General features: G+C 36.3%; 47 protein-coding genes, 2 tRNA genes, 3 rRNA genes and 1 riboswitch (2 of these 53 only partly in view). Of the genes, 25 read left to right on the forward strand and 27 right to left on the reverse strand.

Features of this window, described 5'->3' with window-relative positions:
* Nucleotides 1-197 carry the end of an MBL fold metallo-hydrolase gene (locus tag BXY64_RS15165; protein WP_120240832.1) on the forward strand. It extends 580 nt beyond the left edge of the window, so only the last 197 of its 777 coding nucleotides appear in the window; its start codon lies off the left edge, out of view; its stop codon occupies nucleotides 195-197.
* On the opposite strand, the gene BXY64_RS15170 is transcribed toward BXY64_RS15165, so the two are convergent.
* The 5 genes from BXY64_RS15170 to era form a co-directional block, all read right to left on the reverse strand.
* Nucleotides 198-791 carry a response regulator transcription factor gene (locus BXY64_RS15170; protein WP_120240833.1) on the reverse strand — a complete coding sequence of 198 codons (594 nt, stop codon included), beginning with the start codon at nucleotides 789-791 and terminating at the stop codon, nucleotides 198-200.
* Nucleotides 792-800: 9 nt separating this feature from the next.
* Complete coding sequence (locus BXY64_RS15175; RefSeq protein WP_120240834.1) at nucleotides 801-1,529, reverse strand: hemerythrin domain-containing protein; 729 nt, start codon at nucleotides 1,527-1,529, stop codon at nucleotides 801-803.
* 229 nt (nucleotides 1,530-1,758) lie between these two features.
* Complete coding sequence (locus tag BXY64_RS15180) at nucleotides 1,759-3,018, reverse strand: tetratricopeptide repeat protein (RefSeq protein WP_120240835.1); 1,260 nt, start codon at nucleotides 3,016-3,018, stop codon at nucleotides 1,759-1,761.
* Nucleotides 3,019-3,148: 130 nt separating this feature from the next.
* Nucleotides 3,149-4,456, reverse strand: coding sequence for a ribosome biogenesis GTPase Der (gene der / locus BXY64_RS15185; RefSeq protein ID WP_120240836.1), 1,308 nt, complete (start codon nucleotides 4,454-4,456; stop codon nucleotides 3,149-3,151).
* Nucleotides 4,457-4,533: 77 nt separating this feature from the next.
* Complete coding sequence (era, locus tag BXY64_RS15190; RefSeq protein ID WP_120240837.1) at nucleotides 4,534-5,415, reverse strand: GTPase Era; 882 nt, start codon at nucleotides 5,413-5,415, stop codon at nucleotides 4,534-4,536.
* A 231-nt stretch (nucleotides 5,416-5,646) separates the two neighbouring features.
* A riboswitch (FMN riboswitch) is annotated at nucleotides 5,647-5,765 on the forward strand.
* 115 nt (nucleotides 5,766-5,880) lie between these two features.
* Here era and ribD point away from each other — a divergent pair.
* From ribD to ribH, 4 genes are read left to right on the forward strand one after another with little or no spacing between them, the layout of a single operon-like run.
* The gene (ribD, locus tag BXY64_RS15195; RefSeq protein ID WP_120240838.1) at nucleotides 5,881-6,975 is read left to right on the forward strand and encodes a bifunctional diaminohydroxyphosphoribosylaminopyrimidine deaminase/5-amino-6-(5-phosphoribosylamino)uracil reductase RibD; all 1,095 of its coding nucleotides are present in this window, start codon (nucleotides 5,881-5,883) and stop codon (nucleotides 6,973-6,975) included.
* Between the two features lie 40 nt (nucleotides 6,976-7,015).
* Entirely contained in the window at nucleotides 7,016-7,672 is a 657-nt protein-coding gene (locus BXY64_RS15200) for a riboflavin synthase (RefSeq protein ID WP_120240839.1), read from the forward strand.
* 24 nt (nucleotides 7,673-7,696) lie between these two features.
* Entirely contained in the window at nucleotides 7,697-8,944 is a 1,248-nt protein-coding gene (locus BXY64_RS15205; RefSeq protein WP_120240840.1) for a bifunctional 3,4-dihydroxy-2-butanone-4-phosphate synthase/GTP cyclohydrolase II, read from the forward strand.
* Between the two features lie 26 nt (nucleotides 8,945-8,970).
* Complete coding sequence (gene ribH, locus BXY64_RS15210; protein WP_120240841.1) at nucleotides 8,971-9,432, forward strand: 6,7-dimethyl-8-ribityllumazine synthase; 462 nt, start codon at nucleotides 8,971-8,973, stop codon at nucleotides 9,430-9,432.
* Between the two features lie 134 nt (nucleotides 9,433-9,566).
* On the opposite strand, the gene BXY64_RS15215 is transcribed toward ribH, so the two are convergent.
* Both BXY64_RS15215 and BXY64_RS15220 read right to left on the reverse strand, forming a co-directional pair.
* The gene (locus BXY64_RS15215) at nucleotides 9,567-10,148 is read right to left on the reverse strand and encodes a thioredoxin family protein (RefSeq protein ID WP_120240842.1); all 582 of its coding nucleotides are present in this window, start codon (nucleotides 10,146-10,148) and stop codon (nucleotides 9,567-9,569) included.
* Between the two features lie 315 nt (nucleotides 10,149-10,463).
* Nucleotides 10,464-11,648, reverse strand: coding sequence for an exo-beta-N-acetylmuramidase NamZ family protein (locus BXY64_RS15220; protein WP_170150678.1), 1,185 nt, complete (start codon nucleotides 11,646-11,648; stop codon nucleotides 10,464-10,466).
* A gap of 185 nt (nucleotides 11,649-11,833) precedes the next feature.
* Here BXY64_RS15220 and BXY64_RS15225 point away from each other — a divergent pair, with 185 nt between their 5' ends.
* The gene (locus tag BXY64_RS15225) at nucleotides 11,834-13,075 is read left to right on the forward strand and encodes an ABC transporter permease (RefSeq protein ID WP_120240843.1); all 1,242 of its coding nucleotides are present in this window, start codon (nucleotides 11,834-11,836) and stop codon (nucleotides 13,073-13,075) included.
* 1 nt (nucleotide 13,076) lies between these two features.
* Here the strand turns inward: BXY64_RS15225 and BXY64_RS15230 are convergent, their stop codons facing one another.
* On the reverse strand, nucleotides 13,077-16,535 hold the full coding sequence (locus tag BXY64_RS15230) for a PEP/pyruvate-binding domain-containing protein (RefSeq protein WP_245996679.1): 3,459 nt from the start codon (nucleotides 16,533-16,535) through the stop codon (nucleotides 13,077-13,079).
* Nucleotides 16,536-16,754: 219 nt separating this feature from the next.
* Between BXY64_RS15230 and gdhA the strand changes: the two genes are divergently transcribed.
* The 7 genes from gdhA (at nucleotide 16,755) to BXY64_RS15270 (ending at nucleotide 25,223) form a co-directional block, all read left to right on the forward strand.
* Complete coding sequence (gene gdhA / locus BXY64_RS15235) at nucleotides 16,755-18,110, forward strand: NADP-specific glutamate dehydrogenase (protein WP_211334510.1); 1,356 nt, start codon at nucleotides 16,755-16,757, stop codon at nucleotides 18,108-18,110.
* Nucleotides 18,111-18,792: 682 nt separating this feature from the next.
* Complete coding sequence (locus BXY64_RS15245) at nucleotides 18,793-19,683, forward strand: CPBP family intramembrane glutamic endopeptidase (RefSeq protein WP_120240845.1); 891 nt, start codon at nucleotides 18,793-18,795, stop codon at nucleotides 19,681-19,683.
* 4 nt (nucleotides 19,684-19,687) lie between these two features.
* Nucleotides 19,688-20,488 (forward strand): class D beta-lactamase, encoded by an 801-nt coding sequence (blaOXA, locus tag BXY64_RS15250; RefSeq protein ID WP_120240846.1) that lies wholly within the window; start codon nucleotides 19,688-19,690, stop codon nucleotides 20,486-20,488.
* Nucleotides 20,489-20,515: 27 nt separating this feature from the next.
* Nucleotides 20,516-21,001: a DUF2059 domain-containing protein gene (locus tag BXY64_RS15255; protein ID WP_120240847.1), complete on the forward strand. Its 486-nt coding sequence runs from the start codon at nucleotides 20,516-20,518 to the stop codon at nucleotides 20,999-21,001.
* A gap of 91 nt (nucleotides 21,002-21,092) precedes the next feature.
* Nucleotides 21,093-23,066: a Glu-tRNA(Gln) amidotransferase subunit GatE gene (gatE, locus tag BXY64_RS15260; RefSeq protein WP_120240848.1), complete on the forward strand. Its 1,974-nt coding sequence runs from the start codon at nucleotides 21,093-21,095 to the stop codon at nucleotides 23,064-23,066.
* Entirely contained in the window at nucleotides 23,066-24,448 is a 1,383-nt protein-coding gene (gene gatD / locus BXY64_RS15265) for a Glu-tRNA(Gln) amidotransferase subunit GatD (protein ID WP_120240849.1), read from the forward strand. The genes gatE and gatD overlap by 1 nt, the downstream gene beginning before the upstream one ends.
* Before the next feature lie 115 nt (nucleotides 24,449-24,563).
* Complete coding sequence (locus BXY64_RS15270; protein ID WP_120240850.1) at nucleotides 24,564-25,223, forward strand: NUDIX hydrolase; 660 nt, start codon at nucleotides 24,564-24,566, stop codon at nucleotides 25,221-25,223.
* Here the strand turns inward: BXY64_RS15270 and BXY64_RS15275 are convergent.
* From BXY64_RS15275 to sufB, 16 genes are all read right to left on the reverse strand, one after another.
* Nucleotides 25,200-26,531 (reverse strand): MltF family protein, encoded by a 1,332-nt coding sequence (locus tag BXY64_RS15275; protein WP_170150679.1) that lies wholly within the window; start codon nucleotides 26,529-26,531, stop codon nucleotides 25,200-25,202. The genes BXY64_RS15270 and BXY64_RS15275 overlap by 24 nt on opposite strands.
* A gap of 187 nt (nucleotides 26,532-26,718) precedes the next feature.
* The gene (locus BXY64_RS15280) at nucleotides 26,719-28,692 is read right to left on the reverse strand and encodes a putative porin (RefSeq protein WP_120240852.1); all 1,974 of its coding nucleotides are present in this window, start codon (nucleotides 28,690-28,692) and stop codon (nucleotides 26,719-26,721) included.
* 208 nt (nucleotides 28,693-28,900) lie between these two features.
* A 5S ribosomal RNA gene (rrf, locus tag BXY64_RS15285) occupies nucleotides 28,901-29,011 on the reverse strand.
* A gap of 94 nt (nucleotides 29,012-29,105) precedes the next feature.
* Nucleotides 29,106-31,976, reverse strand: a 23S ribosomal RNA gene (locus tag BXY64_RS15290).
* Between the two features lie 120 nt (nucleotides 31,977-32,096).
* Nucleotides 32,097-32,170: transfer RNA gene (locus BXY64_RS15295), tRNA-Ala, on the reverse strand.
* A 13-nt stretch (nucleotides 32,171-32,183) separates the two neighbouring features.
* Nucleotides 32,184-32,257 (reverse strand) — tRNA-Ile (locus tag BXY64_RS15300).
* A gap of 147 nt (nucleotides 32,258-32,404) precedes the next feature.
* Nucleotides 32,405-33,928: ribosomal RNA gene (locus BXY64_RS15305) — 16S ribosomal RNA — on the reverse strand.
* The 16S, 23S and 5S rRNA genes sit together here with 2 tRNA genes alongside, the layout of an rRNA operon.
* A 735-nt stretch (nucleotides 33,929-34,663) precedes the next feature.
* Nucleotides 34,664-35,653, reverse strand: coding sequence for a GSCFA domain-containing protein (locus BXY64_RS15310; protein ID WP_120240853.1), 990 nt, complete (start codon nucleotides 35,651-35,653; stop codon nucleotides 34,664-34,666).
* Between the two features lie 7 nt (nucleotides 35,654-35,660).
* A complete protein-coding gene (locus BXY64_RS15315; RefSeq protein ID WP_120240854.1) occupies nucleotides 35,661-36,497 on the reverse strand; it encodes an alpha/beta hydrolase in 837 nt (278 codons plus the stop codon).
* Between the two features lie 362 nt (nucleotides 36,498-36,859).
* A complete protein-coding gene (queG, locus tag BXY64_RS15320; protein ID WP_120240855.1) occupies nucleotides 36,860-37,795 on the reverse strand; it encodes a tRNA epoxyqueuosine(34) reductase QueG in 936 nt (311 codons plus the stop codon).
* A 105-nt stretch (nucleotides 37,796-37,900) separates the two neighbouring features.
* On the reverse strand, nucleotides 37,901-38,212 hold the full coding sequence (locus BXY64_RS15325) for a metal-sulfur cluster assembly factor (RefSeq protein ID WP_120240856.1): 312 nt from the start codon (nucleotides 38,210-38,212) through the stop codon (nucleotides 37,901-37,903).
* 8 nt (nucleotides 38,213-38,220) lie between these two features.
* Nucleotides 38,221-38,640, reverse strand: coding sequence for a SufE family protein (locus tag BXY64_RS15330; RefSeq protein WP_120240857.1), 420 nt, complete (start codon nucleotides 38,638-38,640; stop codon nucleotides 38,221-38,223).
* 59 nt (nucleotides 38,641-38,699) lie between these two features.
* Entirely contained in the window at nucleotides 38,700-39,923 is a 1,224-nt protein-coding gene (locus tag BXY64_RS15335) for a cysteine desulfurase (RefSeq protein ID WP_211334511.1), read from the reverse strand.
* A 61-nt stretch (nucleotides 39,924-39,984) separates the two neighbouring features.
* Nucleotides 39,985-41,346: a Fe-S cluster assembly protein SufD gene (sufD, locus tag BXY64_RS15340; protein WP_120240858.1), complete on the reverse strand. Its 1,362-nt coding sequence runs from the start codon at nucleotides 41,344-41,346 to the stop codon at nucleotides 39,985-39,987.
* Nucleotides 41,347-41,420: 74 nt separating this feature from the next.
* Complete coding sequence (gene sufC / locus BXY64_RS15345) at nucleotides 41,421-42,173, reverse strand: Fe-S cluster assembly ATPase SufC (RefSeq protein WP_120240859.1); 753 nt, start codon at nucleotides 42,171-42,173, stop codon at nucleotides 41,421-41,423.
* A 111-nt stretch (nucleotides 42,174-42,284) separates the two neighbouring features.
* Entirely contained in the window at nucleotides 42,285-43,736 is a 1,452-nt protein-coding gene (sufB, locus tag BXY64_RS15350; protein ID WP_120240860.1) for a Fe-S cluster assembly protein SufB, read from the reverse strand.
* A 709-nt stretch (nucleotides 43,737-44,445) separates the two neighbouring features.
* Here sufB and BXY64_RS15355 point away from each other — a divergent pair.
* The 12 genes from BXY64_RS15355 to BXY64_RS15410 all read left to right on the forward strand — a co-directional run bounded on the left by BXY64_RS15355 (nucleotide 44,446) and on the right by BXY64_RS15410 (nucleotide 54,580).
* Nucleotides 44,446-44,649, forward strand: a complete 204-nt coding sequence (locus BXY64_RS15355; RefSeq protein ID WP_170150680.1) for an HTH domain-containing protein — start codon at nucleotides 44,446-44,448, stop codon at nucleotides 44,647-44,649.
* Nucleotides 44,650-44,796: 147 nt separating this feature from the next.
* On the forward strand, nucleotides 44,797-45,276 hold the full coding sequence (locus BXY64_RS15360) for a hypothetical protein (RefSeq protein ID WP_120240862.1): 480 nt from the start codon (nucleotides 44,797-44,799) through the stop codon (nucleotides 45,274-45,276).
* A gap of 59 nt (nucleotides 45,277-45,335) precedes the next feature.
* Nucleotides 45,336-46,388, forward strand: a complete 1,053-nt coding sequence (locus tag BXY64_RS15365; RefSeq protein ID WP_120240863.1) for a carboxypeptidase-like regulatory domain-containing protein — start codon at nucleotides 45,336-45,338, stop codon at nucleotides 46,386-46,388.
* 39 nt (nucleotides 46,389-46,427) lie between these two features.
* A complete protein-coding gene (locus BXY64_RS15370) occupies nucleotides 46,428-46,637 on the forward strand; it encodes an HTH domain-containing protein (RefSeq protein ID WP_120240864.1) in 210 nt (69 codons plus the stop codon).
* 116 nt (nucleotides 46,638-46,753) lie between these two features.
* Nucleotides 46,754-47,251: a hypothetical protein gene (locus BXY64_RS15375; protein ID WP_120240865.1), complete on the forward strand. Its 498-nt coding sequence runs from the start codon at nucleotides 46,754-46,756 to the stop codon at nucleotides 47,249-47,251.
* A 510-nt stretch (nucleotides 47,252-47,761) separates the two neighbouring features.
* Nucleotides 47,762-49,153, forward strand: a complete 1,392-nt coding sequence (locus BXY64_RS15380) for a carboxypeptidase-like regulatory domain-containing protein (protein WP_120240866.1) — start codon at nucleotides 47,762-47,764, stop codon at nucleotides 49,151-49,153.
* A gap of 10 nt (nucleotides 49,154-49,163) precedes the next feature.
* Entirely contained in the window at nucleotides 49,164-50,597 is a 1,434-nt protein-coding gene (locus tag BXY64_RS15385) for a carboxypeptidase-like regulatory domain-containing protein (RefSeq protein ID WP_120240867.1), read from the forward strand.
* Between the two features lie 4 nt (nucleotides 50,598-50,601).
* Nucleotides 50,602-51,381 (forward strand): hypothetical protein, encoded by a 780-nt coding sequence (locus BXY64_RS15390; RefSeq protein ID WP_120240868.1) that lies wholly within the window; start codon nucleotides 50,602-50,604, stop codon nucleotides 51,379-51,381.
* A gap of 12 nt (nucleotides 51,382-51,393) precedes the next feature.
* Nucleotides 51,394-51,933: a TlpA family protein disulfide reductase gene (locus BXY64_RS15395; RefSeq protein WP_120240869.1), complete on the forward strand. Its 540-nt coding sequence runs from the start codon at nucleotides 51,394-51,396 to the stop codon at nucleotides 51,931-51,933.
* Between the two features lie 91 nt (nucleotides 51,934-52,024).
* A complete protein-coding gene (locus BXY64_RS15400; protein ID WP_120240870.1) occupies nucleotides 52,025-52,399 on the forward strand; it encodes a hypothetical protein in 375 nt (124 codons plus the stop codon).
* A 203-nt stretch (nucleotides 52,400-52,602) separates the two neighbouring features.
* Nucleotides 52,603-53,652, forward strand: coding sequence for a thiamine-phosphate kinase (thiL, locus tag BXY64_RS15405; protein ID WP_120240871.1), 1,050 nt, complete (start codon nucleotides 52,603-52,605; stop codon nucleotides 53,650-53,652).
* Between the two features lie 190 nt (nucleotides 53,653-53,842).
* Nucleotides 53,843-54,580: a PKD domain-containing protein gene (locus tag BXY64_RS15410; RefSeq protein WP_120240872.1), complete on the forward strand. Its 738-nt coding sequence runs from the start codon at nucleotides 53,843-53,845 to the stop codon at nucleotides 54,578-54,580.
* 144 nt (nucleotides 54,581-54,724) lie between these two features.
* Here the strand turns inward: BXY64_RS15410 and lpxA are convergent, their stop codons facing one another.
* From lpxA to lpxD, 3 genes are all read right to left on the reverse strand, one after another.
* The gene (gene lpxA / locus BXY64_RS15415; protein ID WP_120240873.1) at nucleotides 54,725-55,507 is read right to left on the reverse strand and encodes an acyl-ACP--UDP-N-acetylglucosamine O-acyltransferase; all 783 of its coding nucleotides are present in this window, start codon (nucleotides 55,505-55,507) and stop codon (nucleotides 54,725-54,727) included.
* 67 nt (nucleotides 55,508-55,574) lie between these two features.
* Complete coding sequence (locus BXY64_RS15420; protein ID WP_120240874.1) at nucleotides 55,575-56,966, reverse strand: bifunctional UDP-3-O-[3-hydroxymyristoyl] N-acetylglucosamine deacetylase/3-hydroxyacyl-ACP dehydratase; 1,392 nt, start codon at nucleotides 56,964-56,966, stop codon at nucleotides 55,575-55,577.
* A gap of 40 nt (nucleotides 56,967-57,006) precedes the next feature.
* Nucleotides 57,007-57,671, reverse strand: the 3' portion of a protein-coding gene (lpxD, locus tag BXY64_RS15425) for a UDP-3-O-(3-hydroxymyristoyl)glucosamine N-acyltransferase (protein WP_120240875.1). The gene runs 376 nt beyond the window's last position; 665 of the gene's 1,041 nt are visible here — the last part of the coding sequence; its start codon lies off the right edge, out of view — the gene reads right to left on this strand; its stop codon occupies nucleotides 57,007-57,009.

The raw sequence follows: 57,671 nt of genomic DNA on the forward strand, positions 1-57,671 counted from the left end.
ATACTGTTTATGCAGTAATTGGCGGTTTTCATTTGAAGGAAATAGACGAACTTACCATTAAAACAATTGAATATCTAAAAGCTGAAAACATTAAAATTCTTGGGCCAACTCATTGCACAAGTTTCAAAGTTCGCGATGAATTTGCAAAAAGCTTCAACTTGTTGGAATTGGCAGCGGGTGCAGTTATAGAGCTATAATTACTTTACCTCATCCATGTTAATCAAATTGTTCAGAATTGCATATACCGTTAAGCCAGAAACAGATTTGATTCCAAGTTTTTGCGTTATGTTTTTACGATGGGTAACTACGGTATGTATGCTAATAAACAACTGATCTGCAATCTCTTTATTGGTTAATCCCAAGGCAATGTGCTTCAATATATTTTGTTCTCTCGAACTTAAAGTTTCATTCGACTTATTAATTCGTTTTTTTTCTGTCTTCTGATTCACTATCTCCTCAATAATTTCGAGAATTTTAGATTGATTATCCTTATAATGAATAAAAGCATCAGCATTATATGTGTCTTCAATTGACTTGTCTTCCGATATCAATACCAAACTCATTTTGTTGGCAGCAACAAAAGGCTTTTTCAAATCTTCATAATCGGAATCAAACATATTCGGATTGGCAATTAAAATATCAGGCTTTAATCGATTCACAATATCGCATAGCTCCGCTTTATTCGAAACAGACTGAAGAATTTCAACATTCCCAAGCTTTTGAATTACTGAGCTAAGTCCTTTTCGAATCAAACAAGTGCTTTCTGCAATTAGTATAGAAATTCTAGGCATAAACGAACATTAAAACAGGTTCTTAATTGATTTTTCCATTAAAATGATTTTCGGAATTAAAACCTTATCCTCAATTCTGGAATGATAATTCAAATCTTCCTCTAGCCTAAATAAGTCTTGAATAATACTATGATATAGGTTGGTATTGGCAGGCGGAGCAACATATTTAATCATGATGGTTCGCAAATCCATAAGTTTTTCCTCAACATCATCGTGCTCTTCCTCATATTCCTCAATCGAAAATGACTCAAAAACCTTTTTATTCTTATCAGTAAATTGTTCTGATTTTATTATCTCATCTACGGCCAATACATATGGGAACACAACATCTTCCTCACGCATAATGTGTTCTGTAAGCTCCGATTTGTATCCTTCGAAAAAATTTCTAATCAGGGCAATATACTTTTTGTCCTCATTACCTTCCAATTCCAGGCTTTTAATTTTTTGCTCAATATCGGTTACTGTATTATTCAAATAACTGGCATGAGTCATTTTAAGATAAGCTATAATTTCACGTACCGGAATACTTTGTAGTTCTTCTTTGGGAAAATAATCCTGATCATGATAAGCATTTACCAGCTGAAGAAAAAAATTCAAATCAACTTCATTCTCTTCACAAACCTGATCAACTGTTTTATCTCCAAATCCCAATTCAATTCCAAAACGATGAATAACAGGTATAAGCATGTAATTCATTTGAATCACATCTGCCATTTTCATACTTTTCTTTATATGCATACTCGTATTTTAATTCAATCTAAATTAGTAATTTTTTGGAGATCTAATAAGACATGAAAGAAAAAAGCAATCGAAAACCGAAACCAAATGAGTAAAAACACTAAAAAGAAATATTATGGCAAAAGATTTCTCGAATTCATCTGGCCTCAGTTCCGGGAGCTCGTTTTTAAGTCATTACAAACTTAGTTTGCTTAACTTGCGTTCGCAATACCAACAATTAGGTATTCTTTTACTTTTCGAAATGTATTTTCTCCTTAATGTGCAGGATTCTTGATTTTGCATACTCGTAACGCTCACCTCCAATATCATCTGTTTCTCTAATGTATTGCGAATAATATTTCAGTGCTTTCTTTTTATTATCGCCAAATTCCTCGTAAGTAGTAGCAATTTCGTATAACACTTCTGGATTGGAATTATCCAGTTCAAAGTGTTTTTTATATTCAATTACTGCTTTTTGAAATTCACGAGTCGCATTATATGCTTTTGCCAAATACAAATGTATTGATGATTTAATTGCAGGTGTAATATAAACCAAAGAGTTATTCAAATACTCTATCCCTTTTTTGTTATCATTTAAACGAGAGTGACAGACACCAAGATAAAAATTAAGCATTGGATCTTTTTCAAAAGTTTCACCACAAGCTAAAAATGATTTAATAGCATTTTCATATTGCCTGGTTTGCATATAACAAACTCCCAACTGTTTGTATCCACTAAGGTTTAGTTTTTTTCTCGTCTCAAGATCTTTGTAAATGTTTAAAGCATTCTCGTACCATTCCAAACCAACCAAACACTGGGCTTTCTTTTTCTGTATCAGATGATTGTTAGGATAAGTTTCAAGCCCTTTATTACAAAAATCCAAAGCTTGTTCGTAGCCTTGCATTTCATAAAATTTCTGAATCACATGAAGAATAACCGATAAGTCTTTTGGATTAAGTTCATATGCCTTTAAATATGATGCCAATGCACCAATAAAATTCTGCATTTTTCCTTTCAAGTTGGCAGCTTGTTTGTGCAAATATGGGTTTAAAGAATCACGCACAATTAATTTCTCATAAATATCTAATCCCTTACGGTAATTGCTAAGGTTAGCATATGTTTTTGCCAACAATAAACTACCTTGATAATGCATTGAATCAACGGCTTGAAGTTTTAATAGTTGTTTTTGAGATTCAGGATAATTTCCCGATGAATAAAGGCAATTGCTGTAATTAAATATTGTGGCTGTTGAATTGGGATGTAACCTGTGTGCTTTCTGATAATTCTCGATTGCGGGAACATACTGATTTAGGCTTTGATATGCTTTCCCCAAACGAAAATACAGCTTACTATTTGTACTATCCTTTGCAATCATTTGCTTAAGAATTGGAATAGCACTTTCATATTCTCCATTAAAAAGCAATTGGTCTACCTTATTGGTACGTTGCGAGAATGCATTGGGGATAAAGAAAATACTTGTAAGTATTAGGGTAAAAATAAATTGTTTCATTGGGTTGTAATTTTATAATTATCATATAAATATAACTAAATCATTAGTTTAAAAAAATAATTATAAAATTTAGATCAAAAAAAACCGATTCAGAAATTCTGAATCGGTTGATATGATTGCTTTGTAGCAATTATTTTTTTCTCATAAAAATCTGAATCGGAACCCCTGTAAATGTCCAGTTTTTACGAATCTGGTTTTCAAGGTACCTTTTGTAAGGATCTTTAATGTACTGTGGCAAGTTACAATAGAATGCAAAAGTTGGAGCCAAAGTAGGCAATTGAGTTACATACTTAATCTTAATGAATTTACCCTTTACCGAAGGTGGAGTAAACGCAGCAATGGCATCCTGCATTACCTTATTTAATTCGGAAGTTTGAATCTTACGTACTCTATTTTCATATACTTCCAATGCAGATTCCAACACATTTAATAATCGTTGCTTGGAAAGTGCAGATGTAAAGATAATTGGCACATCATTAAAAGGAGCAATTTTATTTCTGATTTCTTGCTCGAACTCTTTCATGGTGTTGGTTTCTTTCTCAATCAAATCCCACTTATTCACCATGATCACAACACCCTTTCTGTTTTTGATAATCAAATCAAAAATACTCAGATCCTGAGCTTCTACACCACGTGTTGCATCAAGAATCAGAACACAAACATCTGCAGTTTCAATAGTTCTAATCGAACGCATTACCGAATAGAATTCCAAGTCCTCATTCACCTTTGGTTTTTTACGAACTCCGGCAGTATCTACCATCATAAAGTCGTGCCCAAATTTTTGGAATCTTGTATGAATTGAATCTCTGGTTGTACCAGCAACATCGGTAACAATATTTCTTTCGATACCAATTAAAGCATTTACTGTTGATGATTTTCCTACATTAGGACGACCAACAAATGCAAGTCTTGGTAATTCGTTGTCTTCTTCTTCTGGCTTTTCTTCAAAATCACCCACAACAGCATCAAGCAAATCTCCGGTTCCCGAACCATTCACCGATGAAATTGGATAAACAACATCGCCAATTCCCACTGAGTAAAACTCATTTGCCGCAAAAATTAAATCGCTGTTATCTGCCTTATTGGCTACCAGATAAACCTTTTTTGTAGTTCTGCGAAGAATTCGCGCAACAGCCTCATCCAAGTCTGTCAATCCGTGCTGAACATCCAACACAAATAAAATGGCATCGGCCTCATCAATAGCCAGCATTACCTGCTTGCGGATTTCTTCATCAAAAACATCTTCCGAGTTAAATGAATATCCACCTGTATCAATTACCGAAAACTCTTTTCCATTCCAATCCGCTTTTCCGTAATTACGATCGCGGGTTACTCCGGCAGTTTCATTTACAATCGCTTTTCGGCTTCCTATTAATCGATTAAAAAGTGTAGATTTTCCAACATTTGGACGACCTACTATTGCAACTATATTACTCATTGTTAATTATGAATTATAAGTTAAGAATAATGAATTTTACAAGATGCATAAATCATCATTCATAATTTATCATTAATTTATTGGTTGTACCCGAATCCTTTTAATTTATTCTCTTTATTTCTCCAGTCTTTGGCAACTTTAACGTAAATCTTTAAAAATACTTTCTTACCAAAGAATGCTTCCATGTCTTTTCTGGCTTCGGTTCCAACTTTTTTAAGTGCTTTACCTTGATGACCGATGATGATCCCTTTTTGTGACATTCTTTCAACATTAATCACCGCCATAATGTTGATAATCTTAGGCTCATCTTTAAACTCTTCTACTTCAACTTCCACAGCATAAGGAATTTCCTTATCGTAGTTCATTAATACTTTTTCTCTGATGATTTCATTCACAAAGAAACGGGCTGGCAAATCAGTCATTTCATCCTTAGCAAAGTAAGGAGGTCCTTCAGGCAATAGCTCTAAAATTCTATCAAATAAATTAGAGACATTAAAATTCTCTTTTGCCGACATAGGGAAAATTTCTGCTTTTGGCAGCTTTTCTTTCCACATGTCCATCATCTCAACAAGTTTATCCTGAGTTGTCAAGTCAATTTTATTCAAAATCAGGATTACCGGAGTGTCAGTGTTCTGAACCTTTTTTAAAAAATCTTCATTCTTGTCAATGGTTTCAACCACATCGGTAACATATAAAATAATGTCAGCATCAACCAATGCAGATGTTGAAAACTTCATCATCGATTCCTGAAGTTTGTAATTCGGTTTCAATACTCCCGGAGTATCAGAATATACAATTTGAAAATCTTCACCATTTACAATTCCCTTAATTCTGTGGCGGGTAGTTTGCGATTTCGATGTGATAATCGAAATGCGTTCACCAACCAAATTGTTCATTAAGGTTGATTTTCCAACGTTCGGATTTCCAATGATATTTACAAAACCTGACTTATGAGGCATACTTACTCCAATTTAGTGATTTAAAAATTTTTGCAAATATAGAACAATTAATGCCATTTACGAAAATGTCTAACAATCATTAAGCTTGATACTTGTATTTTTTTTAGATTAAAAATCTATAATGAACTGTTAATATTGTTTAAAGCATATCAGCTTCATTTGTTTTTAAAACTTAAAGATCTATATTTGTAGCAGAAACAGTGCTTAAAAACTCTGTTTCAACATATTTTATTGTTTCTTCAGGGCAGGGTGAAATTCCCGACCGGCGGTGATAGTCCGCGAATCTGTAAAAGGATTGAACTGGTGAGATTCCAGTACCGACAGTACAGTCTGGATGGGAGAAGAAAAAACAATTGATCGATTTGATTAATTCATGTCATTGGAAAAATTGATTCCAGTTGGCAGACCGTATAATAAATGCCCTGAATAGTAATTTACTGTTCAGGGCTTTTTGTTTTTAAATATATGAGCAAGAAATACGAATACATGCACAAAGCTTACGAGCTTGCTAAGAAAGGAGTTGGAAAAGTAAGTCCAAATCCTCTGGTTGGTGCTGTAATTGTAAAAGAAGATAAAATAATTGGGGAAGGCTATCATGAATTTTATGGTGGTCCTCATGCCGAGGTAAATGCTTTCCGTTCGGCCAAAGAATCGGTTGAAGGAGCTACGATGTATGTAACGCTAGAACCTTGTTCTCATTACGGAAAAACGCCTCCTTGTGCCGAAGCCATTGTGAAAAATAAAATTGGAAAAGTAATTATCGGCATGCTTGATCCCAACCCTTTGGTTGCTGGTCGTGGTGTAAAAATTTTAGAAGAAAATGGCATTAAAGTTGATTTCGGCTATTTGTGCGAGGAGTTGACCGAAATGAATAAAACCTTTCTAAAATTTATACAGTCGAAAACTCCATACGTGGTAATGAAAACTGCCATGACACTGGATGGGAAAATTGCCAGTAAAACAGGTGATTCGCGTTGGGTTTCGAACAAAAAATCGAGAGCTAAGGTTCATGAATTAAGAAACGAATTGGCAGGAATCATGGTTGGTGTTGATACCGTAATTGCTGATGACCCCATGCTTACCACCAGACTAGAGAATGGGAATGGTCAAAATCCGGTTCGAATTGTTGTAGATAGCAAAGCAAGAATTCCCTTGGATTCTAAGATTTTAAATACTCCGGAACAAGCAAAAACAATTTTGGCAGTTACAGAAGAAGCTGATCTCAATAAAATCAAGCAAATTGAAGCTAAAGGAAATCAAGTTCTAAAAGTGGTTGCTTTAAATGATAGAATCGATTTAAATAGTTTGATGCTAAAGCTCGGAGAACAAAACATTGATGGAGTATTATTGGAAGGTGGAGCTACCTTGAACTTTTCGGCATTACAATCAGGTGTTGTTGATGAAGTAATTTCCTTTGTCGCACCTAAAATAATTGGGGGTAATGCTAAAAGTCCGGTAGGAGGAGAAGGCATTGAATTGATGAAGGATGCCATAGAATTAGAAGATATTAAGTTACAACAATTGGGAAATGACCTAATGTTGTCAGGAAAAATAAAGTAGAGACGTTGCATGAAACGACTGTACAACCCAAAATAGAAAAATGTTTACAGGACTAATAGAAGAAATAGGACAAATTAAAGCCATCGAGCGAGGAGCAAAATCTATTCGTTTGAGCATTTCTGCCAATAAAATTATGGATGATGTAAAATTGGGCGATAGCATCGCAACCAATGGAATTTGTCTAACGGTAATAAGTTTCGACTCTGCCGGTTTTACAGCTGATGTTATGCCGGAAACCATGAACAGAACCAGTTTTGGTACACTTGGTACAGGTAGCAAGGTGAACTTGGAAAGAGCTGTTCGTGTTGGCGATCGATTGGGTGGACACATGGTAAGTGGTCATGTGGATGGCTTAGGAGAAATTGTAGGGCAAGAAAAAGATGACAATGCCATTTGGGTGAGTATTGCTGCACCAAAAAACATCCTGAAATATGTAATTGAAAAAGGCTCAATTGCTATTGATGGTATTAGCTTGACAGTAGCCTATGTGGATGAGAAGATATTTAAAGTATCAATCATTCCTTTAACTCAATACGATACAACTTTAACATCTAAAAAAGCTGGTGAGAAAGTCAATTTGGAATGCGACATGACAGCTAAATATATAGAGAAATTCATGTTCCACAGAGAGGAAGAAGAAAAATCGGAGAAATCGGATATTTCAATGGATTTTTTAAAAGAAAACGGATTTGCATAAACAAGACAACAAACAAGATAAGTAATGGAATTTCATACTATTGAAGAGGCGATTGAAGACATCAGACAAGGTAAGATGATTGTAGTGGTGGATGATGAAGATCGCGAGAATGAAGGTGATTTATTAATGGCTGCCGAAATGGTAACCCCTGAGGCAATTAATTTTATGGCTCGTCAGGCCGGAGGATTAATTTGTATGCCAATAGTAAAAGAGCGTTTGGACGAATTGGATATCGATATGATGGTGTACAACAATACCGATGCCAAGCAAACTGCTTTTACTGTTAGTATAGATGCAGCTGATTGTACAACCGGAATTTCTGCTCATGAACGTGCTCATACCATTAAAAGAGTATTGGAAAATGATGCTAAACCAGAAGACTTTACTCGTCCGGGACACATTTTCCCATTGGTAGCTCGTAAAAATGGTGTATTGGTTCGTGCTGGTCATACCGAAGCAGCTGTAGATTTGGCTCGTATGGCAGGTTTGTATCCTGCAGGTGTGATTTGTGAAATCATGAACGAAGATGGTACAATGGCTCGTGTTCCTCAATTGAAGGAATATATCGAAAAGCACGACCTGAAAATGATCACCATTGCTGATTTAATAGAATATCGTCGCCAGACAGAAACCATGATTGAAAAGGTGACCGAAACTGCTATGCCAACACAGCATGGAGAATTCAGAGCTCATGGTTATGTGAATAAAATTACCGGCGAACATCATGTTGCCTTGGTAAAAGGGAATGTTGATACCGATGAGCCTATTCTTACACGTGTTCATTCTGAATGTTTAACTGGAGATGCTTTTGGTTCGCTTCGTTGCGATTGTGGAGAGCAATTACAGGAAGCACTAAAAAGAATTGAAAAAGCTGGCCGTGGTGTATTGTTGTACATGCGTCAAGAAGGTCGTGGAATTGGTTTGATCAACAAGCTTCGTGCCTACCAATTACAAGATATGGGAATGGATACTGTTGAAGCAAACCTTGCTCTTGGCTTTAAAGCTGACTTGCGTGATTATGGTATTGGAGCTGCAATTCTTGCCGATTTGGGAGTTAAGAATTTAAAACTAATGACCAACAATCCACTAAAAGTAGCAGGCTTAAAAGGTTACGGCATCAAGATTGTTGATCGTGAAGAAATTGAAATGACACATCATGAAAAAAATGAATTTTACATGATGACCAAAATGAAAAAAATGGGTCACATGTTACATCAGGATGTGAAGTGGAATCTTCAAAACGATGATAAGAAAGTAAAAGGAATTGAATAAAAAATAATCGAAAAATAGATAATAAAATGAATACAATTGAAGGTAAATTAGTTGCTGAAGGTCTTAAGTTTGGTATCGTAACAGGTCGTTTTAACGAGTTTATTGGAAGCAAATTGTTAGGTGGTGCATTGGATGCAATCAAGCGTCATGGTGCATCAGAAGATGATGTTGATGTTGCTTGGGTTCCAGGTGCATTCGAAATTCCATTGATTGCAAAGCGCATGGTAAAAAGTGGAAAGTATGATGCTGTAATCTGTTTAGGTGCAGTAATTAAAGGTTCTACGCCTCACTTCGACTATGTTTCAAACGAAGTAACTAAAGGTGTAGCACATGTATCATTAGATTCAGAAGTTCCTGTAATTTTCGGTGTTTTAACTGTTGATACAATTGAACAAGCTATTGAACGTGCGGGTACAAAAGCAGGTAACAAAGGTTACGAAGCTGCAGTTTCTGGTATTGAAATGGCTAACTTATTAAAGCAATTGTAATATACCATTTATACTAAAAGATTATATCTTGGTATAATTCTACATTACAGATAAAAAATACTTCATACCAAAAAGTATAAAAGCAAAGAGGCTATCTTTAAAAGATAGCCTCTTTTGTATAAAGTGTATTTTCTTCACACCAAATCACATGCATCTGCAGGCATCCAGTGTTTATCTTTCCCATCCCATTTTACATTGCAACCAATTGGATTGGTCACTGGAGTTGAAATTGTCTTTCCATCCAAATACTCAATAATTGCTCTTTCCAAATCACGTACAGTAACTTTCGAAGTATCCTTCGGATTATCAACAGCTCTTCCCGTATAGATCAACTCCCTCTTCTCATTAAACAAATAAAAGTGTGGTGTCCTTAAAGCACCATAACTAACGGCTATCTCTTGAGTTTCATCATGCAAATAAACCCAAGGAAAATCATTCTCTTCCATTCGGGTAACCATGTGGTCATAGTCATCTTCTTCGTATGTATTGGGAGAATTGGAATTAATTCCAACAAATTCAACTCCATGCGGTATATACTTGTCTGCAATGGCTCTGGTATCCTCATCCGATCCAACAACATAAGGGCAATGATTACAAGTAAAGAAAACCACCAGCAATTTCGATGACTTAAAATCGTTTAACTTATATCGAATACCATCAGTTGCAATCAAATTAAATGCGGGAGCTTTATCTCCAATTTGTAAGGTAAATGCCATTTCTTTCTAGTTTAAAGTTGTTACTCCTTTAAATTTACCGATTATTTTGATAAGTTCTAAATTATCAAGACTGATTTTTAGCATTAACCTTCCATTAATTTAACATTATCTCCTCCCAATTTCTCCTTTAATATTAACACTCATTTAGTAGTAGTTTTAGATACATAAGAGCTGCATTTTTTATACTTGCTATAATAATCATACTATCTCAAGCCTCATAAATTTTAAATAAAAAATCCCTGGAAACAGGTCGTCGGGTTTGTCAATTAAGTCGATACTACTTTCCTTTCGTCACCGGCGATTCTGTTTCTGATTTTACTCCCAATCAGGATAAATCAGATACTTTTTACGGATATTTTTATAAGCTTTCAGATCTTCTTGCCAGCTTTCTCTAATGTCTTCCTCACTCATTCCCTTTTCTATTTGCAGTTTCAACTGATTGGTTCCCGCCAAGTTTCTAAAGAAAGTATTAAAGAATTTTTTATTAGCCTGAAGTTGTTGGTAAGCCTTGATTAGAAAAGACAAATCAAGCGCTTTTCTGTTTCTAAAATCTACCAAATTGTACCTACTCAGATCATATCCATAACATACTTTGCCTTTAAATTTGGGATATTTACTTGCCCCAGGAATACTTCGAGGCGTATAAGAATAACCGTCATTTTTCATATTCGGATGTCCAAAACATTGGAATGGATAATCAGTTCCTCGTCCTGCACTTACCGTGGTACCTTCGAAAAAACACAAAGATGGATACAAGGCAACCGAAAGGGCATTGGGCAAATTGGGCGATGGTTTAACTGGTAAATCGTAAATTTGATTTCGATTCCAATTTCTACAATGGATCACTGTAAGATCACACTTTACACTTCCCTTTAACCAAGCTTCACCATTAATCATTTTTGCATACTCTCCAATAGTTAATCCATAAACAACAGGTACCGGATGCATCCCAACGAATGAAGCGTATTTTTTTTCTAAAAGTGGTCCATCCACGTAATGAGCATTAGGGTTTGGTCGATCTAAAACGATAAGTGGTATATTTTGCTCGGCACATATTTCCATCACATAATGCAATGTTGAAATGTAGGTGTAAAACCGAACCCCCACATCCTGAATATCAAACACCATTACATCAATGCCTTGTACTTCTTCTTTGCTTGGTTTAAAATGTTTGCCATACAGAGAAACTATGGAAATGCCAGTTTTTACATCTTTGCTGTTTTTAATTTTCTCTCCAGCATCGGCAACACCTCGAAATCCATGTTCAGGACTAAATATTCTTTGAATTTTAATGTTTTTTGCAAACAGAAAATCAACTAAATGCTGATTCCCAACCAAAGAGGATTGATTGCCCACAAACCCAACCGATTTGCCTTGAAGCAATGGCAGATAATCCTGAGTATTCTCAGCACCCGGTAATATTTTTAATTCATTCTGTTGTGCACAGGATGTACTCACAATAAACAAGCACATCAAAATTGTATATAAATAAACTCTCATGATATGATTCTTTTCAATTTTAAACAAGATGTAACGATTATGAATTTCGATATTTTCAATTCGAGTTGTAAAATATAAAATTCACCAAACACCCAAAAACATTCGAAATCAATTGCAAATAAAAATAAATTTTAATCATATGAAATTACTACTTTTGTGTTAATCTTAACAAAAAGAATATCAATTTGAATCTGGAATTATTTATAGCTAAAAAAATTACTACGGGTGAAAAAGGCGAAAAGAAAATGTCGCGCCCGATTATTAAAATTGCCAAACTTAGCATTGCGCTTGGCATTAGTGTTATGATTTTAGCTGTAGCCATTGTAACTGGCTTTAAATCTGAAATTACCAACAAAGTAACTGGTTTTGGTTCACACATTCAGATTACCAACTACGATAATAATTCTTCTTTTGAAACCCAACCAATTGATAAAAGCATTATCGATACGAATCTGATAAAGCAGATTCATGGGATTCGACACATACAAGCTTTTGCAACAAAACCAGGTATTCTAAAAACAAAATCAGAGATTCAAGGTATTGTATTAAATGGCATTGGAAAAGATTACGACTGGAGCTTTTTCAGTAAAAACTTGGTTGAAGGTGAAATATTCAAACTAGAAGAAAAGAGCAGTAATCAAATTCTAATCTCAGAAAAATTATCGAAGCTACTGCAAGTTAAAATTGGCGATAAAATATCAGTTTACTTTATCCAACAACCTCCTCGCGAAAGACGCTTTGTTATTTCAGGTATCTACAATACCGGAATGGAAGAGTTCGACAAACTGTTCTTGGTTTGCGATATGCGTCATATCCAAAAACTAAACGACTGGGAAGAAAATCAAGTTAGTGGATATGAAATTTTCATCGATGATTTTGATGAAATATCAGAGCTTACTTACCTGGTAAAACAAAGTACCGCAAGTTCTTTCACAAAAGAGGGAGGCAGTGTAAAAGTTCGAAATATTCTTAGAAAATATCCTCAAATTTTCAGTTGGCTCGATATGCTGGATCTTAATGTTTGGATTATCCTATCACTAATGATTCTGGTAGCAGGTATCAATATGGTTTCTGGATTACTGATCATCATTCTGGAAAAAACCAATATGATTGGGATTTTAAAAGCACTGGGAACAAAAAATTGGTCAATACGAAAAGTATTCCTTTACCAATCAAGCATGATAATTGGCAAAGGAATGTTATGGGGTAATGTTATTGGTATAGGCTTGTGTCTTTTGCAATATTATTTTGAGATCATCCCGTTAGATCCTACCAACTATTACGTTGATACCGTACCGGTTAATCTAAAACTTAGTCATTTACTTTTATTAAATGTTGGAAGTTTAATTGCTACAGTTGCCATGTTGCTAATTCCATCCTATTTAATTACAAAAATTAGTCCGGCTAAAGCCATTAAATTCGATTAAACTATTTCTGCCAACTGGCAACTGCCAATCTCTTTTTACCATCCATTTTAATACTTAATGGCTTGGCAAAACGTACATGCTTAACCGCACCATATTCAGCTATCAAATCCTGTTTTCCGAGCAGTTCATAATCCACAAATGAAGTTTCGGAATGATGATGAACAGAACAATAGCCAATATTCATTGATGTTACATTGTGAAAAAAGTGCGAGCCTGATGAAGCCTCCAATGGGTAATCTGCAAAGCTGGTTTCTACAATCAGTTTTGCATTTGATATATCGTTCCATTTCACAGGAATTCCAATCCATTTGTCTCTTGTTCCCCATCTTCCCGGACCAACCAGCACATAGTTCTTATTTTGCAATCGCATTTTCTCATTCACCGAAGAAATAATTGATGCAATTTCAGGAGTCATTTCCTTTTTAAATAATTCAGGAGCCACATAAATTACATCGCATACCGTATCAATCAGACCATTTCCCATACTCATTTCAGAAAGTAACATCAATCTGTTTCGATCAACCTCTTCCAAATCAACATTATAATCATCAACATTTCCGATTAAAGGTTTTATTTGAAGTAAATAAAAAGATGCCTTTCCCTTTTTATCTTTGGTCAAATCAACCGCAAATTCAATTTCTATTGGCGATCCCATTGCCTCTTTCACAATATCCAAAACCAATTCTATTGTCTTTGCCAATGGAATGTAGTCGTACTTCAGAATATTGGCAAAATTTACAATTCGCGGTCCATAAGCATCTAGTCCTGGACTAATGGTATCATTAACCGAATTGTAAACCGATGCACAATGGGTAAGATTACCGTGTTCTTCCGCATCATCAATTTCCAGTCGAATTAAACCTGCTGTTTCTCCCTCCAATAAATCCACATCTTTCTTCTTCAGGTCAACTGCATAAAATTCAACCTGCGAATTTTTGAACTGATCTTTAGGCGAATTGTTTTCGATAGTTGGAAAAACTGGAGAAAACCTGCAGGCCTTTTCTCCATCCACTACATATTTTCCCAAACCTACAGCAATTACAGCATAGCCTTCTTCAGGCTTCATGTGTCCGTAAGGATAATAATTGTAGGATTGGGCTACGCCTGAAATATGTGGATAGAAAGTATCTTCATAACGATTGCCAACTACTTCCTGAATAACAACAGCCATCTTCTCCTCTTCAAGTTTGTAATTTAAAGCCTGAACATTAGCACGTGATTCCTCAGAAAAAATAGAAGCATAAACCAGTTTTATGGCATCAGTAACTTGTTTTACCCTTTCATTCAAATCAGGATGATTGTTAGGAACCAAATAGGTTTGAAAAACTCCTGCCACAGGCTGCAATAAAGAATCTTCAAACAATCCAGAAGAACGAATGGCCAATGGTTGATCAAAATTCATCAACATGATCCTGATTTTTTGCACCAGTCTTAATGTAAGATCCGAAGCCAAGAACAAACGCTGCACTTCCTTGTAATCGGGCAAATCTTTGGTTCTATCCAATAAATTATTTCTATCGATAAACGATTCATATTCGTCAACACCAATAACTGCAGTCATTGGAGCTTTAATATTGATATCTTTAATGTATCGGCTCAAGTCAAGATTAAACAACATTGAATTGATAAAAGCCAAACCTCTTCCCTTTCCTCCCAAAGAACCTGTTGAAAGGGTCACGATATTATTGGCATTAAGCACTTGATCGGAATTGAACTCAACCACTTTACCTTTGTTCTTCTCATTCCTATAATTCTGAATCACATTAATCAGGTAGTCGCGCACATCTTCGGCCGATTTAAAATCACCTATATTGTAGGGAGCAATCATTTTTGCAACACGTATCTCACCTCGCGCCATCAACCAAAGTGAGAAATGATTTTTATTGGCATGATAAACCAAAGACTCTGCAGGAATATGATACAAGTACTCTTCAAATTCCCTTAAAGATTTTGCCGTAGCAATTTCATTACCATCAGCGTCTTTGTATACAAAATCGCCAAAACCCAGAAACTGTCGGATAAACAAGCGAATATCATGACGCAATGTTTCTGAATTTTTGTTGATAAAACTACACTTTAAATTAAATGCATGAGCTGCATTGGTAACATCCGAAGATTGTAGGATTACAGGTAAATTTGGATATTCATCCTTAATTTCTTTCACCAATTGTATTCCGGCATCTTCTTCGAATACTCCTTCTTTTGGAAATTTCACATCCGAAATTAAGCACAATAGAAAATCTTTAAACTTGTAATAAATATTCATGGCCTCTTCGTAATTCGAAGCCAGCAAGATTTTCGGACGAGCTCTCAAGCGAAGAATCTTGTATTGAGCATCGGTACTTACATCATCAATAATTCTTTGGGTTTGCGCCAATACACTCTGATATAGCATTGGCATATAACGTGAATAGTATTTGGCAGAATCTTCCACCAGAAGTATTACTCGAGAAAGCCCTATTTTCGTATCATTATCAACATTTACCTTGTCTTCCAGCGATTTGATCATTGCAAAAAACACTTGCGATTCTCCGTTCCAAACAAAAATTTTATCCACCGTTTTTAGCTCGGTTCGCTGTTCTTCAAAAAGAGCAATATCCGCATCGTTGTTCAGCAGGAGGAAAATTGAGATGTATGGAAATTCACTTTTAATCTTTTCACTGTATTCTATTGGAGTTTTTTTATCGACACCAACCATCAGAATGATCATATCAAAGTGCTTGCTGTGCAACTGCTCCATGGTTTCCTCCAAGGTAGAAACTCCTGTTACACGAGGCATTGAAGTCAAATTCAACTGCTGATACTCACCTGAAATCTGCTCTGCAAAACGCCCTTCTCTCTCAATACAATAGGCATCGTACAAATTTGCAACCAGCAAAATCTCCTTCACCTTAAATGGCATTAAATCGTGATAAATATCCCGATCAGCATTATTCTTGTTTAGAAAATTTTGAAGCAGTTTTCTATTGGTAACAGGTACGTAAGGTCCAATAATTTCCTTTTTTGCTTCGCTCTTATATTTTGCTTGTGTTAAAAGTTGCTTTCCTGTTTCACTATTTATGTACCCAACAATAATGCTCGCAAGATTCTCAACCAAATGTCTTTCTTCCTTTAAGAAAGGCCCTTCATCCAAACTTGGAAACTTTTTTACATAGCAAATCTCTATTCTTCCACTTTTATTGTCAATGGTCATGAATTCCTGAGTCATGGTCCATTGCGATAATCGAAAGCCAGAACTCAAATACTCTTGTCCATCGAAAATGATTCGTGCCACTGTAAACTCAGGATATTGCCATGCTTTAGGTAGTATAAAACAGATTTGTTGCAGGGTATCTTCAATAGATTTTCCTTCCTTTATTATTCCTGTAGTTTGATTTATTGCGGCTAATTCTTTTAGTCTTTCAATATTCTCCGCTATAATCCTGTTAATTCCTTGATTTTTATCGGATTCTGTGTTCATAGGTTTAGGGCTTACGTAGATACAATAAAAATTAAGTGCCAAAATTCAATATTTAAGCACTAATAATGGGCTCTCTTAAATTTAATGAATTTAAACGAATTCTAACAGCTTGACCTTGAATGAATTCTTTCATACCTTTAATAGTGTAAGCGGTTATCCAAAAGGCTGTTTACAAATTGCACCCAGAATAAATCATGTCTAACTTAAACTTTTTGCATCATGACAACCATGTTCAAAGCCCCATCCAGTAAGGAATTTATGGATAATTTAATTGGTAGAACACCTGGTGAGGTAGAATTTCATCAAGCAGTTCACGAAGTTGTTGAATCCTTAATGCCATTTCTGGAAGAAAATCCTAAGTACAAAACAGCTAAAGTTCTTGAGCGTATTTCAGAACCTGAAAGAGTAATCATTTTTAGAGTTCCATGGGTTGATGATAAGGGAGAAATCCAGGTAAACAGAGGATATCGCGTTGAGATGAATAGTGCAATTGGACCATACAAAGGAGGTCTGCGCTTTCACCCAACTGTAAATCTTGGAATCCTTAAATTTTTAGCTTTTGAGCAAGTATTTAAGAACAGCTTAACTACACTGCCAATGGGTGGTGGTAAAGGAGGATCTGATTTTGATCCTAAACAAAAATCCGATGGCGAGGTAATGCGTTTCTGCCAAAGTTTTATGACAGAACTATCGAAACACATTGGACCGGACACCGACGTTCCTGCAGGAGATATTGGTGTTGGCGGACGTGAAATTGGATTCATGTTCGGTCAGTACAAGAGACTTCGCAACGAGTTTACCGGAGTTTTAACCGGAAAAGGTGCCGAATGGGGAGGAAGTTTAATTCGCCCTGAAGCTACTGGTTATGGTAATGTATACTTTGCCGAAGAAATGCTTAATGCTAAAGGAGACAGTTTAAAAGGTAAAATTGTTACCGTTTCCGGATCTGGAAACGTAGCCCAGTTCACGGTTGAAAAAGTAAATGAACTAGGTGGTAAAGTTGTTACTCTTTCCGATTCTTCAGGATTTATTTATGATCCGGATGGAATTGACGAAGAAAAATTGACCTATGTAATGCGTTTGAAGAATATAAAACGCGGAAGAATTGAAGAGTATGCTAAAAAGTACAAGGTAGGTTATTTCCCAGGCGAAAGACCTTGGGGAGTAAAATGTGATGTTGCCTTACCTAGTGCTACTCAAAATGAAATTAACGAAGATGAAGCGAAAACTCTAATTGAAAATGGTTGTATTTGTGTTTCCGAAGGAGCTAATATGCCATCAACTCCAGAAGCAATCGAGGTTTATTTGGAAAATGAAATTCTATTTGGTCCAGGTAAAGCTGCCAATGCTGGTGGAGTTGCTGTTTCAGGACTGGAAATGTCGCAAAATGCAATGCGCATAAGTTGGACTCGCCAAGAAGTTGACAATCATTTGAAACGCATCATGAAAGACATTCATTCAACTTGTATTAAGTATGGTAAAACTTCTAATGGATTTGTAAACTACGTAAATGGAGCAAATATTGGTGGTTTCGTAAAGGTTGCCAATGCCATGATTGCACAAGGAATCGTATAAATTGATTTGTAATATTTAAAATGAGCTTGCTTCAAATATGAAGCAAGCTTTTTTTTGAAAGTCCTGAAAAGTTTAAAACAGCTTCAACCTACTATTTTCATTGTAAGAGTTCGCATTCTTGTCATCAGACCTGCCATTGTTTCCCTCAATGTTAACAAGTGCACCGTCTGACCTGCCATCTGCATCGAGAGACCTGCCAAGTGCAGGCTCAATGTTAATATCTGCACCGTCATTGTTGATAACCGCATCGTGAGATCTGTCATCTGCGTCGTCAGACCTGCCATCTGCAAGCTATTTGTTGATATCCGCACGCTCATTGTTAATAAGTGCAATGCACTTGGTAGGAATTAGCTTGCTTTTCTTAGGTCTCTCGATGCAGATGGTAGTTATGACTGTGCATTTGGCAGGCATCACAATACTTTTAGTGAGTGTGAACCTAACGTTGGCAGGGATGACGGTTCAATTGACAGTCCAGAAGGAGCAACTATCAACTCGATTACAAATATTGATAATATTCTGATCAAAAAATGAAAGTATGAGATAACTAATGATATTCAAGACACATCACATTTCAATTCTCACCTGATTATTGTTTTAGATAAAAATTCATTTCTTAAGTATAAACTAACATGTTTTAAATTATTCTGTTAATTTTAAACAGCTTAATTAAATCACATACAAAATGAATCAAATCAACTCAAACCCAGCCATCAAACAAGGATGGCTACGTGCAATTCTAATAATAATTCCATTCATAATATTTACAATTACATTCCTAATATTAGGAAAAGTTATAAGCAACTTAATTATTGAGTCACTTATAAATAAATCCATTGCGGATGAATCAGTTCTTTCCCAATCTAAAAAATTATTTACTCAATTTTTTGGCACTATTGGAACATTGCTTATTGTTTGGATTTTCACTCGATTTATAGATCGAAAAAAACTAATCGATCTGGGTTTCTCGCTTAAAAATAGAGGCAAAGATATTCTGTATGGTCTTCTAGCTGGTTCTTTACTAATAGGAATAGGATTTGGAATCCTATGGATAAATGGTAATCTAACTATTACAAATATTAATTTTAATTTATTCAATTTATTTCAAAGTGTTCTTATTTTCTGTTTCGTATCTCTAAACGAAGAAGTAATTGTGCGAGGCTATATTCTTCCCAACTTTATGGATTCAATGAACAGATATCTGGCTTTGATTCTATCCTCGTTAATTTTTACAGCATTGCATTTAATGAATCCTAACGTATCATTTTTAGGAATTACAAACATCTTTCTTGCTGGAATCCTATTGGGAATTGGATATATTTTCACCAAAAACTTATGGTTTCCGCTCGCCTTGCATTTTAGCTGGAACTTTTTTCAAGGACCAATTTTTGGTTTCGAAGTAAGCGGAACAGAAAGCGATACTTTAATTTCTCAAACCATTACAGGCAATGAAATTCTTACCGGAGGTAAATTTGGTTTTGAGGGTTCCTTACTTGCCAGCATACTTTGTACAGCATGTATTGTCTTATTCTGGTTTATCTACAAAAAGCAGGATTATAAATTGTTAAAAGCTTAACGCTATGAAAAAGATTCTATTCTTATTCCTATCAGTTATACTCTTTTCTTGTACAAAGCAACAAGAATCCATTCTTGATGCATACAAAGCAAATGACCTACAAGAAATATTCGAACAAGCGAACGTGAATGGTTGTTTTATTATTCATGATTTTAAAAATAATAAATCACTGGCATACAATCCTGAACGATTGGATTCTGCCTTCCTTCCTGCATCTACTTTTAAAATCATTAATTCGATGATTGCACTGGAAACAGAAGTAATTAAAGACGAAAATGAGATCATTAAATGGGATGGTAAAAAACGTTTTATTGAAGCATGGAATCAGGATCATAACCTGGCATCCGGAATAAAAAATTCTGTTGTTTGGTTTTACCAGGAATTGGCAAGGCAAATTGGTGAAGAGAGAATGAATTATTGGGTTGAAAAAGCTGATTACGGGAATAAAGACATTGGGGGAAAAATTGATCTTTTCTGGTTGAATGGAGATATTCGAATCACGCCTAACCAACAAATTGATTTCCTAAAAAGATTGTATTTAAACCAATTGCCATTTCAAAAGAAAAATCAGGAAACGGTAAAAAAGATTTTACTTGTAGAACAAACAGATGACTATTCAATTAGAGCAAAAACAGGATGGGCAGCACGCATAGAACAAGAAATTGGTTGGTATGTTGGTTATCTTGAAAACGAGAACAATGTCTACTTTTTTGCCTTAAACATGAATATCAATTCATCAGATGAAGCCAAATATCGAAAACAAATAACAACAGATATTCTAAAAGTTTTAAATTTGACAAGATAATAATCTACTAAACCTAAATACAAAACAATGAAAATCATAGGGACCAAGGTATTTGTATTGATAATGCTTTTTACAGCAAGCACTTGTTTTGCTAATAAAAGTGTAAATGACGATGAATATGCAAAAGATGTAAAACATCTTTTTCAGGTAAATGGATCTGCGAATAGCTTCAAAAAGTCAATCAAAACCATGCTTGAACATTTTAAATCGCAAGAATCCAATGTTCCGGCAAGTTATTGGGAAAAAACAGAAGCTGAATTTTTAAAAACTTCCTTTGATGATTTATATGATATGATTGTTCCCATATACAGAAAGAATCTATCACATGAAGATGTAAAGGCAATGATTGCTTTTTTTGAATCGGATGCTGGTAGAAGAATTGCCCAAAAAACTCCTGCTATTACAGCGGAAAGTATGCAAGCAGGTATGATTTGGGGGCAAGAAGTCGGGAGAAGAATTCATGAAGACATACAAAGCAAGGGATTTAAAATAAGATTACCTTTCACTCCTTAATTTATTTGATTTTTAGACTGTAAACCTGTCATTTATCATTTCTTATGCAATGAATAATATGTACATTTTGGGGTTACTAATTTAACCCGAAATGAGTACTAAAATTACACCCAAACAAAACTATGAACTCACCCGACAACAAATTGGCTATGTAGACAGAAGGCTCGCCACGCCTGAAGACTATCGTAGAATTGGATTTAAGTCGGGTTTAGAAGTTCATCAACAACTTGCCACAAAAGAGAAGTTGTTTTGCCATTGCCCTTGTGGCGTATTTCAAAAAAACGGAGATTACGATGCCGAAGTAATTCGCCACATGCGACCTGCCATGAGTGAATTAGGTGGATACGATGGAACCGCTCTTATGGAATTTAAAACCCGTAAGAACATCATTTATCGAATCAACAACGAAACCGCATGTACCTACGAAGTTGATGATACTCCTCCGTTTAAAATTAACCCGGAAGCTCTAGAAATTGCACTCAAAATATCTTTGCTTAGCAAACTTAATGTGGTTGGCGAAGTTCACATCACCAGAAAGCAATATCTGGATGGAAGTATTCCTACAGGATTTCAACGTACGGCAATTCTTGGCGTAAATGGTCATATTCAACTTCGAAATAAAAAGGTAAACCTGATACAACTTAGTATAGAAGAGGATTCTTGTCGAGAAATAGCCGATGTGGGGCATGAAAGGTGGTACAAAACCGATCGCTTAGGGATGCCACTAATCGAAACGGTTACCGCTCCGGAGCTGGTAACCCCAGATGAATTAAGAGAAACTGCTGAATACATTCGTTTCTTAAACAGAAGCACCGGTTTGGTTCGAACAGGAATGGGCGCTGGACGCGAAGATGTAAATGTTAGTTGCCGAGGCGGCTCAAGAGTAGAAATAAAAGGAGTGGCTCACAACAAATGGATTCCAGAACTTTCTCACAACGAAGCATTCCGTCAATGGGCTTTGTTACACATCCGAAAACTATTGTTAGAGAGAACCAAGAAGGAAAAATGGCAAGTAAATCATATGGAATTGGATCCTCACGAGTTTAAATTCACTTACCTGCCTTTGGTTGAATGCAAAGAGAAACAGCATAAAATCATTGCCATCAATATTCCTGAATTTAAAGGATTCCTTTCCCATTTTACTCAGCCAGATCAGGTTTTTGCGGATGAAATCTCTCAAAGATTAAAAGTGATTGCTTGTATCGAAAAGCCAAATATGGTTCATTCGGAGCAAGAAGATCTAACCATTTCTGATCATGATTTTGCTACGATTCGCACACATCTTAATACCAATAATAATGATGCACAAATCATTATTTGGGGACCGGAAGAGGACATGGAAACAGCTATAGAAACTGTGGTTGAACGTTGCGAAATGATTTTTGATGGAGTTCCTAATGAAACTAGAAAATCCTTTCCAGATGGAACAACCATATTCGAAAGAGTTCTTCCTGGCGCCGATAGAATGTATCCTGATACAGATTCTTGTCCAATTCCTTTATCTAATGAATACATCGAAAAATTAGGTAAAGATTTGCCTCAAGATATATCTGAAAGAATAGAATTACTAAGCAAATGGGCAGTACCTGCCGATGCTTTCCATTTCATTCTAAGTAAGAATATTTTCCCAATAATAGAAGAAATTTGCGAACGCTTTAAATTCGATCCTAAACGTGTTGCAATCTTCTTTGGCCATACCTACAAGAATATTGTTGGAAAACAAAAGGCACATAATGATTTCAATTACCGAAAATTGATAGGACTATTTAAGTTCATACGAGAAAAAGGTCTGCACATTAATATTGCAAAATACCTACTCCCAATATTGTTCCAACATCCAAGCATGGAATTTAATTCTATGCTAACCGCTTTAAAATTTAAAAAACGAAGCTTGGATGAATTGGCTGCTCCAATAGATTTCTTAGCGGAGAAATACCGTGATATCAGAAAAACAGATGATAAGGAAGAAGCTGCAAACTGGATTATGGGTCAACTACATAAGCAAGCTATTGGAAATATTGAGTTAAGAGATTTAAGAGAAATCATCGATAAACGATTACAATAATGGAAGATCTTTTTCAAGGATATAAGGGTGATGCTCTGGAAACCCTCAAAAAATATAATGTAAGAGTATGGGGAAAAACTCATATTGTAACAACCAGAGGTGAGTTTGATGGTACAATTTTACCGCGTGCCGAAAATGATGACGATCAACATATCGTTTTAAAAATTGATACTGGTTATAACATTGGGATTAATATTACTACCATCAAGGAAATGAAGGAAACAGGCTATAAAAAGGCCAATTACAAAGTTCCTGAAAAAGAATTTCCTTACACCGAAGGACAGCCAAAGGTGAAATTATTTGGAACTGGAGGAACCATTGCTTCTCGCCTTGACTACAGAACCGGAGCTGTTATTCCAGCCTTTTCGCCAGGTGAATTATATGGGTCTGTTCCCGAATTGGCAGACATATGTAACTTAACAACAGAGAAAGTTTTTGCCGTATTTAGTGAGAACATGGGACCACAGCAATACATCTCTTTAGCCATTGCCATTGGCAAGGAAATAGAAAATGGAGTTGATGGAATCATTATTGCCCACGGAACCGATACACTTCACCATACTGCAGCTGCACTTACCTATATGGTTCAAAATTTACCAGTTCCAGTTGTTTTGGTTGGTTCTCAACGATCATCAGACAGACCTTCTTCTGATGCAGCTTTGAATTTAATGCATTCAGCAATTGCAGCAGGTCACGGCGATATAGCAGAAGTGATGGTGTGTATGTTTGGTCCTACTTCGGATGAATATGGATTCCTTCATAGAGGTACAAGAGTTCGAAAAATGCATTCGAGTTACCGCTCCACTTTTAGGACATTAGGAGATACACCATTGGCAACCGTTACGAGAAAAGGTGTTAAAGCAATTAAGAAAAGATACAATCATCGTCGAAAAGATAAGGACGTTAAGATTCTTCCCTATTTCGAAGAAAAAGTAACCATCGTTTACTATTATCCGAACATGCAACCTGATGTAATCGATGCATTGGTTGATTGCGGATACAAAGGAATTATTATTGCAGGAACCGGACTTGGGCACGTCAACAAACCAGTTTATCCTGCTTTAAAAAGAGCGGTTGAAAAAGGTGTTCATATATTCATGACTGTCCAAACGCTTTGGGGGTATACTCATATGTTTGTTTATGATACGGGTAGAGATTTAATGGCAATGGGGGTAGTTCCTTTAGACAATATGCTTCCTGAGGCTGCATATATTAAATTGGGTTGGGCTCTTGGTCAAACTAACGATAGACAAGAGGTTATCGATATCATGGAAACACCTATTAATGATGAAACCACAAAACGAGAACCATACAATGGATATTTACTTTACCAGGGTGGTGTACCTGAGGTAGAACAATTTGTTAAGAATTTTAGAAAATAATTTGAACCCGGCTAGTGGCCGGGTTTTTTAATGAATTTCAATAAAGTTTAATCTTTTTTTGACAGCTTGGGGAAACTTTATTTCTATCTTTAAGTAAGATTTGAAAAAGGATTATATGAATTTATTAGATACAACATTTGATTTAGAACAATTCACACAACAATTAAATAATGAGCTCAATAATGGTCTTCCAGGCTTTGATGCTCAAAAAATAATGTCGCCTTCAATTCGTAAACATGCTCTAAAAACAAGTGATCCTTCGATTGCCAGAGACAGTAGTGTTCTATTACTCTTCTATCCCAAAGATGGCCAATTGTTCCTTCCATTTATAAAAAGAACTTCAGGAAACACAAATCATAGCGGCCAAATTAGTTTACCAGGTGGTAAATACGAAGAGAGTGATTCTAATAGAACCGTTACTGCAATTCGTGAAACCAATGAAGAACTTGGGGTGGATTGCAAAAAAATTAAAATATTAGGCTTCTTAACTGAATTATATATTCCTGTAAGCAATTTTATGGTACTTCCTGTTTTAGGCTATTGCAAACAACGACCTGATTTCAAAATGAACCCTTTTGAAGTGGAAGAAGTTATCGAAATGCCTGTACAGCAACTTCTTTCTAAAGAAAATATTTCAAAATTTAGTTTTACCAAAAATGGTCTCACAATAAACGCCCCATATTTCAATGCCAATGGACACAAAGTATGGGGAGCTACTGCAATGATTTTATCTGAATTACGAGAGGTATTCTTAAGAGCTGCTTTGATCCGTTAAAGCCATATTTTTGTAATGCTTGTATCGATCTAAGATCTTAATTACATACCAATAAGGTTCTTGTCCACGACAGTATCCATACTTTACCACCGGATCATTAAAGAATTCAGGCTTTGATTTATTCAATAAATAATAATCAACACTACCTTTCCATTGATCTGGGTTCTTACCATTCTTTTGCGCTAATCTTCGTGCATCAAGAATATGTCCCAAACCAACATTATACGAAGCCAATAAAAATTCTAACTTATCAGTTTTGTCTCCCAATGTTTTATCGAGTTTAGCTTCTAAATATTTTAAGTGCTTCACTCCAGCCTCCACATTTTCCTGAGGAGTTGATAAAGAATCAACATCGTATCGATATGCTGTTTCAGGCATTAATTGCATCAAACCAAAAGCTCCAACCCACGAGCGTGCTTTAGGATTAAAGTTTGATTCTTGATAAACCAAAGCCGATAACAATCTCCAATCCCAATCAATCAGTTTTGCATTTTTCCTTAGCAAATCGTCATATTCAGATATTTTACCACTCTTTAAAGTAAAGTATTCACTTTGAAGCATCTCTTCAATTCTGCTACTTTTAAAATATTTTCTGTAAATAATTCTGTATTCCCTTGTTTTCTGGAAATCAATCAACCACATATTAATATCTTTGGTAAGCTCATCGGTTCCTTTTCGCAAAGCCCAAGCTAAATTTTGTGGCTCACTCAAATGCGTTCGAATATCAATATTTGGATAATAAGTCTGGTTCACCATTGCAACATTCTCATCGGCAATCGTATAGGAAATCTCTCTATTTGCTACTTTAGAAATTAATTCCTCTACCTCCATTTGATCCACAGGAATAATCTGAATATCATTATTTCCAGTATTCGATATTCTATTCAGCCTTTCCTCAAACGAAGATCCTTTCGGGACGTGAATTTGCTTCCCAAATAATTGCGATTTTTCACTCACATATCCAACAGGACGAATAGAATCATTAATTTGTATTAATACTTGACGTGATTGACTATGAGATACAGTGAAGTTAAACCTCTCTACCCTATCTCCAGTCACCGCCAAATTCATACCTAGTAAATCAACATCACCGCGTTCCAAAGCATCAAAAGAAGAAACCAAATCATTACTTACCGTCAAATCAAGCTTAACATTTAAATGCTTAGCTAAAGCTTTCAGCATTTCATACTGAAACCCCATAGTTCTACCTTTGTAAATAAAATAGTTAGTAGAATTATAATCGGTAATCACTCTTAGTTTTCCACGCAGCTTTACATGCTTCAATTCTACAATGGGTTTCTCTTGCATTTGTAACTTCGCAAGCTTTCGTTGCTGATTACAAGTTTGCAAAAACACCATGAAAATCAAAGGTATAAGTAGCTTTATGTATTTAAATTGCGACATAAAATTCTCCCTTCCTAATATTAAATTAGAAATAAACAGGTCTTAAACCAAGAATTATTTGATTTATCTTCTTGGTTCCTTTTAAGAATTCTTAATTGTAAAAAGTCCAAATTAATCCGTATTTCAGCATAGACGGATTGATTGGATAATGAAGTGCTGAAAAATAGTTTTTACTTCCAATAGAAGCGTTTGCATGCTCATACATGACAAATAAACGTGTTCTTTTTATTCTAAAATTAAAGTACACATTTACCTTAGGATAATCCCCTAGCTCCTTTTGATCTTGCAAAAAGAACTGCCCCGTAGCAGGCATATAATCTGGAGCGTAAAAACTTGTATTATAATGTATCGATACACCAGTTTGTATGCCTAATGCACCATTAAAGAATTCATTTTTATAATAGTTATTACTATAGATTGATAAAGTTGGAAGTGGTAAAACCTTCTCATTTGAACTATTTTGACCAACCAAGCTTTGGTTTAGATAAAAGTTCCCTAACTTGAAATTTTTCTGCAAATATCCTGTTAAAACAGAAATTCCACTACTGGCTTGTTCAGGTGTTGCCTGCAACCCAAAATAAGTATAATTATCTATCTGACAGAAATTTGCACCAATTTTAAATCTATATTTCTTATTAAAATATTCTACACCTGCACGTAATTCATTTTGTTTGTCAAGCTTTAAATCCCATTGCTGATGATTTCCATAGTACTTCTCCATAATGTAATTTGGAGTAGTCGATTCCAATCTCCCGGAAAGCTTAAAACCATGCCCAGAATTCTTTTCACCAAACCATTTTGTTAATTGATAATCCAAATCAAAATCATTTTGGCGATATCCTTCGAACACATATTTACCAACTGCTTTCCAGTTTACAGATTTTCCAGATAAACTAAATAGGCTTGCAACAAGTTGATTATTATGGATATTTTCATCCTTTTGTTGCCAAGCGTATTGAGATACATTTCTTCTAAGATTATATTTCAAGAATTCACTTTCTATACCAAATCTTGCTCCTAAGCGAATCCATTTGTTTTCATTCTCATTAAAAACAATTTGAAAAGTATTCTTAACCATTACTTGTTCAACCTTATCAAAAGTTGAATTTTGATTCAAGAAAAAGTTAGGATAAAATTCTTTATTCAGATTTTCATCCTTAAACTGCCAACTATTTTTCCCGTAATTCAAAGTATATAATAAATCAATAGCATACGAATAAGTTGTATCTTTTTCGATTACTATTTCTCTTTCCTTACCAATACCATAGGAATGATTCATAAACAAATTAAAATTTGTCAATTTCGATTTCCCTTCGGTTAAATTTATTTGGATATTTTCAGGTTCTTCATCACCATCGGTAACTAAATCGTCATTAACAACACCACCATTTTCATTTGCATTAATGCGGTTCATATTTAAAACCAGATTCATTCCATAATTTCTCTTCTTGTAACTCGAGAAAACAGTTAAGTCATACAATTTAGTCTTCTGATTCTGATATTGACCATCACTTGAAATTAAATCGTATTTAATACCAAAGTTCCAGTTAGGTGAAATGTTTTGTGTTTGCAGAACCTTTAATAAGTTTTCAGATTGTCCTTTTGGTCCACCAGTTTCATAAAATAACCTAGTGTAAGGAGTGGTTGTATTAAAATAAACAATATCTTCAGGTTTGTCCATATAAGCTCTATACGCATCGAAAAATAAAAACTCATCTTTTTCCCTATCAATGTAAATGTTACTTTGATAAGCCGCTCCTAAATTTCCCAAATATGAATTAGAAATACTCTTTTGATAGATCGGATTGTAATTTTGAATTTCTCCTAGTACTGTATCCAAATTGAATTCGCGAACTGAAGAATTCATATCTGTAAGTTTCCAAGTTTTGATTACAGATTCAACATTGTAACCTAGACTATCCAACATCTTAGAATCATCTTTCTTTGATTTTTGAGACATTGATTTTCCATCAGGTCCAATGCTAGCACCAGATAATTTTCTTTGTGCAAAAGAAATTGTGCTTAGTCCAAATACAAGAGCTAATATTATGAAATATTGTTTCATAGCGTACAAAGATATACAAACTGAGACGAACTTAAACAGATTGTTTAAAAATATAGGTTAAAAAACCTTAAGCGTGAGTTAATGAATCTAAATTCAAGGTAAGCGGAAGCTTTTTAAAACTTCAAATATTGTTATTTAGATATTGATTTATAAAAATCAGAGCATATAAAAAAGAGTCTCACTCCTTAATGGAATAAGACTCTTTAAAGGTTGGCGTCGACCTACTCTCCCACATCTCTGCAGTACCATCGGCGCTAACGGGCTTAACTTCTCTGTTCGGAATGGGAAGAGGTGGAACCCCGTCGCTATAAACACCTAAAATCGTTTGTTGATCTCTCAACTAAATATCATAGACACATTGAAAAGTAAAATAAAAGAACCAAATCACGTAAGATTCAGCGATTGACCTCGCCACTCAGAAGCTTTCGGGTAATTAGTATTGCTCGACTTTGACGTTACCGCCTTTACATCTGCAACCTATCAACGTTATCGTCTCTAACGACCCTTAAAGGAAATCTCATCTTGAGGTAGGCTTCGTGCTTAGATGCTTTCAGCACTTATCCCTGCCCAACGTAGCTACTCTGCTATGCAGCTGGCGCCACAACAGATACACTAGAGGTTAGTCCAACCCGGTCCTCTCGTACTAGAGTCAGATCCTCGCAAATTTCCAACGCCCACAACAGATAGGGACCGAACTGTCTCACGACGTTCTGAACCCAGCTCGCGTGCCACTTTAATGGGCGAACAGCCCAACCCTTGGGACCTTCTCCAGCCCCAGGATGTGACGAGCCGACATCGAGGTGCCAAACCGCTCCGTCGATATGAGCTCTTGGGAGCGATCAGCCTGTTATCCCCGGAGTACCTTTTATCCTTTGAGCGATGGCCCTTCCATACGGAACCACCGGATCACTATGCTCTACTTTCGTACCTGCTCGACCTGTATGTCTCACAGTCAAGCACCCTTGTGCCATTGCACTCTTCAGACGATTACCAAACGTCTTGAGGGTACCTTTAGAAGCCTCCGTTACTCTTTTGGAGGCGACCACCCCAGTCAAACTACCCACCACACACTGTCCGTCGTTAGACGTTAGACTTCAGATAAGCAAAGGGACGTATTTCAAGGATGACTCCACGATACCTGGCGATACCGCTTCATAGTCTCCGTCCTATCCTACACATCACTTACCCAAAATCAATGTGAAGCTGCAGTAAAGGTTCACGGGGTCTTTCCGTCCCGTTGCGGGTAATCGGCATCTTCACCGATACTACAATTTCACCGAGCTCATGGCTGAGACAGTGCCCAGATCGTTACACCATTCGTGCAGGTCGGAACTTACCCGACAAGGAATTTCGCTACCTTAGGACCGTTATAGTTACGGCCGCCGTTTACTGGGGCTTCATTTCAGACCTTCGCTTACGCTAAGCCCTCCACTTAACCTTCCAGCACCGGGCAGGTGTCAGGCCTTATACTTCATCTTTCGATTTTGCAAAGCCATGTGTTTTTGGTAAACAGTCGCCTGGGCCATTTCACTGCGGCCTCCCGAAAGAGGCGTCCTTTCTCCCGAAGTTACAGGACCATTTTGCCGAGTTCCTTAGCCATGAATCACTCGAGCGCCTTAGTATTCTCTACTTGACTACGTGTGTCCGTTTGTGGTACGGGTCTCTATTACCTGAAGCTTAGAGGTTTTTCTTGGAAGTAAAATTACACGCACTATCAGCGCTGCCGTAGCATTGCTGTACTATCAGATTTCAGCTCAACTTGCGGATTTACCTACAAGTCTCATAGCATACGTCCTTCAACGAACTATTCCGTCAGTTCGCGGCGTTGTCATCTCTTCGTCACCCCATCGCAGTAATAGAAAGTACCGGAATATTAACCGGTTGTCCATCGAGTTCGCCCTTCGGCTACCCCTTAGGTCCCGACTTACCCTGATCCGATTAGCGTTGATCAGGAAACCTTAGTCTATTGGCGTGCGGGTTTCTCGCCCGCATTATCGTTACTTATGCCTACATTTGCTTTTCTAAAAGCTCCACAATACATTACCATACTGCTTCTGCGCCGTTAGAATGCTCCCCTACCAGTTAGAATAAATTCTAAATCCATAGCTTCGGTGGTATATTTATGCCCGATTATCATCCACGCAAGATCGCTCGACTAGTGAGCTGTTACGCACTCTTTAAATGAATGGCTGCTTCCAAGCCAACATCCTAGCTGTCTAAGCAATCTCACCTCGTTTGTTCAACTTAACATACACTTGGGGACCTTAGCTGATGGTCTGGGTTCTTTCCCTCTCGTCTGTGGACCTTAGCACCCACAGGCTCACTGCCAGATATAAGTTATAGCATTCGGAGTTTGTCTGGATTTGATAGGCGGCGAAGCCCTCGCATCCAATCAGTAGCTCTACCTCTATAACTCTCGACTCTGACGCTGCACCTAAATGCATTTCGGGGAGTACGAGCTATTTCTCAGTTTGATTGGCCTTTCACCCCTACCCACAGTTCATCCGAACACTTTTCAACGTGTGACGGTTGGGCCCTCCACTCTGGTTTAACAGAGCTTCAGCCTGACCATGGGTAGATCACCAAGTTTCGCGTCTACCCCCACTAACTTTACGCCCTATTCAGACTCGCTTTCGCTTCGACTACGCACCTGAAGTGCTTAATCTCGCTAGTGAGGAGTAACTCGTAGGCTCATTATGCAAAAGGCACGCAGTCACACCATATAGGTGCTCCTACCGCTTGTAGGCGTACGGTTTCAGGTACTCTTTCACTCCTCTGTTCGAGGTGCTTTTCACCTTTCCCTCACGGTACTTGTTCACTATCGGTCTCTCAGGAGTATTTAGCCTTACCAGATGGTCCTGGCAGATTCACACAGAATTCCTCGTGTTCCGCGCTACTCAGGATACTACTAGATTCACTTTGCTTACGTGTACGAGACTATCACTCTCTATGGTATGTCTTTCCAAACACTTCCACTTCACGCCGATCATCATATTATAGTCCTACAACCCCACCATTGCCGAAACAATAATGGTTTGGGCTAATCCCCGTTCGATCGCCACTACTAGGGGAATCACTTTTGTTTTCTTCTCCTCCGGTTACTTAGATGTTTCAGTTCTCCGGGTTTGCCTCCTTTCGGATACTCATTGCTGAGTGGGTTGCCCCATTCGGAAATCTACGGATTAATGGTTATTTGCACCTCACCGTAGCTTATCGCAGCTTATCACGTCCTTCATCGCCTCTGAGAGCCTAGGCATCCGCCATACGCCCTTAATTACTTCTTTTTGTGCCAATAAAAGTATAAACTTTCATCACGAAATCAATCGTTGTTTCTTTACTTTTTGGTTACTTCTACTTTACTACTTTCAACATGTCAAAGAACTTTAATACACCATCGTATTATGTGGAGAATATCGGAGTCGAACCGATGACCTCTTGCGTGCAAGGCAAGCGCTCTAGCCAGCTGAGCTAATCCCCCATAAGCATTATTGTAGTCCTGCGCAGATTTGAACTGCGGACCCCTACATTATCAGTGTAGTGCTCTAACCAACTGAGCTACAGGACTAAATTAATAATCCATATGCTAGCGGTCTTAAACACCCTAACGCTATGGGTTATGGTATATTAAATGAAAACAAGTAAAAAGTTAGGCAAAACAGTAATGAAACCTGTCTGTTACCATAAACCTATTGTCGATATTCTAAATCTCTAGAAAGGAGGTGTTCCAGCCACACCTTCCGGTACGGCTACCTTGTTACGACTTAGCCCCAGTTACCAATTTTACCCTAGGTCGCTCCTTGCGGTTACGAACTTCAGGTCCCCTCGGCTTCCATGGCTTGACGGGCGGTGTGTACAAGGCCCGGGAACGTATTCACCGTATCATTGCTGATATACGATTACTAGCGAATCCAACTTCACGGAGTCGAGTTGCAGACTCCGATCCGAACTGAGACTAGCTTTTGAGATTAGCATCCTGTCACCAGGTAGCTGCCCTTTGTACTAGCCATTGTAACACGTGTGTAGCCCTGGACGTAAGGGCCGTGCTGATTTGACGTCATCCCCACCTTCCTCTCACCTTACGGTGGCAGTCTCGCTAGAGTCCTCAGCATTACCTGCTAGCAACTAACGATAGGGGTTGCGCTCGTTATGGGACTTAACCCGACACCTCACGGCACGAGCTGACGACAACCATGCAGCACCTTGTAATTTGCTCCGAAGAGAAGATCCGTTTCCAGATCGGTCAAACTGCATTTAAGCCCAGGTAAGGTTCCTCGCGTATCATCGAATTAAACCACATGTTCCTCCGCTTGTGCGGGCCCCCGTCAATTCCTTTGAGTTTCATTGTTGCCAACGTACTCCCCAGGTGGATTACTTAATGCTTTCGCTCAGTCGCGCACTGTGTATCGCGCACAACGAGTAATCATCGTTTACGGCGTGGACTACCAGGGTATCTAATCCTGTTCGCTCCCCACGCTTTCGTCCATCAGCGTCAATAGTAGCTTAGTGAGCTGCCTTCGCAATCGGTGTTCTACGTTATATCTATGCATTTCACCGCTACATAACGTATTCCGCCCACCTCAACTAAATTCAAGACAACCAGTATCAATGGCAGTTTCACAGTTGAGCTGTGAGATTTCACCACTGACTTAATCGCCCGCCTACGGACCCTTTAAACCCAATAAATCCGGATAACGCTCGAATCCTCCGTATTACCGCGGCTGCTGGCACGGAGTTAGCCGATCCTTATTCATACGGTACCTTCAGTTCCCTACACGTAGAGAAGTTTATTCCCGTAAAAAAGCAGTTTACAACCCATAGGGCCGTCATCCTGCACGCGACATGGCTGGTTCAGGCTTTCGCCCATTGACCAATATTCCTCACTGCTGCCTCCCGTAGGAGTCTGGTCCGTGTCTCAGTACCAGTGTGGGGGACTATCCTCTCAGACCCCCTAAGCATCATCGTCTTGGTGAGCCGTTACCTCACCAACTAACTAATGCTACGCATGCCCATCTTGTACCCCCAAAGGTTTAAATCATCTCCCATGCGAAAAATGATTGTTATGCGGTATTAATCCGGATTTCTCCGGGCTATCCCCCTGTACAAGGCAGGTTGCATACGCGTTACTCACCCGTGCGCCGGTCGTCGCCTGGTGCAAGCACCATCGTTACCCCTCGACTTGCATGTGTTAGGCCTGTCGCTAGCGTTCATCCTGAGCCAGGATCAAACTCTTCGTTGTATAAAAGTTTTTATAAATTCTGTCTCATTCAGATTATCAAAGTTTAATGGTAATTTTTAATTGACAAGGTTTTATTCTTGTATTTACCTAACTTCTTGTTTTCAATATTTTCAAAGAACGTATCGTTCTGTTTTTCCTTAGTTATTCACCCGAAAAAATCAGGCGGAAAAGCGAGTGCAAAGATAAATAAAACTACATCCAAATTCCAAATAAAATTTGAAATATTTTTGAAGTTTTTTTTCAAGTCGTGATTTCCATCAAATCATCAACTACACTCCCAAAACTCTTTCTAACTCCTCCCGTTGAAGAAGCGGCTGCAAAGATAAACACTTTTTATTTAATTTTGCAAATCATTTTTAAAACTTTTTTAAGATTTAAATCCTTTCGAAAGCCTCATAGATACTAGTGCTCCAAAGAATCGCTATCCCTGTCAAAAGCGGCTGCAAAGATAAATAAATTACTTCTACAATTCCAAATGCTTTTGAAAAAAAATTAAAAAATTTCAAAACGAAAAAACATCATGCAAAATCGTGGCAAAACCACCCCTCTCCATCATGTCTTCCCTATCGCCATACCGTTGTAAAGCGGGTGCAAAGATAACGCATACTTTCCCAGATTTCCAAATCAAAACCTCAGGTTTTTTTACAAAAAGAAATAGCTGCCTGAAAATCAGTAGCTATTTTTTTATGTGGAAAGGGGAAAACAAATTACAAAATTTAGATGAGAAAGTCCAACTTAATTTTGAAGATTTTTTCGGATCACCTTTCTTTCCAAATCAAAGGACAGGTTTGGCAATTGTTTCTCAAGGATTTCCATCCCGGAAATGGTTTTTTGAATAAACTTTTGATGCGATTCAGAATCTGGATTAAAAGGACGATGTTCCGCAGCTGAAATCATTTTTCTAATTTTCTTCATGTAATCCACAGTCTCTTTCCCCATGAAAACATCAGAAAATCGTGACCAAATATAATTTACCGAAGTCGAATTCATATGAATCATGTCTTCATGATAAAATCGATAATCTCTCAATTCATCCATCACAATCTCGTAAGAAGGAAAATAGCTTACATGATCGAATAGTTGCACCAGCTGATCAACCGCCAAGAGCAAGGTTGACTTACTTAATTGATTTCCGTGGGCTCCATCTTTCCAGTGCCGAATTGGGCTTACAGTAAAAACAATTTTCAGGTGAGGGTTAAAAAGAGATAAGGATAAAATTAAATCTTTATAAAATCGAACAATTTCATCTACTTCCAGACGATATCGATTAAACGATTTGGCCGACTGCTTATGACAATTGGATACAACTTTACCCGAATCGATTAATTCATAAACCCAAGAAGTACCGAATGTAATGAATAAAACATCGGCGGTAGCCAAATCTAATGAAGCTGATTGCATGGCAGTATTAATACTTTTCAAACATTCTTCGGAAGATGTTGATGAAAAACTTCCATGGTGAGAATAGCTAAAGTATAAATCATTCGCAAAATTCAGATCATCTTCTGTAAACTCCTTATTGTCGATCAACAACTGAATACTATTGCCCACACTAATTGGGTTGTAGATTACTCCAAATGGATTTACAGTTGTGTTGAATTTATTTTGAACCAGTAAATTTCCAACATTTTCAACAAAACACGAACCCAACATTAAAATTTTAGAGTGATAGGAAATTTTAAAATCTGATTCAGGTATTTCTACAATTGTTCTGAATTGATCCATGATATCTTTATTTCTTCAGCAGTTTATATATCCAATCGCAAATGTATTCGAAAACTTCGTTATTAAAAGGTTCATTGTGCAATTCATGATAGCCTTTCTTCCATAATTTAAAGGTACAGTTTTCCTGATTTTTATCTGCAAAAATTTTGCTTGCCTTAGAGTTGGTAATTTCATCTTCATCGCCATGAATTAACAACAATGGCTTATTAATATTTTCAACGGAATTGTATACAAAATAGCCAGCATCATACGCTTCCACAAACAAACGAAAGGATACCCAATGATGAACCAACTCATCTTCATCGTATTGGCGACAAACCTCTGGATTGTGAGAAAGCAAGTTTGAATCAAATTTTGTCTTGATACTGAATTTCGGAATCAAGCGATTCAAAAATCTCAACAATGGAATCACTATTTTGGGTGGAGAAGCTTGAGAAATGATCCAGGGTGAAGTGGAAATAACACCCACATATTTGTTATTTCTTTTTAGCAGATGATTCAACACCTCACCTCCTCCCATACTATGTCCATATAATATCAATGGTAGATTTGGATATTTCTTCTCTGCTGTATTTAAAACCAAGTCGATATCATTCATAAAATCGTCATAGGATGAAATTACTCCTCTTTTCCCTTCTGATAATCCATGACCTCTTTGATCGTAAGTAAATACGGCAATTCTCTTACTCACAAACTTTTCTGCCCAATGCTGATACCTGGTACTATGTTCTCCAATACCATGCACCAAAACAATTACAGCTTTTGTATCCTCATTGGGGAGGAACTCCTGTGCAAAAAGTTGAGTATTATCGAAAGCTTGTAGCTGATATATATTATGCTGCATTGAGAAACTGTTTTAAATTGACACATAAAAGTAAGAAAAAAACAAATTCAAACCGTTTCTAAGCATATCATACCAATTGGACCATAAGCAGATTTATGAAAATAATGTATAGAAAACACAATAGTCCATAAAGTTTTACGATTATTTGAATCATATAATCGTATCATCCGTACAGATGCATGAAAGTAATTTTCATATAATGATATGAATCGTATAGGAATATAAATATAATGCTTGTATTATAATATGGCCCGTATAGGAGTGTGAAAATAACGTTTATATCATGATGTGCTCCGTACAGAAGCATGAAAATAATGATTATAAAATACCATGCATCAATATTATACCATTACAAAACAAAGTTATTCCCCCTTTAAAAAATCAAGATTTCTCTTTATTCCTTTAAATTTTGTTCTCTTGACCGCTGAATTTCGAAATATTTCTCCGAATTTATGAGCATTCATATCCTGCCAATCTTCTTTTGACATGCTTAGCAAATCAGGATTTGGTTCAAAATCTGTAACACTATGAGGTTTTGACATTCTGTTCCAAGGACAAACATCCTGACAGATATCGCAGCCAAACACTCTGTTTTCAAATTTTCCTTTTGCCTCTTCCGGAATATCTCCTTTTAATTCGATGGTATAATAAGAAATGCATTTGCTTCCATTCACCACGTATGGTTCGGTGATTGCTCCTGTAGGGCAAGATCGAACGCACCGATTGCATCCTCCACAAAAATCTGCATAAGTTGGATTTTCATATTCCAGCTCCATATCCAGCAATAATTCTCCCAAGAAAAGGAAGGAACCCATTTTTCGGTTAATCAGCAATGAATTTTTCCCTATCCAACCCAAGCCGGCTTTTTTGGCCCAGGCATGTTCGAGTACGGGAGCCGAATCAACAAAAGCACGTCCCGAAACCTCTCCGATTTCCGTATTGATGTATTCAAACAACTGATTTAATCTGTCCTTTAGTACAAAATGATAATCTTTACCGTAAGCATATTTTGCAATTACTGGTGCTTCCGGATCTTTTTGTTGCTCTTTCGGGAAATAATTTAAGCCAACTACAACAATAGACTTTGTATTTTCAACTAACAATCGCGGATCCAAACGCTTTTCGACATTGTTGGCCATGTATCCCATTTCGCCATGGTAGCCTTTATCCAACCATGAAAGAAAATTTTCTTTTTCATCCTCCAAAAAATCAGCCTTTACAATCCCACACAAATCCAATCCAAATTCTTTTGCCTTGGATTTTATAAGATTTGATTTTGCTGTAAGAGTTAGATTCAATGGTTTAGATTTGGAGAGACAAAGCAGTACTTTGTCTTTACATTACATTTTAATATATGCATAAATACAAAAAAGGACTGTAGAAACAGTCCTTTTGAAAATATTTTAAAGAAAACCCAGTTCAAGTTTTGCTTCTTCAGTCATCATATCCTTGTCCCACGGTGGATCGAATGTAAGAACAACCGTAACATCATCGATCATTGGTAAGGCTTTAATTTTATCATTCACCTCTTCCAAAATCTGATCAGCCATTGGACAGTTAGGAGCAGTAAGAGTCATCAATACCTTCACCTCATCTTCTTCATAGAAATCAATCTCATAAATTAATCCCAGGTCGTAGATATTTACCGGGATCTCCGGATCGTAAATGGTTTTTAAAACCTCAACGATTATTCCTTCTGTTTCCTTTTTTCCCATCTTGTATTTTATTTTACATGATTGAAAGCAATTCCGTACATCTTAATTTGCTTCACCATTGATACCAAACCATTTGATCTGGTTGGTGAAAGATGCTGTTTCAAACCAATTTCATCAATAAAGTTCAAATCAGCATTCATGATATCCTCAGGAGTTTGGTTATTGAATACACGAATTAACAAAGCTGCAATCCCTTTTACGATAATTGCATCACTATCCGCTTCAAGCTTCACTTTTCCTTCTTCCAAACTTGCATTAAACCAAACTTTCGATTGACAACCTTTAATAAGGTTCTGATCCGTTTGATACTGTTCTTCCAATCCTTGTAAATCGGTTCCCAACTCGATTAGATATGCATATTTGTCCATCCAATCTTCAAATCCTGCAAATTCTTCAATAATTTCTTCCTGAATCTCGTTTATTGTCATCTCTCTAATAATACTTAAGCAAAGAGTTGTTACTTATTCCTCTTTTGATTTTGATGGCACTAATGTACAAACATTTTGCAAACTTTTAGGATACCATTATAAAGGGCGTCGATTTCTTCCTTTGTATTATAAAAAGAAAAGGATGCGCGAACGGTTCCGTCGATTCCAAAGTGTTGCATTATCGGTTCTGTACAATGTGTTCCTGTTCGAACCGCAATTCCCATCTGATCTAAAAGCATTCCCATGTCGTAGAAATGAATTCCATCAACCAGGAAAGAAATTACAGATGTTTTGTGCTCGGCAGTTCCATATATTTTTAAGCCATCGATGCTTGATAACTTTTCGGTAGCATAGGCCAAAAGCTCCTGCTCGTATGCATCAATATTATCAAGACCAATATTTTCTACATATTCAATTGCAGCGCCTAAACCAATTGCATCGATATAATTAGGAGTTCCCGCTTCAAATTTAAATGGCAATTCGTTATAAGTAGTTCCTTCAAATCGAACTTCCTTAATCATTTCACCACCACCTTGCCATGGAGGCATCTCGTTTAGCAAATCTTCTTTACCATACAAAACACCAATACCGGTTGGACCATACAATTTATGACCAGAGAAAACCAGGAAATCAACATCCCATTCCTGAACATCAATTTTTAAGTGCTGTACCGACTGAGCTGCATCTACCAAAACCTTAACTCCTCTGGCATGAGCGATATCGATAATTTTCTGGATTGGATTAATGGTTCCCAATGAATTTGAGATGTGATTTACAGCTACAATCTTTGTTCTATCGGTAATCAAATCATCCAACTGATCGACCAAAAGCTCTCCATTATCATTAAAAGGCAGTACTTTCAGAACTGCTTTTTTCTTTTCGCAAACCAATTGCCAAGGAACAATGTTTGAATGATGCTCCAATTCGGAAACAATCACCTCATCACCTTCACCGATATATCTATCTGCAAAAGAATTGGCAACAAGATTTACCGATTCGGTTGTTCCTCTAGTAAAAATGATTTCGTGAAGATGTTCCGCATTGATAAAGTTTTGTACAATTTTTCTTGCATTCTCATTTCCATCGGTGGATTTGTTACTTAAGTAATGCACTCCACGATGAATATTTGAATTGTACTTGTAATAATACTTCACCATTTCATCAATCACCTGAGTAGGTTTTTGAGTGGTTGCAGCATTGTCGAAGTACACAAGATCTTTGCCATGTACTTTCTCCTGAAGTATTGGAAAATCTTTACGTATTTTATTTATGTCCAGCGTCATTGTATATTATTATATGGTAGAGACGTAGCAATGCTACGTCTTTACTATATCATTAGCTATTTTAGTGATTGCAAGCTATTGCGCAAGTATTACATTTTGAGATTTCGCCACGTAATCTTTTATCAACCAATTCGTCGATTCTTTCTTTCAAAGGCTCAACTCTGATTTTCTCGATAATTTCGTGGGCAAAAGCAAACATCAACATCTGACGAGCTTCTTTCTCATCGATACCTCTTGCACGCAAGTAGAACAAAGCATCCTCATCCATCTGTCCCACTGTTGCTCCGTGACTACATTTCACATCATCAGCATCGATCACCAATTGTGGTTTAGTGTTGATCACCGCATCGTTTGAAAGCAACAAGTTGTTATTCGACTGGTAAGCCTGAGTTTGCTGAGCATCTCTTCTTACGAAAATTCTACCGGCAAAAGCACCAGAAGCCTGATCGTCCATCACACCTTTAAAGTGCTCATTACTCAAACAATTTGGCTTAGCGTGATCAATCGAAGTAAAGTTATCTACATGCTGATCGCGATCCATCAAATACATACCAAAAGTATTGTTCTCGCAATGCTCCTCATCTAAAATTACATGATGATTGTTGCGAATGGTTCCTCCGTATAGAGAAATAGTATTCGACAATACATTTGAATTGCTTTCCTGACGAATATAGGTTGAATTCAAAATCACAGAATTTAAATGCTGATTTTGCAAAGTATACAAATCGAAGATCGCATTTCTTGCAACATTTACCTCTGTAACCGAATTCGTTAAATATTTATGGTGAGTTAAAGTATGATCACAAACAATAATTTTTGCCTGTGCATTTTCTTCAACTACAATTAAGTTTCTTTGCGTAGCCATTAGGTCACGATCCGAACGAAGCAAGTTTACAACCTGAATCGGTTTTTCGATCACAACACCTTTTGGCACATAAATGAAAAAACCATCTTTTGCCAATGAAGTATTTAATGCAACAATACCATCCTCGTCGGTTTTGGCATATTTGCCATAGTGTGCATTAAATATTTCCGGATATTTTTCTGCAGCTTCCTGAACACCACAAACAATTACTCCTTTTGGCAATTCAGTTAACTCTTTATTGTTTCCGTAGTACCAACCATTTGTTAACAATACCATATTGGTATCCAGTTCAGGCACATCACACTGGAAAATCTCATTCAAATCAACATCAACATTCTGATATTTAAGATTTACATTGTATGGATGATCGAAAGCTGGAATCAAGTTGGTATACTTGTAATTCTCGTTGGCACGAGTAGGCACGCCTAATTTTGAGAAATCCTGAAATGCATTCTTGCGAGTTTCGTTCATAACATCTGACGAACCTTCTAACAACAATTCATTTCCTTGATTAAACAAATCAGCGAAATCCTTATTTATTGTATTAATATCGGCCATTTTTTTTAGATATTAGATTTGAGATATGAGAATTGAGACAATTCCCTCTTCTTCTCCGATCTCTTAACTATCAACTATTTTCCGTTCTCTTCTTTAATCCAGTCGTATCCTTTTTCTTCCAGTTCAAGAGCCAACTCTTTACCTGCAGTTTTTACAATACGTCCGTTATACAATACATGAACAACATCAGGTACAATATAATCAAGCAAACGCTGATAGTGAGTAATTACAATTGTTGCATTATCGCGAGTCTTCAATTTGTTCACACCATTTGCAACAACACGTAAAGCATCGATATCCAAACCTGAATCGGTTTCATCCAAAACAGCTAATTTTGGTTCAAGCATTGCCATCTGGAAAATCTCATTCTTCTTTTTCTCTCCTCCTGAGAAACCTTCGTTAACCGAACGGTTCGTCAATTTCGAGTCAATTTCAACCAATGATTTTTTCTCGCGCATTAATTTTAGGAAATCAGAAGCTGACAACGGATCCAATCCTTTGTATTTTCGATGCTCATTAACAGCAGTCTTCATAAAGTTTACAGTAGAAACTCCAGGAATTTCGATTGGATATTGGAATCCTAAGAAAATACCTTCTTTAGCACGATCTTCTGGCTCCATATCTAAAAGGTCTTTTCCTTGGAAAATAACCTCTCCTTCTGTAACATTATACAAATCTCTACCTGCCAATACTGAAGCAAGAGTACTCTTACCAGCACCATTAGGTCCCATAATTGCGTGAACTTCGCCTGGCTTAACATCCAGATTAATTCCTTTAAGGATATCTTTTCCTTCGATGGAAACGTGTAAATTCTTAATGCTTAACATCTCTATATTTAGCTTTTTGCCTACTAAAAGGCCAATTACTACTTCATTAATTTACCAGTTACATATTCACTGGCAGAAAGGCTACTCGCAATAGCAAATAGTCTGTATATATTATCCTACAGAGCCTTCAAGACTGATCTGAAGCAGTTTTTGTGCTTCAACAGCAAACTCCATTGGCATTTTGTTGATTACCTCTTTTGCATATCCGTTTACAATCAAACCAATTGCATCTTCGGTATTGATACCACGTTGGTTACAATAGAAAATCTGGTCTTCACCAATTTTCGAAGTTGTAGCCTCATGCTCAACCTTTGCAGATTGATTACCAATTTCAAGATATGGGAAAGTATGTGCACCACATTTATCGCCCAATAGCAACGAATCGCACTGTGAGAAGTTACGAGCACCTTCACAGTTTTTAGAAACCTTCACCAATCCACGATAAGAGTTGTTACTCTTACCTGCCGAAATCCCTTTCGAGATAATGGTAGACTTGGTGTTGTTACCAATGTGAATCATTTTAGTACCTGTGTCGGCCTGCTGGTGATTATTGGTTACTGCAACCGAATAGAATTCACTTGACGAACCATCTCCCTTAAGGATAGTTGAAGGATATTTCCAGGTTACAGCTGATCCAGTCTCAACCTGAGCCCACATCAGTTTAGAGTTAACCCCTTCGCAAATACCACGCTTGGTTACAAAGTTGTAAATACCACCTTTACCGTTCTTATCACCAGGATACCAGTTCTGAACAGTTGAATACTTCACCTCTGCATTATCTTTCACGATAATTTCAACGATAGCAGCATGCAGCTGATTCTCGTCACGCATAGGAGCAGTACAACCTTCAAGGTAACTTACGTATGATTCCTCTTCACAAACAATCAAAGTTCTCTCGAACTGCCCCGTATTTTCAGCATTGATACGGAAGTAAGTTGACAATTCCATTGGACAACGAACACCCTTAGGAATGTATACAAACGAACCATCGGAGAATACAGCCGAGTTTAAAGCTGCAAAAAAGTTATCCTGAATTGGAACAACGGTTCCCATGTATTCTTGAATCAAGTCTGGATGATCTTGAACAGCTTCGCTAAAAGAACAGAAAATAATTCCTTTTTCCGCCAAAGCTTCTTTAAAGGTTGTTTTCACCGATGAAGAGTCCATTACAACATCCACCGCAACATTGGCAAGTATCTTTTGCTCATCCAAAGGAATACCAAGCTTATCGAAAGTAGCTCTAATTTCCGGATCAACATCGTCCATACTCTCCAATTTTGCTTTTTGCTTAGGAGTAGAATAGTAAATGATATCCTGATAATCGATCTCAGGAATATCCAGATATGCCCACTCTGGCATTTTCATTGTTTTCCAATGACGATATGCTTTCAATCTGAAATCAAGCATGAACTTAGGCTCTTTCTTTTTAGCCGAAATCATGCGAATGACATCCTCATTCAGACCTTTACCGATGTCATCGTTCTCAATGTCGGTTACAAAGCCATATTTGTATTCGCTCTCGGTAACCTCATTCAATATTTTATCTTGTTCTTCTTTCGCCATAATACCAAAATATTAGATCCTGACCGATTTCATTCGCTTACGCGGAATTAGCAGTGGTTACATATCAGTAAGATTCAATTTTCTCCTCGAAGCTATTCTTTGTTAGGTCGTAAAAAAACCTGCAGTTTCTGCAAAGCAAATAAGAATTTGTGATACATCCCCCTCAAGCCCTTCTGAAATCAAGTGCAAATATAAGAAAGTATTTAAATATCTTACTGATATGCTGCAATAAAATACTTCCAAGTCCTTATTAACTGAAACGTAAAAATTTCGGTTTGGATACGTTTGCGAAAGAAAGTTTTGAATCCTTCATAATTCAACCGCATAAGTACTTGAATGGCATTCGTAAAATCTAAACAGTTAAAATCCATTTTTTGTTTATTCCTTGAAGATCATAAAAAGATATATTTTGAAAATTAATGATCGATTTTCAGCAAAGAATACTTAAAATAAACAAACTAAAGCTTAGTAAACATTTTCATCTACTTTATTTAGAATAACAAATACTATTCGTTGAAACTAAAATAAACATCATCCTCAATCCCCACTAAACACTAGTCAAAATATAGTGTTAAAAACAATTCCACAACACTCTTCACATTATAAATTACTATAATTTTCAATTTTTTCTTCATTTATAGGGTTACCTTTTTAACAAAAAAGGAATTAATAAGTACAAATCACAGAAATGCCAATTAATCAAAACCAAATGACACATTTAGAATTATTAGAAAAAACAGAATATCTTAAAGAGCTTATTGAGAAAGGGAACACAGGAACACCAAAAGAGTTAGCCAAAAGATTAAACATTTCAGAGCGGAGCCTTTCCCGTTTAATAAAGAATTTAAAGGAAACTCATTTCTCCATTATTTATTCGCGCACAAAACAATCATACATAACAGAAGAATTCTAAATAAGCTCACCGCCAAAATATGGCGACGAGCTTTCATAAATTAGTCCTCGAGTTATAAACAATGCGCATTCAAAACTCAAGCCCTAAATCTCGTACGAGGAGATAAGGGCAAAATTAATTTTTTTGTCTAATTAAAATTGAAAAATCATGAAAAAAGTTTTATTACTAGCTCTTTCATTTGTATTACTTATCGCATATTCTTGTGACAACGATTCGGAAGAACCAAACACACCTGAAGTAGCATTTATTGATGTACCTATACCTGATAAGTACCTAGCACAAAACTGTGAAGGAGAATGTGAAGTTACTATCATTGACATAGCTGTGCAAAAAGATAACATAGAGGTATTTGGTAAAGCCAGAATCACTACACCTATAGGTAATAATGATAAAATCATTCAATTTGAAGTCAGTGAGAATATCATTAACGATACATCATTGGACCCTAATTTTTGGATTAATATTGATACAAGTCCTCATAGAACGAAAGGAAGTTGCATTGCAGAATGTCAAAAAGAATTTACTAATAAAGACGGAAGCAAGAAAAAAGGCAGAGGATGGTGCAAAGCTGGCTGTTGGGCAGAAACAGCAGCTAAAGTTGCAGCTGTTGTAATAGTGGTCCTTTAAAAATATAATCAATTGGAAGAAGAAGTCAATACTTCTTCTTCCCTTCAAAAGTTAACACAATGAGAGTTTTACTAACCTTATTCTTGATAACATTTAATTTCATTGCAAACTCCCAAACCATACTAGTGCAAGGTATCATAAGCGATGTAAACAACAATCCCATAACCAATGCTCATGTTTATTTAAAAAGCAATCCACAAATTGGCACAATTACCAACTGCGATGGTGTATTCTATTTATCCTGCACACACAAAGCCGATTCAGTTCTTGTAATTTCTCACATAAAATACAAGAGCAAGGAAGCGAGAATCAGCAAAAACAACAGTTTTCAGTTACAATTAAAGGACAATCAAATACAAGAGGTTAAGGTTAGCGCCTTAAGTGCTGAATCTATTCTTCAGCACTTTTATGAAAGACTTAAAGAAAATCATGAAATAGAGCCAGTTCGCTACAAGGTTTTCACCAGAATATTATCTTCCAAAGATTCGGCTCTTTTCATGATCGAAGAATATTATCTCGATTTGTACTCAAACAAATCGCACAATACACTTTTCAATGTCATTAAATGCAGAATTAAGCCCACAAACAAGTACGGCGAAAAAGAATTTAAAAATCACAGGTTGATTGCTCTATCAAAAATGCGCTCGGATAATCTTTTTAAATACAAAGAAGACATTCTGAACAAAAGGAAATTGCAGAATTATAATATTAATTTAAAAGGCTACACGAGCCTTAACAACAGAGACAATTACATTATTAGCTTTTCGAACAAAAACAACAAATACGATAAGGGCACTCTTTTTATCGACACAGAAACCTTTGCTTTAAGCTCTGCAAAATTCAGAGGTAAAAACATTAATTTCTTCCTAAAAAATAGCAAATGGTATATCCGTAATGTAAACACTGACTTTACCAACATAGTGGACGAAAGATCTCATAGAATCAGCCTCTACGAACTACAAGAAAGCAGAGAAAAACTTCCTGAGAAAAAACTATTCATGGTAGAGAAAACCAAGGCTTTTACTGGAGATTTTAATGATAGTTTCTGGGAAAACTTTTCACACATTCCCATTGAAGAGAAATATTTAAAACAGATAAACAATTACAAATAACCCAAACACCATCAAAAACTAAAACACATCACTGCAGGCATGAACTACGAAGAATTTCTGAAACGAATGATTTATTTGAAGGAGTTGATCGAAAAAGAAAGAACTGGCACTCCTGAGGAACTTGCCAACAAATTACACATTTCGAAAAGTTCGGTATATAGATCTATCAATTTATTAAAAAACGTAGGCATTCCTGTAGATTATTCCAGAGCAAAATGCTCCTACTATTTGAAAAGTAAAAAGGATTAAGGATAACTTATTAAGAATTAATACAAACAAGCCCACTCTCAATAGTTGAGAGTGGGCTTGTTTAATTTCCTACCTGAAAAAAATACAATCAAACAACCATTTTAAAATAATCCAAAATGAAAAATAATGACCTTATTCAAGTAGTCTTCACTGAGGAAGAATTAACCGAAACCAACACCCATTTAGACGCTTTGCTGACCTGGGCAAATAAAAATGCACCTGAACTTTCGTTAGAAGACAGAACAAGTTTGGGATCCATAAACGAGGCCAATAAACTTTTGGTAGGTAAAGCTCGCTCCTACATGCATCAGAATCCTGACTTGGTTCCTCGGTTTGTAGAAATGGCTGAGTTTGAAAGAGATTATAAAACCCGAAATGAAATTGAAGAAATTATTCAAAAACTTGAATTAATTCAACGAAGATTGAGCGATACTAAAATTCTTTTGGATAACGACAATTACCACGATACCATGGCATTTTACCGAGCAGTGCGATACCTTGCCGGAGAACAAGAACAAGGTGCAATTCCTATTTATGAAGAACTAAAACAGTTCTTTCCCCATGGCAGAAAGAAAAAAGAAGAAGAAAAAAAAGAGGCTGAAACAAGCAAATAGATAGGTTTATCTAACAATCACCAAAAGCGAAACTCAATTCACATGGGTTTCGCTTTATTTTTGAAGCCTTTTTCCTTCATAGGGATAGCTTGAAGAATGAACAACACTACTCGAAGCTTGATTGTGATACCTCGATGTTTGAAATTCAAGCCTTTTTTTACCGCACACATACCTTTAAGGTTGATTTTGAAACTTCGAACCAGCTTAATGATACCTCGAAGTATACTCCATAAGCATCGAGGCTATCATTTTATACTTCGAGGCATTAAAATCGAGTCTAAACCCACCTCCTCTTTCAAAAAAGGCATGATTTTGATTCTTCACCCTCTAACATTTATAAAAATACCCCTGCCAATTTCAAAAAATTATAGTTCAACAAGCCAGAATAAACTAAAAAAATAGTTATTTTATCATTATTTAACACTTTTCACATGCATTGTTCATTATAAATTTCATATATTCATATCCTTATTATTATATGGTTAATCAAATCACAAAAGTATTTACCAAATGAACAAGCCAATTTACATTGCATTTATGCTATTGTTACTACTAAGTAGTACCGCCAAATCTCAATTTCAGATCAACTCTAAAGTTGTTGATAAAGAAAGTGGGAAAGCCATTCCTTTTGCAGGCATATCCATTGCCAATACCACAAAAGGAACCATTAGCAATCAGGAGGGAGATTTTCAACTCTACATTCCATTAGTAGGGACAAACACCAAGATTCTGATCAGTAGCTTGGGATACAAAACCACCTCTATTCATCCTAAAAAAGCTGGAGAAATTATTGAACTAACACCAGTTTCCTACGGCCTATCGGAGGTGAAAATATCTGCTAGCAAACTGCTGAATGATCCGAAAAAAATCTTAAAAGAATGCATGAAAGCTGCACCTGGTTTTAGACCCAATCAGCCCTACATCAACAAAGGTTTCATGCGACAAACCCACCTCTTAAACAAGAAGTATGTAAAATTAACTGAAGCCGCCTTATTCACTTACTCTACACCCAATGAACCCAAGCCTAAAGTGCATATTATAGAGAAAAGAAACACCTACGACAACCGAGAAATTGATGCCAAAGAGTTAGGGTTCTTTAAGAAATGGGAAAGTACGAGGTACAACAAAGCCAAGCGAGAAGCCGAGAATTACAATCCTGGCAAAGAAGAGCTATTGAAATTAATTCGCGATACAGATGAAAAAAGAAACTCGGTACGAAAAATAATACGATTGGAGACAGCCTATCAAGCTAAAATAAAGGGTTTATGGCATAACTTAAATGATATATACAGCGATAAGGACACTCAATTAAAGCTTGACACCATTATGGAAAAAGATGGTGAAGCGATCTACAAAATAAAAATACTTCCTACTTCTAAGGAATTAAAAAGCAGTCCTTTTATTCGAATCGGATACCTTCTTATTTCAGCCCAAGATTTTGCTTTGTATGAGCTTAAATATGCGATGACTCAAAACCCAAAAGTTGCCAATGCCCGACAAATGGCCGCTGCAAACCTTATTAAATCCGATTTTACATTAAAGTATAAACGTTATAAAAACAAACTTTATCCTTCCTACTATAATTCGAAGAGTTTCGATATGACAGGAATGACGAACATTAAAACTCACATAGAACAAACAAAATTTCCACGCATCTGCAGAGAGTTTTTATTTACTGAAATCATTGATGATGCAAAAGAAGTAAAGCAAAACATACCACAAAAATGGAACGACAAGCTTTATGAAGCAAGCGAGTATCATCCTGAATTTTGGGAGAATTACACCATACTACTTGAAACCAAAGATGAAGCAAAGCTTCGCAAAGATTTAGAAAGTGAGGTAAGCCTAAAAGAGCAATATCAGCATGCTACCGATAGTATTCGGATTAATCAAATCAATTAAATGCTAACCTATGAAACCAATTGTTATTAAACTATTTTGCGCATTACTTCTTGCGCCATTTTCAGCATTCAGTCAAAACAAACTAAAAGCAAACATCTCCAACGGAGAACAAAAAGCCATTGCCTATGCCAGTGTAGCCTTAAAGGGCACAAGCTTGGGAACCATAAGCAATCTCAACGGAAATTTTGAATTGGCCTTGCCTTCAGACCATACAAAACAGCAAATTGTTATTTCCTGTATTGGCTACAAGAGCCAGGCATTTTCTGTTGATTCTCTTTTGCAAATTCAGAAGAAAGAAGGCATTCCTAAGCTTTATTTGAACAAGCATTCCTATCAACTACAGGAGATCACTGTTGGCAAGCAAGAGATATTAAAAGATGCCCAACAAATTTTCACCAATGCCATTAATGAGCTGCCGAAGCTTTTAGATGATCAGCCCCATATTGGCAAATATTATTTTCGTCAATCTCATGGCAACAAAAACAGCATAAATCGATTAATTGAAGCTGCTGTTAGTATATACGATCCGGGAATATCACACAAAATTGAAGAGTGTAAATTCAATATTGATGAATTGCAATCGAGTTTAGACAATAGAGATATTGACTTCAAATCATTACTGCGCGTTTACAAATACATGGCAAAGAAAAAAGACGTTCCTAAGGATAGCCTGCTTCTAAACTCCACCAATCACAATGCCCCTATAGTTAAAGAACGCCTTACAAACAACTTAGACAACAGCAAAGCCTCTTTCTCAAAATTCTTCACTGCTACCAATATGATTCGGGCTGCACAAAAAGAAAGACGAAAAAACTCAAAACCAGTCAATCCATGGTTTGTAAATGGTGGTCCTCTATTAAGCAAAACCTTTATGAAGAAACACAGGTTTAAATTGGATACCATTATACAGTACAATGGTGAAGCCACCTACAAAGTAAAGATTCTCCCAAATAAGAACTATAAGGGGTTAGAATGTCAAGAACGTAAATTCATGCCAATAGGAATTGCCTATATCAGATTGAAAGATTTTGCATTTTTTAGGCTTGATTATGGTTTCATTACCAATCCTAAATACAAGGGTTATAAATTCAGAGGTGAGCGACATGGAACATTTAAGGGCAATTACAAGTATCACTACCTGTTTAAAATTAGGTTTAAAGAATACAATAGCAAATTCTATCTTAACTACTTATACTCCATACGAGGTGATTATAACGATGATTTATCTGGAAGTCATAAAGTGATTCAGGAAATGGTAAATATTGAAATCATAAATGATCAGGATATCGTAAATCAACAGTTCAAACAACTCAACTGGAAAGGAGATCATTACAAAAAACTTCCCTACCATAAAGAATTTTGGGACAATTACACCATTATGCTGCCTACCACAGAACAAGAAAACTTAAAGAAAAACCTGGAACAAGAACTTTTAAAGAAATAAAGCCATGCAAAAAATACTATCCTCACTACTAAAAATAAAGAATCTATACCTATTTATAGCGCTACTACTATTTGGCATTTTCTCTGATTTTATTATGTCTGACTACATAAACACTAATCAGGTTAATGACAGATATTACTCAAAAAACCAAGCACAACAAGAAGCTGAAGTTTACAATGAACATGATGACTTAATGGCTGATTTTAAAGATGATTTAGCTGAAATTGCTTTAGAAGAAGTAAAAGATGAAGATGCTAAATCGGAATATTTAGGTGATGCATTATACTTTTTTACCGATAGCATTACTCGCATTATAGTCTATTGCCTACTCTTGGCATCCTTTATTTTTCTTACATTCCATGTAACCTCTATTTATTCACAAATAAAATATGGCCTAATTCTAAAAGCAACACTAATCGCCTATTTTATTATTCCTCTAAAAAATATAATGGCATCCATATGGTTTGGATTGATACAAACCGAATATGAAAAAGATAATTTATATCAGTTTTACAATTATATCAATCCATCTATTCAAACCTTTTTGACAACTCCTGAAAAGTACAATTGGTATAACTCCATTTTTAGCAATATTGATATACAATTACTACTAATGCTTGGTTTAATTCCATTTCTTATTAAGAGCTCTGAAAAGTTTACTTTTAAGGCAATATCAAAAATGACACTTGCGCCTATCCTTTTCACTATAATTATATGGCCTTTTGTTGCTGATATTATCTTCGTAATCAATCTATCTCTTCCTGAAATTGACCTTTCTTTTTAAAACAACAAAGCCATGAATAGAAAATTATCAGCAGTTTTTATCATTGTAATCCTAAGTATTACAAGCGTAATTATTATCAAAAAACGAAATGATCAAGAAGAAAAACGATTAAAGCAAGAGGCAAAAACAGAACTTACCTCTTTGCCTAAATTTAATTTTCAGGACATACTAGGAAAGTCATTCACTCATGCGAACTTAGCAAAAGATAAACCCATTGTGGTGGTTCACTTTGGTAACTTCTGCCCCTATTGTCATGAGGAAGCTAAAATCATGAGTCATTATTCTGAGGAGTACAAAGATTTCCAACTCTTGTATGTAACCAAAGATGAAATGGATAATATTAACATCTTTATGAACAAACACAAGCTAAGAGATAAATTGAACCTTACTATTTTGAGATATGAGAACAATGAATTCGAAGAAGCCTTTGGCTCCAGATCACTTCCTTGCGTTTTCATTTTCGACAAGCATCAAAAATTCGTACAACATTTTGATGGGGCAGTTACGGCACGTACTTTAATTAAGTATACGCGTGCTGCTAATCTCAAATAATAAAAATTGTTCATACTATTCAATTCATCCAGGTCTGGCAGGATTAATAAAACTGTGAGGTCTGAACAAAACTCAATTTATTTATAAAATCATGAAAAAAATCATCCTATTTTTATTATTATCAACACCCATTTTATGTAAGTCACAAAATTTACCGAAAGACCGTTTATCTAAGGTCAATGTAAGTAAATATGAACGAAAGAACTTGCACAAAGAAGTAAAGACATTACAGCAATTAATTTTCAACATTACCGCAAGCTTTCAGATGTTTGCTCGCGATTCAACATCGAATATAATATACAAGCCTATCGTGATCATAGATAGTAAACCTTACAATGATGATAATTATCCTAATATTGCCTTTAATGACATCAAGCACTTTGAAATAATAAAGAGCTATGATGGAGGATATTTCATAAACGGTAAGCATGCCAACATTTCAATCATTATTCAAACTAAAGACTAATACATATCCACCTAATAGGTTTCAAAAACCAATCAGGTCTGATCTAATATTTTTTCTACCTTTGCAAGCAAATTCTAAATTTAGAAATCAGCATATCATACCGATTATTAAATGAATACAGACTTAAGTTTATTTCATTCCTTTAGGCTTATCATTTATATATCGGCATGCTATCGCAATAAATTTACCTTACAGGCAATATCATGCAGGAAAACAAAGCACAAGGAACCGATATCTCAACATTGGGAGAGTTTGGTTTGATCAAGCAATTGACAAAGGGCATCGAGATAAAAAACAGCAGTACAAAAGTAGGTGTTGGCGACGATGCTGCAGTACTAGACTATCAGAACAAAAAGACAGTGGTTACTACCGATTTGTTGGTGGAGGGAATCCATTTCGATTTAATGTACACTCCTTTAAAACATTTGGGATACAAAGCTATTGCTGTAAATGTATCGGATGTTTATGCCATGAATGCTTGCCCGAAACAGGTTACTGTTTCCATTGCCATTTCGAAACGCTTTACCGTTGAAGCCATCGAGGAAATTTACGATGGCATTCGTTTGGCCTGCGAAAATTACAATGTCGATTTGGTTGGTGGTGATACTACATCCTCTTTAACTGGTTTGTGTATTTCGGTAACTGCCATTGGCGAGGCTGAAGAAAATGAATTGGCTTACCGAAGTGGTGCTAAAGCAAACGATCTAATCTGCGTAAGCGGAAATTTAGGTGCTGCCTATGCTGGCCTGCAATTGTTGGAGCGCGAAAAAGCAATTTTCGCAAACAATCCAAACATGCAACCTGATTTATCGGGACACGATTACATTTTGGAACGTCAGCTAAAACCTGAGGCCAGAAAAGACATCTACGAAAGATTGAAAGAAGCTCAAATTGTTCCAACTTCAATGATTGATATTTCTGATGGATTGTCATCGGAATTGATGCACATTTGTGAGGAATCGAAAGTAGGTTGCCAGATTTACGAAGAGAAAATTCCTGTAGATTACGAAACTCATAAAATGGCCGAAGAGCTAAACATGAACTACAGTACCTTTTCTCTAAATGGTGGTGAGGATTACGAGCTGCTATTTACAGTTCCATTGGATAAATTTGATGATGTAGAGAAAATTGAAGATGTAAAAGTGATTGGTCACATTACTGAAGCATCGAAAGGCATTTATCTAATAACTCGCGATAATACCGAGATTGCCTTACAAGCTCAAGGGTGGAATCCTTTGAAGGAAGAAAAGTAAATCACCTTAACCTTTTTCTGAAAGATATTTTGAGTTCACAACTCAAATCAACCCGAGGAATTTCCTCGGGTTTTCTTTTATCCAAGATAATAATTTTATTAATCACATATATATTTTACAATATTATTTATACCTTTATGTATGTTAAAATTAATTCAGAGTTAATCACTAACCAATCACACTACATATCATGAAGATAAACACACTACACTTCTTAATTGCAATAGCAATTATATTTACATCATGTGACAACAATTCAGAACCTGAGGCAGCACCAACTCCTATGCCCGAAGCCTCATTTTCTATTGATTTACCAGTTTCAAGAATACTAACCGGTGTTAGATTAACCAATACATCAGACACTGCGAATATTAAGGAATACATCTGGAAGTACAAAGATGTAATTGATACAATTAGATCCTTAAAGACTCCATTTATCACTTATGAAAAACCTGGGAATTATCAAGTTAAATTAATTGCGGTCACAAATGACAATAAAAAAGATTCTACAATAAATGGCATCAGAATTGGAGATAATTACATCTCAGCAATAAGAATTGCAAACTTATATAAACATAAATGGGATATTGATGAAGAAGGTGAGAATGCCTATCCCGATATTCAAATACAGCTTGTTAAGAATGATAAAATACTCTGGACCTCTTTCGTTATTCCAAATCTAAACCCTGATAAAATTTGGGAAAATGCTATTCCTACACCTCTAACTAAATTTAATGGCGGGGATTACAAATCAGATGTGGAAATTCAAATTTACGATATCGATGATGAATCCAAGGAATTGATTTTTTCAACAAATCAAGATATCAAAGCATTTGGTGGGCCAAGATATGATGAGCAAGAACAAACTGGTGACTACTATTATTATTCGAATTATTCTGAAGTACAGTTCGACTTCGTTGTATTTTAAATACACAAAGAATTCACTCTTACCAGATAGATATTAAATTTATCATACAGCCTTCAAGAGAATTCTTAAATAAATGAGTTAAAACAAAAAAAGTGAGATCCTCAGATGAAGATCTCACTTTTTATATATCCTAGCTATTTGTGTTTACTCAGGGAAGTATCCTCTCATGATACCACGCTTAGAGTTCTTCACAAACAGAATAATTTCATCACGCTCTGGTGAAGCAGGCATTTCAGCTTCGATAGCTTCCAACGCTGTAAAGTTGTTCATACCTTTTTGGTACAAGTAACGGTAAACATCCTGAATTTCGCGGATCTTTTCGTTACCAAACTCACGACGACGCAAACCAATTGAGTTTACACCGATGTATGAAACCGGCTCGCGACCAGCTTTCACGTATGGAGGAATATCTTTACGTACCAAAGATCCACCCGATACCATAACGTGAGAACCAATGTGTACGAACTGGTGAACAGCTACCAATCCACTTAAAATTGCAAAATCATCGATTACAACCTCACCTGCAATCTGAGTAGCATTACCAATAATACAGTTGTTACCAACAATACTATCGTGTGCAATATGAACGTAAGCCATTAACAAGCAATTGCTTCCTACAATTGTTTTGCCTTTAGCTGCAGTACCACGGTTAATGGTAACACACTCACGAATTGTTGTATTATCTCCAATTTCAACAGTAGTTTTCTCGCCACGGAATTTCAAATCCTGTGGAGTAGCACCAATTACTGCTCCTGGAAAAACATTACAGTTCTTACCAATTCTGGTTCCTTCCAAAATGGTTGCATTGGAACCAATTCTTGTACCCTCTTCAATTACTACATCCTTATCGATTGTTACGAATGGCTCAATCACTACATTATCTGCAATTTTTGCCTCAGGATGTACATATGCTAACGGTTGCTTCATTTTATTATTTATTACGTGTTACACAAACTTCTGCCACACCAGAAATTTGCCTTGTAGTAGTTAAATTTTATTTGTTCTTTGCGATTTGAGCCATGAACTCACCTTCAGCAACAACAGTATCGCCAACAAAAGCTAAACCGCGCATGTTAGCAACTCCCCTACGAATTGGTGACAAAAATTGCAATTTAAAAATCAGAGTATCTCCAGGAACAACTTTCTTTCTAAATTTAATATTGTTCTGAGTTAGGAAGTAGGTTGAATAGTTTTCAGGATCATCTACCTGATTTAATACCAAAATACCACCACATTGTGCCATAGCTTCAACCATAAGAACACCTGGCATTACAGGTTCTCCCGGGAAGTGTCCTACGAAGAAAGGTTCATTCATAGATACATTTTTAACACCTATAATAGTATCTTCTTGAATGTCGATAATTTTATCAACCAACAAGAATGGAGGACGGTGAGGCAACAATTTCATTACCCCGTTAATGTCTAACACAGGCTCTTTATTTGGGTCATAAGCCGGAACTGAATCTTTTCCCATTTCTTTTTTTATTCGTTTGATTAATAATTTTGCCATTTGGGTATTTGGTCCGTGACCAGGACAAGAAGCAATTACTTTTCCTTTAATGAACTTACCACACAAGGCAAGGTCACCAATCACGTCTAATAGTTTGTGTCGAGCACATTCATTTTGGAAGTAAAGCTCCAGATTACTTAAAATCCCTTCCTTCACTTCTACACGTTGATGATCAAACAAGTCAGCAATACGATCCAACTCTTTTTGTTCCATCATTCGATCCATAATAACAATTGCATTATCAAGGTCTCCCCCTTTAACCAAGTTGTTATTCAAAAGAAATTCCAATTCGCGTACAAAAACAAAAGTACGACACATCGAAATTTCATCTTTATAATCATTCAATGATGTCAATCGTGCATACTGATTGCTCAATACTTTCGAGTCGAATGAAATCATCGTATCTACACTGTATTCACTATCTGGAAGAATAGTTAATTCAGAACCACGAGCTTCATCTTTGTACACAATTGGTTCTTTTACCACATAGTATTCACGCTTCGCATCCTGCTCTACAATTCCTACACTTTCAATTCCTTCTACATAGAATTTTGCACTTCCATCTAAAATTGGAGGCTCAGGAGAATTCATTTCAATCAAACAGTTGTCAACACCCATTCCGTACAATGCTGATAAAGCATGCTCGATGGTTTGCACTTTGCATTCTCCTTTTTCAAGCACAGTTCCTCTTGATGTATCTCCTACGTATTCAGCACTTGCATCAATTACAGGTTCTCCTTCAAGGTCAACTCTCTTAAACTTGTACCCATGATTTTCAGAAGCAGGCACAAACTTGATTGATACTTCCAATCCAGTATGAAGACCTTTTCCTGTTAAAGTAAATTCTTTTGCTAATGTTCTTTGCTTATCAGCCATAAACTTCAATATTTTTTCTGTTTCCGGAAAACGGAATCTCCTATTTTTCCTCTTCCAGCTTCTTTACTTGCTTCTCTAAATCCATAATCTGCTCTCTCATCTTAGGCAGATTTTTAAACAGCACATATGACTTTTGATATGGTCCGAATTCAAAAGCAGGCGATCCCTGAAGAACCTCTCCTTTTTTCTTAATATTTCGCCCAATACCCGATTGTGCAGCAATCTTTACTTCGTCAGCAATCGACAAGTGACCAGCAATTCCAACCTGGCCACCAAACATACAATGTTCACCAACTTTAGAACTTCCGGCAATACCTGTTTGCGAAGCAATTACAGTATTTTCACCAATCTCAACATTATGAGCAACCTGAATCAGGTTATCCAACTTCACTCCTTTACGGATAATGGTTGAACCCATAGTTGCACGATCAACACAAGTGTTAGCACCAATCTCAACGTGATCTTCCAAAATCACATTACCAACCTGTGGAACTTTCTTGTAATCATTCGCTGACGAAGGTGCAAAACCGAAACCATCAGCTCCAATTACCGAACCAGAATGAACGATACAATCTTTACCAATTTTACAGTTTTCATACACCTTAACACCTGAGTTAAGAGTTGTATTGTCGCCAATAATTACGTTATCGCCTACATATGTGTGTGGATAAATTTTAACGTTATCACCAATTTTTACATTGCTAC

It is taken from the genome of Marinifilum flexuosum (assembly GCF_003610555.1).
GTDB lineage: Bacteria > Bacteroidota > Bacteroidia > Bacteroidales > Marinifilaceae > Marinifilum > Marinifilum flexuosum.

Coding starts and splice junctions, on each gene's coding strand:
- BXY64_RS15400 (WP_120240870.1), top strand. CDS start 52,025: ATGAAAAAAATCATCCTATTTTTATTATTATCAACACCCATTTTATGT.
- BXY64_RS15315 (WP_120240854.1), bottom strand. CDS start 36,497: ATGCAGCATAATATATATCAGCTACAAGCTTTCGATAATACTCAACTT.
- sufB (WP_120240860.1), bottom strand. CDS start 43,736: ATGGCGAAAGAAGAACAAGATAAAATATTGAATGAGGTTACCGAGAGC.
- BXY64_RS15355 (WP_170150680.1), top strand. CDS start 44,446: ATGACACATTTAGAATTATTAGAAAAAACAGAATATCTTAAAGAGCTT.
- BXY64_RS15420 (WP_120240874.1), bottom strand. CDS start 56,966: ATGGCTGATAAGCAAAGAACATTAGCAAAAGAATTTACTTTAACAGGA.
- gdhA (WP_211334510.1), top strand. CDS start 16,755: ATGACAACCATGTTCAAAGCCCCATCCAGTAAGGAATTTATGGATAAT.
- BXY64_RS15410 (WP_120240872.1), top strand. CDS start 53,843: ATGAAGATAAACACACTACACTTCTTAATTGCAATAGCAATTATATTT.
- BXY64_RS15395 (WP_120240869.1), top strand. CDS start 51,394: ATGAATAGAAAATTATCAGCAGTTTTTATCATTGTAATCCTAAGTATT.
- lpxA (WP_120240873.1), bottom strand. CDS start 55,507: ATGAAGCAACCGTTAGCATATGTACATCCTGAGGCAAAAATTGCAGAT.
- BXY64_RS15310 (WP_120240853.1), bottom strand. CDS start 35,653: ATGGATCAATTCAGAACAATTGTAGAAATACCTGAATCAGATTTTAAA.
- BXY64_RS15390 (WP_120240868.1), top strand. CDS start 50,602: ATGCAAAAAATACTATCCTCACTACTAAAAATAAAGAATCTATACCTA.
- gatE (WP_120240848.1), top strand. CDS start 21,093: ATGAGTACTAAAATTACACCCAAACAAAACTATGAACTCACCCGACAA.
- der (WP_120240836.1), bottom strand. CDS start 4,456: ATGAGTAATATAGTTGCAATAGTAGGTCGTCCAAATGTTGGAAAATCT.
- BXY64_RS15245 (WP_120240845.1), top strand. CDS start 18,793: ATGAATCAAATCAACTCAAACCCAGCCATCAAACAAGGATGGCTACGT.
- era (WP_120240837.1), bottom strand. CDS start 5,415: ATGCCTCATAAGTCAGGTTTTGTAAATATCATTGGAAATCCGAACGTT.
- BXY64_RS15215 (WP_120240842.1), bottom strand. CDS start 10,148: ATGGCATTTACCTTACAAATTGGAGATAAAGCTCCCGCATTTAATTTG.
- ribD (WP_120240838.1), top strand. CDS start 5,881: ATGAGCAAGAAATACGAATACATGCACAAAGCTTACGAGCTTGCTAAG.
- BXY64_RS15170 (WP_120240833.1), bottom strand. CDS start 791: ATGCCTAGAATTTCTATACTAATTGCAGAAAGCACTTGTTTGATTCGA.
- blaOXA (WP_120240846.1), top strand. CDS start 19,688: ATGAAAAAGATTCTATTCTTATTCCTATCAGTTATACTCTTTTCTTGT.
- sufC (WP_120240859.1), bottom strand. CDS start 42,173: ATGTTAAGCATTAAGAATTTACACGTTTCCATCGAAGGAAAAGATATC.
- BXY64_RS15375 (WP_120240865.1), top strand. CDS start 46,754: ATGAAAAATAATGACCTTATTCAAGTAGTCTTCACTGAGGAAGAATTA.
- BXY64_RS15230 (WP_245996679.1), bottom strand. CDS start 16,535: ATGAACACAGAATCCGATAAAAATCAAGGAATTAACAGGATTATAGCG.
- BXY64_RS15220 (WP_170150678.1), bottom strand. CDS start 11,648: ATGAGAGTTTATTTATATACAATTTTGATGTGCTTGTTTATTGTGAGT.
- BXY64_RS15365 (WP_120240863.1), top strand. CDS start 45,336: ATGAGAGTTTTACTAACCTTATTCTTGATAACATTTAATTTCATTGCA.
- BXY64_RS15335 (WP_211334511.1), bottom strand. CDS start 39,923: ATGACGCTGGACATAAATAAAATACGTAAAGATTTTCCAATACTTCAG.
- BXY64_RS15200 (WP_120240839.1), top strand. CDS start 7,016: ATGTTTACAGGACTAATAGAAGAAATAGGACAAATTAAAGCCATCGAG.
- BXY64_RS15360 (WP_120240862.1), top strand. CDS start 44,797: ATGAAAAAAGTTTTATTACTAGCTCTTTCATTTGTATTACTTATCGCA.
- BXY64_RS15180 (WP_120240835.1), bottom strand. CDS start 3,018: ATGAAACAATTTATTTTTACCCTAATACTTACAAGTATTTTCTTTATC.
- BXY64_RS15330 (WP_120240857.1), bottom strand. CDS start 38,640: ATGACAATAAACGAGATTCAGGAAGAAATTATTGAAGAATTTGCAGGA.
- BXY64_RS15205 (WP_120240840.1), top strand. CDS start 7,697: ATGGAATTTCATACTATTGAAGAGGCGATTGAAGACATCAGACAAGGT.
- BXY64_RS15385 (WP_120240867.1), top strand. CDS start 49,164: ATGAAACCAATTGTTATTAAACTATTTTGCGCATTACTTCTTGCGCCA.
- gatD (WP_120240849.1), top strand. CDS start 23,066: ATGGAAGATCTTTTTCAAGGATATAAGGGTGATGCTCTGGAAACCCTC.
- BXY64_RS15370 (WP_120240864.1), top strand. CDS start 46,428: ATGAACTACGAAGAATTTCTGAAACGAATGATTTATTTGAAGGAGTTG.
- BXY64_RS15280 (WP_120240852.1), bottom strand. CDS start 28,692: ATGAAACAATATTTCATAATATTAGCTCTTGTATTTGGACTAAGCACA.
- thiL (WP_120240871.1), top strand. CDS start 52,603: ATGCAGGAAAACAAAGCACAAGGAACCGATATCTCAACATTGGGAGAG.
- BXY64_RS15270 (WP_120240850.1), top strand. CDS start 24,564: ATGAATTTATTAGATACAACATTTGATTTAGAACAATTCACACAACAA.
- ribH (WP_120240841.1), top strand. CDS start 8,971: ATGAATACAATTGAAGGTAAATTAGTTGCTGAAGGTCTTAAGTTTGGT.
- BXY64_RS15325 (WP_120240856.1), bottom strand. CDS start 38,212: ATGGGAAAAAAGGAAACAGAAGGAATAATCGTTGAGGTTTTAAAAACC.
- BXY64_RS15255 (WP_120240847.1), top strand. CDS start 20,516: ATGAAAATCATAGGGACCAAGGTATTTGTATTGATAATGCTTTTTACA.
- sufD (WP_120240858.1), bottom strand. CDS start 41,346: ATGGCCGATATTAATACAATAAATAAGGATTTCGCTGATTTGTTTAAT.
- BXY64_RS15380 (WP_120240866.1), top strand. CDS start 47,762: ATGAACAAGCCAATTTACATTGCATTTATGCTATTGTTACTACTAAGT.
- BXY64_RS15275 (WP_170150679.1), bottom strand. CDS start 26,531: ATGCAAGAGAAACCCATTGTAGAATTGAAGCATGTAAAGCTGCGTGGA.
- BXY64_RS15175 (WP_120240834.1), bottom strand. CDS start 1,529: ATGCATATAAAGAAAAGTATGAAAATGGCAGATGTGATTCAAATGAAT.